The 56,718-nt window shown below is 68.0% G+C and carries 45 protein-coding genes and 1 CRISPR repeat array (1 of these 46 only partly in view); of the genes, 24 read left to right on the top strand and 21 right to left on the bottom strand.

The window, feature by feature from the left end; all coding sequences use genetic code 11:
* From ACK5F2_RS14820 to ACK5F2_RS14795, 6 genes are all read left to right on the top strand, one after another.
* Nucleotides 1-1,488: the 3' end of a YhdP family protein gene (locus ACK5F2_RS14820; RefSeq protein ID WP_409865916.1), read on the top strand. The gene continues 2,607 nt to the left of window position 1, outside the view; the window shows 1,488 of its 4,095 coding nt (coding positions 2,608-4,095); the start codon falls outside the window, past its left edge; its stop codon occupies nt 1,486-1,488.
* 37 nt (nt 1,489-1,525) lie between these two features.
* Nucleotides 1,526-2,329, top strand: a complete 804-nt coding sequence (locus ACK5F2_RS14815; RefSeq protein ID WP_409865914.1) for a carbon-nitrogen hydrolase family protein — start codon at nt 1,526-1,528, stop codon at nt 2,327-2,329.
* Nucleotides 2,326-2,877 (top strand): hypothetical protein, encoded by a 552-nt coding sequence (locus ACK5F2_RS14810; protein ID WP_409865912.1) that lies wholly within the window; start codon nt 2,326-2,328, stop codon nt 2,875-2,877. The genes ACK5F2_RS14815 and ACK5F2_RS14810 overlap by 4 nt, the downstream gene beginning before the upstream one ends.
* A gap of 102 nt (nt 2,878-2,979) precedes the next feature.
* Nucleotides 2,980-3,987, top strand: a complete 1,008-nt coding sequence (locus ACK5F2_RS14805; RefSeq protein WP_409865910.1) for a methionine ABC transporter ATP-binding protein — start codon at nt 2,980-2,982, stop codon at nt 3,985-3,987.
* Nucleotides 3,987-4,652, top strand: coding sequence for a methionine ABC transporter permease (locus ACK5F2_RS14800; protein ID WP_409865907.1), 666 nt, complete (start codon nt 3,987-3,989; stop codon nt 4,650-4,652). Before ACK5F2_RS14805 ends, ACK5F2_RS14800 begins: the two co-directional genes overlap by 1 nt.
* 33 nt (nt 4,653-4,685) lie before the next feature.
* Nucleotides 4,686-5,459: a MetQ/NlpA family ABC transporter substrate-binding protein gene (locus ACK5F2_RS14795; protein WP_409865906.1), complete on the top strand. Its 774-nt coding sequence runs from the start codon at nt 4,686-4,688 to the stop codon at nt 5,457-5,459.
* Here ACK5F2_RS14795 and ACK5F2_RS14790 read toward each other — a convergent pair.
* Nucleotides 5,416-6,603 carry a diguanylate cyclase domain-containing protein gene (locus tag ACK5F2_RS14790; RefSeq protein ID WP_409865902.1) on the bottom strand — a complete coding sequence of 396 codons (1,188 nt, stop codon included), beginning with the start codon at nt 6,601-6,603 and terminating at the stop codon, nt 5,416-5,418. The genes ACK5F2_RS14795 and ACK5F2_RS14790 overlap by 44 nt on opposite strands.
* A complete protein-coding gene (locus ACK5F2_RS14785) occupies nt 6,600-7,745 on the bottom strand; it encodes a diguanylate cyclase (RefSeq protein ID WP_409865900.1) in 1,146 nt (381 codons plus the stop codon). Before ACK5F2_RS14785 ends, ACK5F2_RS14790 begins: the two co-directional genes overlap by 4 nt.
* Nucleotides 7,746-7,985: 240 nt before the next feature.
* Between ACK5F2_RS14785 and ACK5F2_RS14780 the strand changes: the two genes are divergently transcribed.
* Nucleotides 7,986-9,236, top strand: a complete 1,251-nt coding sequence (locus tag ACK5F2_RS14780) for a nucleoside recognition domain-containing protein (protein WP_409865898.1) — start codon at nt 7,986-7,988, stop codon at nt 9,234-9,236.
* A 39-nt stretch (nt 9,237-9,275) separates the two neighbouring features.
* Here ACK5F2_RS14780 and ACK5F2_RS14775 read toward each other — a convergent pair whose 3' ends face one another.
* Nucleotides 9,276-11,258, bottom strand: coding sequence for a bifunctional metallophosphatase/5'-nucleotidase (locus ACK5F2_RS14775; protein WP_409865896.1), 1,983 nt, complete (start codon nt 11,256-11,258; stop codon nt 9,276-9,278).
* 232 nt (nt 11,259-11,490) lie between these two features.
* Nucleotides 11,491-12,180 carry a hypothetical protein gene (locus tag ACK5F2_RS14770; protein ID WP_409865894.1) on the bottom strand — a complete coding sequence of 230 codons (690 nt, stop codon included), beginning with the start codon at nt 12,178-12,180 and terminating at the stop codon, nt 11,491-11,493.
* A 50-nt stretch (nt 12,181-12,230) separates the two neighbouring features.
* Between ACK5F2_RS14770 and cutA the strand changes: the two genes are divergently transcribed.
* Nucleotides 12,231-12,620, top strand: a complete 390-nt coding sequence (gene cutA / locus ACK5F2_RS14765) for a divalent-cation tolerance protein CutA (protein ID WP_409865891.1) — start codon at nt 12,231-12,233, stop codon at nt 12,618-12,620.
* Here cutA and ACK5F2_RS14760 read toward each other — a convergent pair.
* The 4 genes from ACK5F2_RS14760 to cas9 form a co-directional block, all read right to left on the bottom strand.
* On the bottom strand, nt 12,605-13,129 hold the full coding sequence (locus ACK5F2_RS14760; protein ID WP_409865890.1) for a c-type cytochrome: 525 nt from the start codon (nt 13,127-13,129) through the stop codon (nt 12,605-12,607). The genes cutA and ACK5F2_RS14760 overlap by 16 nt on opposite strands.
* 78 nt (nt 13,130-13,207) lie before the next feature.
* A CRISPR array of direct repeats spans nt 13,208-13,640; the repeat unit is 37 nt; unit sequence GTTCCGGTCAGAGCGCATATCCCAGTGACCTAGACTG.
* 69 nt (nt 13,641-13,709) lie between these two features.
* Nucleotides 13,710-14,036 (bottom strand): CRISPR-associated endonuclease Cas2, encoded by a 327-nt coding sequence (cas2, locus tag ACK5F2_RS14755; RefSeq protein WP_409865888.1) that lies wholly within the window; start codon nt 14,034-14,036, stop codon nt 13,710-13,712.
* 34 nt (nt 14,037-14,070) lie between these two features.
* A complete protein-coding gene (gene cas1 / locus ACK5F2_RS14750; protein WP_409865886.1) occupies nt 14,071-15,000 on the bottom strand; it encodes a type II CRISPR-associated endonuclease Cas1 in 930 nt (309 codons plus the stop codon).
* A 5-nt stretch (nt 15,001-15,005) separates the two neighbouring features.
* Nucleotides 15,006-18,089, bottom strand: a complete 3,084-nt coding sequence (gene cas9, locus ACK5F2_RS14745; RefSeq protein ID WP_409865884.1) for a type II CRISPR RNA-guided endonuclease Cas9 — start codon at nt 18,087-18,089, stop codon at nt 15,006-15,008.
* Between the two features lie 357 nt (nt 18,090-18,446).
* On the opposite strand from cas9, the gene ACK5F2_RS14740 reads away from it, so the two are divergent.
* Both ACK5F2_RS14740 and ACK5F2_RS14735 read left to right on the top strand, forming a co-directional pair.
* The gene (locus ACK5F2_RS14740; RefSeq protein ID WP_409865881.1) at nt 18,447-21,398 is read left to right on the top strand and encodes a fibronectin type III domain-containing protein; all 2,952 of its coding nucleotides are present in this window, start codon (nt 18,447-18,449) and stop codon (nt 21,396-21,398) included.
* A 23-nt stretch (nt 21,399-21,421) separates the two neighbouring features.
* The gene (locus ACK5F2_RS14735) at nt 21,422-21,988 is read left to right on the top strand and encodes a PEP-CTERM sorting domain-containing protein (RefSeq protein WP_409865879.1); all 567 of its coding nucleotides are present in this window, start codon (nt 21,422-21,424) and stop codon (nt 21,986-21,988) included.
* Between the two features lie 56 nt (nt 21,989-22,044).
* Here the strand turns inward: ACK5F2_RS14735 and ACK5F2_RS14730 are convergent, their stop codons facing one another.
* The 3 genes from ACK5F2_RS14730 to ACK5F2_RS14720 all read right to left on the bottom strand — a co-directional run bounded on the left by ACK5F2_RS14730 (nt 22,045) and on the right by ACK5F2_RS14720 (nt 26,808).
* Nucleotides 22,045-23,280, bottom strand: coding sequence for an FAD-dependent monooxygenase (locus tag ACK5F2_RS14730; RefSeq protein ID WP_409865878.1), 1,236 nt, complete (start codon nt 23,278-23,280; stop codon nt 22,045-22,047).
* A gap of 132 nt (nt 23,281-23,412) precedes the next feature.
* Entirely contained in the window at nt 23,413-24,918 is a 1,506-nt protein-coding gene (locus tag ACK5F2_RS14725; protein ID WP_409865875.1) for a hypothetical protein, read from the bottom strand.
* A gap of 150 nt (nt 24,919-25,068) precedes the next feature.
* On the bottom strand, nt 25,069-26,808 hold the full coding sequence (locus ACK5F2_RS14720; protein ID WP_409865873.1) for an alkaline phosphatase D family protein: 1,740 nt from the start codon (nt 26,806-26,808) through the stop codon (nt 25,069-25,071).
* A 135-nt stretch (nt 26,809-26,943) separates the two neighbouring features.
* On the opposite strand from ACK5F2_RS14720, the gene ACK5F2_RS14715 reads away from it, so the two are divergent.
* Complete coding sequence (locus tag ACK5F2_RS14715; protein WP_409865871.1) at nt 26,944-27,927, top strand: potassium channel beta subunit family protein; 984 nt, start codon at nt 26,944-26,946, stop codon at nt 27,925-27,927.
* 58 nt (nt 27,928-27,985) lie between these two features.
* On the top strand, nt 27,986-31,129 hold the full coding sequence (locus ACK5F2_RS14710; protein WP_409865869.1) for a two-component regulator propeller domain-containing protein: 3,144 nt from the start codon (nt 27,986-27,988) through the stop codon (nt 31,127-31,129).
* Nucleotides 31,130-31,135: 6 nt separating this feature from the next.
* On the opposite strand, the gene murU is transcribed toward ACK5F2_RS14710, so the two are convergent.
* The 5 genes from murU to ACK5F2_RS14685 form a co-directional block, all read right to left on the bottom strand.
* Nucleotides 31,136-31,837 carry an N-acetylmuramate alpha-1-phosphate uridylyltransferase MurU gene (murU, locus tag ACK5F2_RS14705; protein WP_409865866.1) on the bottom strand — a complete coding sequence of 234 codons (702 nt, stop codon included), beginning with the start codon at nt 31,835-31,837 and terminating at the stop codon, nt 31,136-31,138.
* Between the two features lie 55 nt (nt 31,838-31,892).
* Nucleotides 31,893-34,010, bottom strand: a complete 2,118-nt coding sequence (locus ACK5F2_RS14700) for an ATP-binding protein (RefSeq protein ID WP_409865864.1) — start codon at nt 34,008-34,010, stop codon at nt 31,893-31,895.
* The gene (locus ACK5F2_RS14695) at nt 34,007-34,585 is read right to left on the bottom strand and encodes a response regulator (protein WP_409865861.1); all 579 of its coding nucleotides are present in this window, start codon (nt 34,583-34,585) and stop codon (nt 34,007-34,009) included. Before ACK5F2_RS14695 ends, ACK5F2_RS14700 begins: the two co-directional genes overlap by 4 nt.
* Before the next feature lie 39 nt (nt 34,586-34,624).
* The gene (locus ACK5F2_RS14690; protein ID WP_409865859.1) at nt 34,625-36,157 is read right to left on the bottom strand and encodes an HD domain-containing phosphohydrolase; all 1,533 of its coding nucleotides are present in this window, start codon (nt 36,155-36,157) and stop codon (nt 34,625-34,627) included.
* A 127-nt stretch (nt 36,158-36,284) separates the two neighbouring features.
* Nucleotides 36,285-36,857 carry a hemerythrin domain-containing protein gene (locus ACK5F2_RS14685; RefSeq protein ID WP_409865857.1) on the bottom strand — a complete coding sequence of 191 codons (573 nt, stop codon included), beginning with the start codon at nt 36,855-36,857 and terminating at the stop codon, nt 36,285-36,287.
* A gap of 130 nt (nt 36,858-36,987) precedes the next feature.
* Here ACK5F2_RS14685 and tkt point away from each other — a divergent pair, with 130 nt between their 5' ends.
* The 3 genes from tkt (at nt 36,988) to ACK5F2_RS14670 (ending at nt 41,996) form a co-directional block, all read left to right on the top strand.
* Nucleotides 36,988-39,030, top strand: coding sequence for a transketolase (gene tkt / locus ACK5F2_RS14680; RefSeq protein ID WP_409865854.1), 2,043 nt, complete (start codon nt 36,988-36,990; stop codon nt 39,028-39,030).
* Nucleotides 39,031-39,101: 71 nt separating this feature from the next.
* Nucleotides 39,102-40,100 (top strand): type I glyceraldehyde-3-phosphate dehydrogenase, encoded by a 999-nt coding sequence (gene gap / locus ACK5F2_RS14675; RefSeq protein WP_409865851.1) that lies wholly within the window; start codon nt 39,102-39,104, stop codon nt 40,098-40,100.
* Nucleotides 40,101-40,238: 138 nt separating this feature from the next.
* Entirely contained in the window at nt 40,239-41,996 is a 1,758-nt protein-coding gene (locus ACK5F2_RS14670) for a S8 family peptidase (protein WP_409865848.1), read from the top strand.
* A gap of 13 nt (nt 41,997-42,009) precedes the next feature.
* On the opposite strand, the gene ACK5F2_RS14665 is transcribed toward ACK5F2_RS14670, so the two are convergent.
* The 3 genes from ACK5F2_RS14665 to ACK5F2_RS14655 are packed head-to-tail and all read right to left on the bottom strand — an operon-like array spanning nt 42,010 to nt 44,074.
* Nucleotides 42,010-42,714: a hypothetical protein gene (locus ACK5F2_RS14665; protein ID WP_409865845.1), complete on the bottom strand. Its 705-nt coding sequence runs from the start codon at nt 42,712-42,714 to the stop codon at nt 42,010-42,012.
* Between the two features lie 4 nt (nt 42,715-42,718).
* On the bottom strand, nt 42,719-43,594 hold the full coding sequence (locus ACK5F2_RS14660; RefSeq protein WP_409865843.1) for a biotin--[acetyl-CoA-carboxylase] ligase: 876 nt from the start codon (nt 43,592-43,594) through the stop codon (nt 42,719-42,721).
* A gap of 6 nt (nt 43,595-43,600) precedes the next feature.
* Nucleotides 43,601-44,074 (bottom strand): SET domain-containing protein, encoded by a 474-nt coding sequence (locus ACK5F2_RS14655; protein WP_409865840.1) that lies wholly within the window; start codon nt 44,072-44,074, stop codon nt 43,601-43,603.
* A 121-nt stretch (nt 44,075-44,195) separates the two neighbouring features.
* Between ACK5F2_RS14655 and ACK5F2_RS14650 the strand changes: the two genes are divergently transcribed.
* From ACK5F2_RS14650 to ACK5F2_RS14610, 9 genes are all read left to right on the top strand, one after another.
* Entirely contained in the window at nt 44,196-46,826 is a 2,631-nt protein-coding gene (locus ACK5F2_RS14650) for a DNA topoisomerase III (RefSeq protein WP_409865838.1), read from the top strand.
* A gap of 77 nt (nt 46,827-46,903) precedes the next feature.
* Nucleotides 46,904-48,763: an ATP-binding protein gene (locus ACK5F2_RS14645; RefSeq protein ID WP_409865835.1), complete on the top strand. Its 1,860-nt coding sequence runs from the start codon at nt 46,904-46,906 to the stop codon at nt 48,761-48,763.
* A gap of 64 nt (nt 48,764-48,827) precedes the next feature.
* Nucleotides 48,828-49,808, top strand: a complete 981-nt coding sequence (locus tag ACK5F2_RS14640; RefSeq protein ID WP_409865833.1) for an AEC family transporter — start codon at nt 48,828-48,830, stop codon at nt 49,806-49,808.
* 13 nt (nt 49,809-49,821) lie between these two features.
* Nucleotides 49,822-50,919 (top strand): NAD(P)H-dependent flavin oxidoreductase, encoded by a 1,098-nt coding sequence (locus tag ACK5F2_RS14635; protein WP_409865830.1) that lies wholly within the window; start codon nt 49,822-49,824, stop codon nt 50,917-50,919.
* A 26-nt stretch (nt 50,920-50,945) separates the two neighbouring features.
* On the top strand, nt 50,946-52,232 hold the full coding sequence (locus ACK5F2_RS14630) for a glutamate-5-semialdehyde dehydrogenase (RefSeq protein ID WP_409865828.1): 1,287 nt from the start codon (nt 50,946-50,948) through the stop codon (nt 52,230-52,232).
* On the top strand, nt 52,229-52,954 hold the full coding sequence (gene queC, locus ACK5F2_RS14625; RefSeq protein ID WP_409865826.1) for a 7-cyano-7-deazaguanine synthase QueC: 726 nt from the start codon (nt 52,229-52,231) through the stop codon (nt 52,952-52,954). The genes ACK5F2_RS14630 and queC overlap by 4 nt, the downstream gene beginning before the upstream one ends.
* The gene (locus ACK5F2_RS14620; protein ID WP_409865823.1) at nt 52,951-53,502 is read left to right on the top strand and encodes a LemA family protein; all 552 of its coding nucleotides are present in this window, start codon (nt 52,951-52,953) and stop codon (nt 53,500-53,502) included. The genes queC and ACK5F2_RS14620 overlap by 4 nt, the downstream gene beginning before the upstream one ends.
* A 105-nt stretch (nt 53,503-53,607) precedes the next feature.
* Nucleotides 53,608-53,928 carry a c-type cytochrome gene (locus ACK5F2_RS14615; protein WP_409865821.1) on the top strand — a complete coding sequence of 107 codons (321 nt, stop codon included), beginning with the start codon at nt 53,608-53,610 and terminating at the stop codon, nt 53,926-53,928.
* Nucleotides 53,929-53,944: 16 nt separating this feature from the next.
* The gene (locus ACK5F2_RS14610; protein WP_409865819.1) at nt 53,945-55,228 is read left to right on the top strand and encodes an NAD(P)/FAD-dependent oxidoreductase; all 1,284 of its coding nucleotides are present in this window, start codon (nt 53,945-53,947) and stop codon (nt 55,226-55,228) included.
* Nucleotides 55,229-55,359: 131 nt separating this feature from the next.
* On the opposite strand, the gene ACK5F2_RS14605 is transcribed toward ACK5F2_RS14610, so the two are convergent.
* Entirely contained in the window at nt 55,360-55,782 is a 423-nt protein-coding gene (locus ACK5F2_RS14605; protein WP_409865816.1) for a BLUF domain-containing protein, read from the bottom strand.
* Nucleotides 55,783-55,825: 43 nt separating this feature from the next.
* A complete protein-coding gene (gene folE / locus ACK5F2_RS14600; RefSeq protein ID WP_409865814.1) occupies nt 55,826-56,560 on the bottom strand; it encodes a GTP cyclohydrolase I in 735 nt (244 codons plus the stop codon).
* Nucleotides 56,561-56,718: the final 158 nt, after the last annotated feature.

The raw sequence follows: 56,718 nt of genomic DNA, 5'->3' as shown, positions 1-56,718 counted from the left end.
AGCAGCCTGCAGGGCCTGGCCTCGGAGCTGCCCGCGCCCCTGGGCAAGACGGCCGAGTCCAGCCTGCCCCTGCGCTACCAGAACAGCCTGCTGCCTCAGGGGCGTGACGAGCTGAAGCTGGAGCTGGGCACGGCCTTCCAGGCCCTGTACCAGCGCGATCTGAGCGGGGCCAGCCCGCGCGTGCTGGCCGGGGCGCTGGCCCTGCAGGACCGGCTGCCGGCCCTGCCGGCCCAGGGCGTGGTGATGCAGGCCAGCCCGGCCCAGCTCGATCTGGATGCCTGGCAGCTCGTGGGGCAGCGCCTGCTGGGGGCGGGCAGCAGCGGGGCCGAGGCCCTGGAGGGCGGCTATGCGCCCAGCCAGATCGCGCTGCGGGCCCCGTCCCTGCGCGTGGCCGGCCGGCCTCTGAGCAAGGTGGTGGCGGGCATCAGCCGGGGCAGCGATCCCGGCATCTGGCGCGCCACCCTGGAAGCCGAGCAGCTGAGCGGCTATGTGGAGATGCGCCAGGCCCGCGGCAACCAGGCCCCGCGCATTCATGCGCGCCTGGCCCGCCTGTCCCTGCCCAAGAGCGAGGCCGAGGGCGTGAGCACCCTGCTCGAGCAGGGACCACCGGCGGCCAGCAGCCAGGCCCAGGTGCCGGCCCTGGACATCGTGGTGGAAGACTTCGAGCTGCGCGGCAAGCGCCTGGGCCGGCTGGAGGTGGAGGCGCAGGCCCAGGGGCCGCAGCGTGACTGGCGCCTGACCCGCCTGCAGCTGCGCCACCCCGATGCCGTGCTCAATGCCACGGGTCAATGGCTGCCCGAGCCGGGGCGCGGCCAGCGCCGCACCGTGCTGGACTGGAAGCTGGATGTGGCGGACGCGGGCAATCTGCTGGAGCGCCTGGGCCAGGGTCGCATCCTGCGTGGTGGCAAGGGCCAGGCCGCGGGCCAGCTCAGCTGGCAGGGATCGCCCCTGGCGCCGGACTATCCCAGCATGGCCGGCCAGCTCAATCTGGCCCTGGACGCCGGTCAGTTTCTGCAGGCCGAGCCGGGTGTGGGGCGGCTGCTGGGCATTCTGAGTCTGCAGTCCCTGCCGCGCCGCCTGGTGCTGGACTTCCGCGATGTGTTCAGCGAGGGCTTTGCCTTTGACGGTTTTGGCGGTGACATCAAGATTGCCCAGGGCGTGGCCAGCAGCCATAACCTGCGCATGAGCGGGGTGCAGGCCGTGGTGCTGATGGAGGGGCAGGCCGATCTGGCGCGCGAGACCCAGGACCTGCGGGTGCTGGTGGTGCCCGAGATCAATGCCGGCGGTGCGGCCCTGGCCTATGCCGCCATCAACCCCGCCGTGGGTCTGGGCACCTTTCTGGCCCAGCTGGTGCTGCGCAAGCCGATGATGGCGGCCAATACCCGCGAGTTCCGCGTCAGCGGCAGCTGGGACGACCCCAAGGTCGAGCGCGTGTCGCGCGCCAAGGCCGCGTCCGAATCTCCCGCCGCGGCCGCTTCCGCCCCCTAGCCATCCCCAAGCCCTTCCCTCAGCGAGGACCGTGCCCATGAAGCTTGCCGCGATCCAGATGGTGTCCAGCCCCGATGTGGCCCACAACCTGGCGCGGGCGCGCCACTGGCTGGAGCAGGCCGCCGCCCAGGGCGCGCAGCTGGCGGCCCTGCCGGAGTACTTCTGCCTGATGGGCCTGCGCGACGACGCCAAGCTGGCGATCGCCGAAGCCCTGGGCCAGGGCCCCATCCAGGAGATGCTCAGCACCGCCGCGCGCGAGCTGGGCCTGTGGATCATCGGCGGCACCCTGCCCCTGGCCACGCCCGACCCGGCCCGGGTGCGCAACAGCTGCCTGGTGTTTGCCCCGGATGGCAGCCGCGTGGCGCGCTACGACAAGCTGCACCTCTTCTGCTTTGACAACGGCCGCGAGCGCTATGACGAGGCCCGCGTGCTGGAGCCCGGCGAGGCCCCGGTGGTGGCCCAGGCCGCGGGCCTGCGCCTGGGGCTTTCGGTCTGCTACGACCTGCGATTCCCGGAGCTCTACCGCGCCATGGGCCAGGCCGCCCCCCTGGACCTGATCAGCGTGCCCGCCGCCTTTACCCACACCACGGGTCAGGCGCACTGGGAGCTGCTGCTGCGCGCACGTGCGGTCGAAAACATCGCCTATCTCATCGCACCGGCCCAGGGCGGGCTCCATGAAAATGGGCGCCGGACCTGGGGGCACAGCATGATCGTGGACCCCTGGGGCGAGGTGCTCGCCTGCCTGCCGGAGGGCGAGGGCCTGGCCATCGCCGAGCTGGACCTGGAGCGTCTGGCCCGGGTGCGCCAGCAGCTGCCGGCCCTGCAACACCGACGTCTATGAAGGTACAAGCATCCGTTCTGCCCTGGCTGGCATCCCTGGCGCTCTTGGGGGGCTGCGGCACGCCCAGCCAGTCGCTGCAGATGAGCGTGCCGGCGGGCACGGCCTTGCAGCTGCGCAGCTTCATGCCGGCAGCCCTGCGCGGCCAGGTGGCGCTGGAGGCGGTGGCGGGCGGTGCCGAGACCGGCCGCTTCTGGGGCTCCAAGGTCAGCAATCCGGCCCTGGGCCATGCCCTGGAGGACACGCTGCGTGCCGTGGGACTGTGGGCCGACAAGCCCGAGACCTCGCGCTACCAGCTCAAGGTTCAGCTGCTCAGCCTGGTGCAGCCCACGGTCTCGCTGGACACCACGGTGGGCGCCAATGTGCATTACAGCCTGGTGGAGCGGGCCAGCGGCGCCGTGCTCTACCAGCGCAGCGTGCGCGCCGCCTACAAGGCCGAATTCACCGAGGCCATGATCTCCCAGCCCGAGCGCATCAAGCGGGCCAATGAGGGCGCCATCCGCGCCACCCTGGAGATCATGCTGCGCGATCTGCCCGGCCTGACCCTGTAATTTGCTAATTACGAATCCGTTCTTCTGTTGATCTAGGGTTTTTACTAGCATTCGGGCCCTGTGTTCTTCGCAAGGCCCCGGTGTCCCGGGTTGGCAGTCCCGGTGATCTCTCTCGAACAAATCTACAAGTCCTATGCCCTGGGTGAGCGGCGCGTCACGGCGCTGCGCGGGGTTGATCTGCAGATCAACGCCGGCGAGGTCTTCGGCATCATCGGCGCCTCCGGCGCCGGCAAGAGCACCCTGCTGCGCCTGATCAATCTGCTGGAGCGGCCCGACAGCGGCCGCGTGCAGGTGGCCGGCGAGGATCTGCTGACCCTGGATGAGCCGGGCCTGCGTGCCGCGCGCCAGCGCATCGGCATGATCTTCCAGCACTTCAATCTGCTGAGTAGCAAGACCGTGGCCGAGAACGTGGCCTGGCCGCTGAAGATTGCCGGCCTGCTCTCGCCCGATCAGCGCGAGGCCCGCGTGGCCGCCCTGCTGCAGCGCGTGGGCCTGGCCGACCAGGCGCACAAGTACCCGGCCCAGCTCTCGGGCGGGCAGAAGCAGCGCGTGGGCATTGCCCGCGCCCTGGCCACCGAGCCGCGCGTGCTGCTCTGCGACGAGGCCACCAGCGCGCTGGACCCTGAGACCACCCGCTCCATCCTGGCCCTGCTGGCCGAGATCAACCGCGAGCTGGGCCTGACCATCGTGCTGATCACGCATGAGATGGAGGTCGTGCGCCGCGTCTGCGACCGCGTGGCCGTGCTGGATGGCGGCCTGATCGTGGAGCAGGGCCCGGTGGCCGAGGTCTTTCTGCACCCGCAGCACGCCACCACGCGGCGCTTTGTGCAGGAGGCCGAGCAGGTGGACGAGGGCCAGCTCAGCGATGACTACGCCCATGTGCCCGGCCGCATCCTGCAGCTCACCTTCCGCGGCGAGCGCACCTACGAGCCCCTGCTGGGCGAGGTGGCGCGGCGCTCGGGCCTGGACTTCGGCATCCTCTCGGGCCGCATCGACCGCATCAAGGACGAGCCCTATGGGCCGTTGGTGATCTCGGTGTCCGGCGGCAATCTGGAAGCCGCCACGGCCCTGCTGCAAGAGCGCGGCGTGCGCGTGGAGGTGCAACGCTGATGGACGCCCTGCTGAATGCCATCGACTGGGCCGAGATCGCCCTGGCTTCCTGGGACACCCTCTTGATGCTGGGCGGCTCCCTGCTCTTCACCGTGCTGCTGGGCCTGCCCCTGGGTGTGGCGCTGTTTCTGTTCGACCGCGGCCAGCTGCTGGCGGCGCCGCGCCTGTATGCGCTGCTGTCCCTGGTGGTGAACGTGCTGCGTTCCCTGCCCTTCGTGATCCTGCTGATCGTGCTGATCCCGTTCACCTTGCTTGTGGCGGGCACGTCCCTCGGCGTGGCGGGCGCCATTCCGCCCCTGGTGGTGGGGGCCACGCCCTTCTTCGCCCGCCTGGTGGAAGGCGCGCTGCGCGGCGTGGACCGCGGCATTGTCGAGGCGGGCCTGGCCATGGGGGCCAGCACGCGCCAGATCGTCTGGCAGGCCCTGCTGCCCGAGGCGCGGCCCGCGATTCTCTCGGCCGTCACCGTGACCGCCATCACCCTGGTGGGTTACACGGCCATGTCGGGCGTGATCGGCGGCGGCGGCCTGGGCGATCTGGCCATCCGCTTCGGCTATCAACGCTTCCAGACCGAGGTGATGGTGGTGACCGTGGCCCTGCTGCTGCTGCTGGTGCAGCTGCTGCAGATGCTGGGTGACTGGCTGGTGCGCCGCTACACCCGTCGTTGAATTTTTCCCGTAGTACCTAGAGGAGTCGTACCCATGAAGAAGATCGCAATCGCCCTGGCCGCCCTGGCCCTCAGCGGCCTGGCCGCCGCCCAGAAGCTCAGCGTGGCCGCCACGGCCGTGCCGCATGCCGAGATCCTGGAATTCGTGAAGCCGCAGCTGGCCAAGCAGGGCGTGGAGCTGGAGGTGAAGGTGTTCACCGACTACGTGCAGCCCAATGTGCAGGTGGCCGAGAAGCGCCTGGACGCCAACTTCTTCCAGCACAAGCCCTATCTGGAGCAGTTCAACAAGGGCAAGGGCGCGAGCCTAGTGGCCGTGACCGCCGTGCATGTGGAGCCCTTCGGCGCCTACTCCAGCAAGCACAAGGCGCTGAGCGAGCTGCCCAGCGGCGGCACCGTGGCCATCCCGAACGACCCCAGCAATGCCGGCCGCGCCCTGCTGCTGCTGGACCGCGCCGGGGTGATCAAGCTCAAGAGCACGGACAACATCCTGGCCACGCCGCGCGATATCGCCGAGAACCCCAAGAAGCTGAAGTTCCGCGAGATCGAGGCCGCCACCCTGCCGCGCATCCTGCCCCAGGTGGACCTGGCCCTGATCAACACCAACTACGCGCTGGAAGCCAAGCTCAACCCGGTGAAGAACGCCCTGGCCATCGAGGACGCCCGCTCGCCCTACGCCAACTGGCTGGTCGCCCGTCCCGACAACAAGGACAGCGAAGCCCTGAAGAAGCTGGCCGCCGCGCTCAACAGCGCCGAGGTCAAGAAGTTCATCGAGGGCAAGTACAGCGGCGCGGTGGTGCCGGCGTTCTGAGCACCCGGTCTCGACGCACCGACCCCGTCTGACCCCGACCTGCGTGTGCAGCGTTCAGCGCACCAGATCGCGGCCCAGGCGTTTGGCCTCGTAGAGCGCCGCATCGGCGCGGGCCAATACGGCGCTGCCGTCCGGGTCTGAGGGCTTCGGCGTGGCGCAGCCGGATGCGCTCAGCCACCAGGGCGGCACCGTGGATGTCCGTGTCGTGCAGCAAGAGGCAAAACTCCTCGCCGCCCAAGCGGCCGAATGCGTCGACCTCACGCAGCATCGGCCGGCATTGCTCCACCACGAAGCCGAGGGCGGCATCGCCGCTGGCGTGCCCCAGCCGGTCATTGAGTGCCTTGAAATGGTCCAGGTCCATCAGCACCAGGCTGTAGCGGACGCCGCGCCTGGACTGGGCATGCGCCAGGCGCAGCGCATCATCGAAAGCCCGACGGTTCAGCGTGCCGGTCAGAGGGTCCAGGCGGGTCAGTCGCTGCAGCGTCAGCACCAGCCGCAGAACCAGCAGGAAGGCCGCCTGGGTGTTGATCAGCAGCGCCATCAGAAAGCCCACCCACAGCCACAGCATATTGGCCTGGTCCTGACGCAGCAGGCTCAGCTGCTCGATGGGCAGCAGCAAGGCCGCCAGTGTGCGGCTGAGGAACATCAAGGCCAGCAGCACATAGGGCGAGACCAGCAGCCCGGAGAGCTGCCAGCTCAGCACGCGCCGCAGGCGCGGATAGGCAGCGATGACGATACCGGCGGTCATCGCCATCATGCCGCTGGTGCTTGCCGCCAGCCAGTATGTGCTGCTGGTGGGAATCAGCACCAGCATCAGCATGGTGAGCACCATCACGCACAAGGGTTTGCGCCAGGCAGCGGCCTCATTCGAGACCAGCGGCCCCGCCGCCCATAGCAGGCCGAAGCAGCTCAGCAGGAACAGCGAGGAGGTCTGGTAGGTCAGCACATTCGCCCAGCCCGGCTGGCCGCGCAGCACATACAGGCTCACGCCGATCAGTAGCAGCACATTGGCGGCCGCCATGGACCAGGCCGCGCCGGGCGCCATGCGCCGCGACTTGGCCAGCAGGCTCCAGGCCACGCTGGCGAACAGGCTCAAGCCGGCGATCAGCACCATCTGGGTCGGTGTGTGGCTGCCGATGTTCATGCCGGCTCCGTCAGCTCCGATCGGACGCAGTTGCGGCCAGCCTGCTTGGCCTGGTACAGCAGCCGGTCGGCCTGGCTGATCAGGGCCTGGCTGTCGCGGGCGTCGCCAGGGCCGGTGGCCGTCACGCCAAAGCTCGCGCTGATGGGCCAGTCCTGGTCTTTCCAGCGCAAGGGTCGCTCGACAAGCGCCTGGCGCAGGCGCTCCGCCAGCGCCACGGCTTCGGCCAGTCCGGTCTTGGGCAAGAGCAGGCCGAACTCTTCGCCGCCCAGCCGCACCACGGCATCACCGGCACGAAGCTGGCTGATCAACAGCGACGCAAGCTGCTGCAGAGCAGCATCACCGGCAGCATGGCCCAGCTGGTCGTTGATGCGCTTGAAATGGTCGATGTCCAGCGCGATCCAGGCGAAGCCTTCGCCACGGCGCCGGCGTGCCTGCATCTGACTGAGTTTGTCCTCCAGCGCGCGGCGGTTCAGTGCGCCGGTCAGCGCATCGTGCTGGCTCAGATGCAGGACGCGCAGCCACACACGGTGCACGGCCAGCATCATCAGGCTCAAGGTCAGCCACAGATGAACACCGGTCATCAGCAGGGCCAGCCAGGGTGAGTGCGCTTCGGTGGCCCAGGGCAGCGTGATGTCGGCCAGCAAGTCGGCGGCCAGCAGCAGCAGCGGCAGGGTCAGCGCCACGCGCACCCAGTCGGACAAGAGCTCGCTGGCGCTGGAGCGCCACAGCGCTGCGGCGGTGCCCATGCACACCAGCGCTGAAGCGGCGGCCAGGGTGGCGAGCGCCACGCGGGTGCCGCCGGCCGCCGCGAACAGCGCCAGCACCAGGCTGCAGGCCAGGCCGGCCCATAGGGCCGGCTTCGGCGGCGCCAGTTGGAGCAGCCGGGCCACCCCAAGCGCCATGGCCATCAGGCCGGCCAGATGCAGCACGCTGGGCGTCCACCGCGCCAGCTCGGCAGGCCAGGCCGTGCTGCAGCCCGGGCATTCCAGCGTCGGGATCATCAGCAGCTCGCCAATACACAGCCACAGGCTGGCGCGCGGTGCGATCCGGTAGAAGCTCCCCAGCAAGGCCCATACGATGGCCGCAAAGCCGTGCAGGACAGCGGTGCCTGTCCACAGGGTCAGCGGGTCGAGTTGGAGCATCTGAGTCGCTGCGCAATGGTCATGGGAGTGTGCCGCATATGCCCGGCTTCGTGGCGGCAAAGACGAGCTGCAGCCTGCTGCCCCTGCACAAGAGGCCTGTGACGGCCCGCGCCGCCACGGGCGTGGCATCACGCCCGGTTATGGCTGGTGCGCCAGCCGTGATGCCGGGCTAGGGGCGAGGCCCAGTTGGCGCGGCGTGAATGACCGGAATAATGGGCCCCCCGCAAAGAGTGTTGCCCCATGGTTCTCAACTACATCTGGATCGCCTTTTTCCTGATCGGCTTTGGCGTGGCCCTGGCGCGCCTGCTGCTGAACGGGGACATGGCCATCTTCACCCAGGTGCTCAGCGGCATCTTCGACACGGCCAAGACGGGCTTTGACATCTCGCTCGGTCTGGTGGGTGTGATGAGCCTGTGGCTGGGCATCATGAAGATCGGCGAGCACGCGGGCGTGATCCAGATCTTTGCGCGCCTGATGGCGCCCTTCTTTGCCAAGGTCTTTCCCGAGGTGCCCAAGGGTCACCCGGCCGGCGGCTCCATGGTGATGAACTTCAGCGCCAATATGCTGGGCCTGGACAATGCCGCCACGCCGCTGGGGCTCAAGGCCATGAAGGAGCTGCAGGAGCTCAACCCGCAGAAGGACACGGCCAGCAACGCCATGATCATGTTCCTGGTGCTGAACACCGCGGGCATCACCCTGATCCCCACCTCGGTGATCGCCATCCGCCAGGCCCTGGCGGTGGATCAGGGCCTGGTCGGCTTCAATGCGGCCGACATCTTCCTGCCCACCCTGATCGGCACCTTCATCTCCTTCATGGCGGGCCTGGTGGCGGTGGCGGTGTACCAGCGCATCAATCTCTTCAGCGCGCCGGTCGTGGCCTTCTTCGGCGGCTTCATCGCGCTGATGGCCGGCCTCTTCGGCTGGCTGCACCAGTACCCGCCCGAGGTGATGGCCAAGTACATCGGCCTGCTGGGCAGCCTGGTGATCCTGTCCATCATCGTGCTCTTCATCGCGGTGGGTGCCTGGCGCCGCATCAATGTGTACGAGAGCTTTGTCGAGGGCGCCAAGGAAGGCTTTGGCGTGGCCATCGGCATCATTCCCTATCTGGTGGCCATCCTGGTGGCGATCTCGGTGTTCCGCACCACGGGCTGCATGGACTATGTGGTGGGCGGCATCGCCTGGTGCGTGGCGGCGCTGGGCCTGCCCACCGACTTTGTGCCGGCCCTGCCGGTGGGCCTGATGAAGACGCTCTCGGGCAGCGGCGCGCGCGGCCTGATGGTGGATGTGATGAAGACCTATGGCGTGGACAGCTTCGAGGGCAAGCTGGCCGCCATCATCCAGGGCTCCACCGAGACCACCTTCTATGTGCTGGCGGTCTACTTCGGCAGCGTCAAGATCGCCAAGACCCGCTACGCCCTCACTTGTGGCCTGATCGCCGATGTGGTGGGCGTGGTCGGCGCGATCTGCGTGGGTTACTGGTTCTTCAAGTAAAGCGCGGGCTGCGGCGGCTGCCGCCGCAGCCCGCTCTCATCAGGCCGCTGCCGCAGCCGCTTGGTGGGCTGCGCGGCGACGGCGCTGCAGCCAGCCCAGCAAGCCCAGACCCAGGGCCATCATGCCGTAGGTGGCAGGCTCGGGGACTGGCGCCAGGGCCACATCCACCAGGCGGCCGGCGGCGTCCAAGGGGTTGGCCGTGCCATAGCGTTCCGCGGTGATCAGGCCTCCCAGGCCGCCCTGCTCGAGCGGGCTGCTGATGAAGCGTTCCAGCGCCTCCTGGTAGGTGATGGTGTCCACGGCGTTTTCGAACAAGACGCCCGCGGCGGCGAAGGGGTAGCCATCACCGCCAGCGGCCGTGAAGTCGATGGTGGAGAGCGAGAAGCGGCGCAGTCCGTTCACCACCACGCCGTTGTCGATCAGCACCGTGCCATCGTCCAGCGTCACCTTGAGCACCCGGCTGCCGGCGTTGCGCTGGGTGTCGTAGATCACTCGCAGGCCCGAAACCTGGGCAAAGCGGCCATTCACATCGCCTGCAGCCGAGGCCGTGGCGACCGAGTGCTCCAGGATCTGCTTGAGCTGGCCGGCGTCCACGCTGGGTGCCCGGCGGACCAGGTTGGTGAAGGGCAGCACATTGAAGGTGTCGCCCACAGTCACATCGCCGGCCGCGATACCGGCGCGTATGCCGCCGCCATTCTGGATGGCCACATCCGCCTTGCCCGCGAAGCGCATGGCATCCGCCACCAGATTGCCCAGATTGGTCTCGCTATTGCGCACGCCGGCCTCGAAGCTGCCCGGCACGCCCTTGCTGCCCCGCAGGCCGTTCAGGGCCACCTGGGAGCTGCCGATGCGGGTGGCATTGAGCACATCCACATAGCCCTTGACCGGATCGATCACGGACGTCTTGAGGAAGCTGTCGCCCTGCACCCGGTCGGCATCGGCGGCGTTGCCGCTCACGCGCAAGAGGCGCGAGCCCTCGATGGCGCGGATGGCACCCGTGCTGTCGTCCACCTCGATATTGAGTTCGCCCACATAGCGGTTGCCGAAAGAAGAAGTCACCACCGCCACATCACGGCCGGTGCGATCCTTGACCAGCTGGGGGTGGCCGGTGAGGGCGCGAGCGTCGCCCGGCAGCAGGCGGTCGTCGGCATCGGCCATCAACTCATGCCCGCCGCCGGATACCACCACATCCACGCCCTGCAGGCGCGGAATCACGATCTGGCGCTCGTTGTTCCAGTTCTGCAGATGGCTCATCAGCACCACCGTCTTGGCGCCAGCAGCGCGCGCGGCATCGACGTTCTGCTGCACCAGCTCGGTCATGCGGATCAGGTTCTGCTGTTCGCTCTGAAGCGGATCGTGGTTGAGCAGGGACACCGGGCCCGGCGAAGAGATGCGCGGCAGCAGGGGCGTGGTGGCGCCCACCAGCGCGATCTTGTGGCCTTGGCTGGTGCTGACCAGGGTGTAGGGCGCCACGCGCCCGGTGCTGGCCAGGCTGGCGAAGGCGGGCGTGGACTGGAAGTTCAGGTTGGACGACAGATAGGTCGTGCCCGAGACGGCGGCGAAGCGTGCGGCCGTGGCGGCGCCCTCGTCGAATTCATGGTTGCCGAACACCGCCGCATGGAAGCCGATGTGTCGCATGGCGATGGCATCGAAGAAGTCCTGGCCGCCATCAGCGTGGGCTGTGCCCAGCAGGGCCTTGCTGGCATTCCAGCGCGGGCCGGGCAGGAAGGCGTCACCGGCATTGAGCTTGAGCACGCTGCGCCCGGCTGCTTCGGCCTGTGCCTGGGCATTGGCCATCACCGAGGCCAGACGGTCCACGCCGCCGTAGAAGGAAATGGACTGGGAGGCGTTGTCGCGCAGATTGCCCTGGGCCGACAGCAGCCAGGACTCCTGGTCGCCGACATGCAGCAGGGTGAGCTTCTCGGCCTGCGCCGGCGCGAAGGCAATGAACAGCGCCAGGCTCAGGACACTCATGCCCAGGGGCCGGCGGGTGGCGAGGTTGGAGGTTTGCGTGGAGAACATGGTGCGAGAGCGCCTCGAGGAGAGAGTGGGGGAAGACCGGCCGCGCCATGCGCCAATACTTCCACCGCCTCCGCGCCCCGCGACCTGCCAGGGGCGAGGTGCCAGCAGTTCGCCGCGCCTTGCTCAGCCTTGAGCTTTCAGCTTAGGCAGCACCCGCAACCCCTGCGTGACAGGCTTGCTAGCCCATGCGGAGCAGTCCGGCCCATCCCAGCGCGAGGATTGAGCCCGTCACTCAGCCGCCCAGGCGGGCGCGGGCCAGTTCCAGGGGCCGGGTCTTGCCCGTAGCGTCCTGCAGGGCCTGGGCGGCCTGCAGGGCGGCTGCATGCAGGCTGGCCCGGTCGGCTGCGTCAGCCTCGCTGCCGAGCAGGGCGGCTGCCATGGCCTCGCCATAGCGCTGGGCCAGGATCTGCGCGGCCTCATCCAGCCCGGCCAGCATGGCGCCGGCTCGGGCGGCGGCCCCGCCCATGGGCAGGGCGCGGGCCGAAGCCTTGGCGTCGGCGCGGCCCATGTCCGCGCATTCCAGTTCGCAGCAATGGGTGATGGCATCGGCCACATGCTGCAGCACCGCCAGGTCATTGCAGTGCACCAGCAGCTTGAAGGCCCCGCTGGTCAGATAGTCGCCGGCCAGCACATTGCCCGCCGTGCCCAGCAGGGCGGCCGCGCCAGCGGTCTCGGGCGGGGCATCCACGCGCGCATGCAGGCGTTGCAAACCGATATGCACCAGGTCCAGGGCCGCGCCCACATGCAGGGTCGGGTCACCCTCATCAAGGCTGCAGGCGATCAGGGCGTGCACCGGCTCCTGCTGGGCCGAGAGCAGCGCTCCCAGGGCCAGTTGCACCGGCGCGGCCTGGCAGGGCAGGGAGGCCTGCACGGCGTGGCGCAGACGGTCTTGGATGGAGTCCTGGAACTGGGTCGTCATCATGGCCGCCCATTGTCCTTGATGCGGCACAGGCCGGCTCGCACAATGCGCACATGAGTGCCCCTATCCCGCCAGATGGTCCGCCAGATGGCTCGCCTGCACCGGCCCTGATCGCCGTTTTCACCACCCTGCCCGAGCGGGCCGCGGCCCAGGCCCTGGCGCGCCAGATGGTGGAGCGTGGGCTGGCGGCCTGCGCGCAAATCTCCGAGGTGGAGAGCTTCTACCGCTGGGACGGCCGTTTGCAGCAAGAGGGCGAATTCCGATTGCTGCTCAAGACCCGTGCCGAACTGTATGCAGCGCTGGAGCAGGCCCTGCGCGAGCTGCATCCCTACGAGCTGCCCGCCATCCATGCCCAGGCCCTGGGGCCGGTCTACGAGCCCTATGCCCGGTGGGTGGCGGCGCAAACCGCTCCAGCCGCTCCGGGCTTTCAGCGCGAGGGCTGACCCGGCCCCTGGGCGCCGCTGGAGCGCGCGCTGAGATAGGCGTAAAGGTCCGTGATGTGCGCCTGTACGCTGGGCTCGCCCTGCCAGGCCGGCATGCTCAGCGCGCCTTGCTGGCGCTGCATCACGCCCTCGATCTGCGCCTCGCTGCCGCGGACCTGGTCGGGCGGCAGGCCCCAGTCATAGCGGCTGAGCACCAGGCCCACAAAGCGGCGCTGGCCCATATCGCCCAGGCGCGGCAACAGATCGGGTGCCTGCGCGCTGCCGCGCGCGTCACTGCCATGGCAGCGCGCGCACTTGTCCTGAAACACCCGCCAGCCGCTGTACACCGAGGCCGAGGGCTGGGCCTCGCGCGTCTCGCGCGCCAACTGCTCGGCGGGCTTGCGGTTGGCCAGTTCCACCGCACCACTGCCGGCGCAGCCCGCCAGGCCCGTCAACAGGGCGGCGCCGCCGCCCAACAGGGCCAGGCCAGGAATCCGGGAACGCTTTCTGCCGATCGCGCGTGCATTCATCGCTGCCTCCTTGGGAGCCGGCCACCGCGAAGGCGCAGCGGCCTGAGTCGATTGTGCACCGGGGTCGGGTGTTGCACCGTTCCGGTCAGAGCGCATGTCCCAGTGACCTAGACTAGTCTTCTCAGTCTCTTGCGGGGCCGATTCGTTCCGGTCAGAGCGCATATCCCAGTGACCTAGACTGACAAGGTGAATGTGTGCCGAGTGATCCCGGTTCCGGTCAGAGCGCATATCCCAGTGACCTAGACTGCTGCATATAAAAAGGCAACGCAATTGCAGGTTCCGGTCAGAGCGCATATCCCAGTGACCTAGACTGCGTAGAGCTTTTGTGTCCAGCTCAATTGAGTTCCGGTCAGAGCGCATATCCCAGTGACCTAGACTGGCTGCGTACCGTGAGTTAACGGAACAACTGTTCCGGTCAGAGCGCATATCCCAGTGACCTAGACTAGGGCAATGGGCCTCAAGACTGGGCAGATAGTTCCGGTCAGAGCGCATATCCCAGTGACCTAGACTAGGTCGGCAGTAACCCCTTGATTCGTCAAGGGGTTTTTGCCTTCTGGGACTTTGAAAACTGCTTGCATGGCTAGAACAAGTCGAACTGGTCGGGCGTTTTTTTGGCTGGCTGTTTGGTCTGCCCCTGGAAGCTGACGATGCGCTCGTACTGCTTGTCGGTGAACTGCAGGATATTGACCTTGCCACCGCTGGGCAAGGCGCTTTCCACCCGTTTGCAGTAGGTCTCGATTTGCGTGTTGCTGGTGCACATGCGCATGTACACGCTGAACTGGCTCATCTCGAAACCCATGTCCAGCAGGGCCTTGCGAAAGTCTGTGGCCGCGCGCCGCTCGGCCTTCTCGACCACGGGCAGATCGAACATCACGACCATCCACATCAGCCGGTAGCCAGTGAGCATGTTGACGATCCCAAGTGGCGGCCCTCGCTTCTCATTACTCGTCTTGGAGTGCGGCGGCCAGCGCCAGCGGCAGGCCGGGCAGCGGCAGGTCCAACTTGTCGCGCTGACCGAGATAGACCTGGGCCAGTGACACGGCGAGCTTCTGCGCGCAGACCATGACCGGCGTCGCGCCTGCCGTGGTCTGCATATCGTCGTAAAGCGTGTGGACCAGGGCGCGCTTGGCTTCCGGCGTCACGAGTTCTTCGCCGTTGCGCTTGAGTTGCCAGACCTTGAGGTCGATCACGGGCCTGAAGGGCTCCATCAGATCGTCCACCAGGCGCATGGCGTTGTTGTCATTGCTGTGATGCAGCCCGATGCTGGGGTGCAGGCCAGCCGCAATGACGGCGCGTGCTGTCGCGGCGCGCAAGACGGTGTAGCCATAGTTCAGCAAGGCGTTGACGCCCCCGCCATCTTGATCGCGCCGGAAGCCGTTGCCGAACAGCAGGCTCCAGTAGCGCCTGGCGCCTTGGGCTTCCAGGTTGTCGGGGTCACCGCTGCGCACTTTGGTGGCGAGGGCCTGTAGCGGAGCGGGTGGCGTGCCCGCAGCCTCCAACGCGGCGGCCTGCTGCTCCAGCTTGGCGCGCACCACGGCGGCCCACATGCGCTTGTGTGTGGGCAGACTGGCGGCGATCTGTGCTTCGATGCGTTTGGACTGTTCGAAATTGCCCTCAATGGGCAGCAGCATGCCCACTGCATTGTGGTTGGCTGCGCACAGTACAAAGGGCGCGCCGCGTTCGGCCAGCGCGACCAGCAGGTTGTTGGTGTAGCTCAGGCCATGCGCATTGGCGATCACGGCGGCGATGTCGTCGAGCGGCACCTGGCCCAGTTCCTTACCCGGACCTTCGGTGTCCTTCACGACCATGAAGCCCCGGTTCATGGCCAAGTGGCGCCGGTCGTCGGCCACCTCGACGATGCGGCCGATCATGTGCGTTACCCTTTGTAGCCGGGGTCGCGAAGATCGCCGATGGGTGAGATGGTGATGCGACGGCCATCAGCCTTCTGCAACGAACCGGCAGTCTTGAAGACATATGCGAGTTCCTTGCTTCTAGTGCGCTTGTCGACGTTTGACTCGTGACACTCAATGAGTGCGAGAGTTCCTGCACTGTTGACGTACGAAAGCCGCATTGTCCGAAGTTGATCGTTGTGCACCAAGCGCAGCGAGTCGCCAATGGTCAGGCGCATGACCAGCGGCTTGCCGCTAACGCTTCGGTGACGGTTGTGCAACTGGGCGACGCCATGTGTCCTGACTACTTGGTAGGCGGCGTAGGTCGAGATTACCTCGCCCTGCCATCGACCACGCTCGTCAATCACTACCTCGATGCAGTAGTTGCTGTCTCCCTTGTAGCCTTTGTAGGGTCGTGGGCTGCCGTCTTCCGCGACGCCGTGCCTTTCTGCAGCCCGCCCATCGCATATAGCAATCACTTTAAGGGCCGATTCCTCCCTCGTGCGCCGGCCATCTATCCACTTGGTCACAGCTACACGGCCATCTCCGAGCAGTGCATATGCCGTGTCATTGTGCATGGCGCCTTCATGTCCATGATCCGGCTTGTGGCTCACCCAGATCGCATGCACCGCGCGACGCACATGCTCGCGGTAGCTGGGCCAGGGGTCGGGCATGGTCTCCACAAGCCTGTCCAAAGCCTTGCCGCGTGCGTCGGCGCTGGCTCGCGCAAAGCGCTGCAGCAGCCCCTGATCGGTGACCGCGATCACGCAAGCGTCTACCGCATGATGGCGGTGATCATTGCGGTTCTTCTCGCCGTCGAGGCCCAGGATGCCGTTGAGTCCGAACTTGGCGCGCAGCATGGCAGTCATCTGGCCAGGGATCACACGAGTACCACCAGGGCAGATCAGGCTCAGGTACTCGCGCGCCACGCGGCTAAGGTGGCGGGTGTCGTTGAGCGCGCGGGCCAGAAAGTCCTTGTCGTCCTTGAGCCACTTCTCGTAGCCGTCTTCAGCAAAGCGCTGGCGCTTGGCGCGCGGCATGCGCTCCGCGCGTTGCAGTATGGCTTCGTAGTCCCAGCCCTGGGCCGCAAAGTCATCGCGCGCCTGCCAGGGCGTGCGATTGCCCTTGACGCGATTGGCTTGGCGCATGGCCACGGTCTTGTTGTTCAGGCCGTCGTCCAGCGTCATCGAGAAGGGCAGGATGTGCTCGACCTCCACTTGTTCGCTCAAGACCATGGCGGCACTGATCTGCACGCCGCTGTAGGGGCAGCGCCGGTCGGCGGTATCAAAGCTCAGCTCTTCCCAGAGGATCAGTTTCTGGATATCGGCCTGGCGCACTCGCTCTTCGGCGATGCCCAGGATGGCGGCAGCATCCTTGCGCAGTCGGTCGTTGCGCTTCTGGTTCTTGGCCTGCTGCTCCTGGGCTTCGCGACGCTGTTCCTGGCTTTGCTTAAGTTCGCGTGCGACCTCGACCACGACCTCGCTGGGGTGGCCGTAGCGCTTGATCAGTGCATTCACGACCACGCGCACCTGGTTCAGCCCGATGTGCACCGTCGGGTTGGCGATGCGGCCGAAGCGCTTCTCAGGTGGATCTGCGGGCTCGCCGGTACCAAAGCCGACATGGCGCTGGAGGTACTCGCCGTAGTAGGGCAACTCCGGCAGGATCTCGCCCGTGCTCGCGGCGTGGCTGATGTGGCTGTGATGCTCGAAGCCGGCGGCCAGCACGGCCTTGTCGTAGGTGATGACCTCGGCCCGCAAGGCCGGCAGGATGCGGGCGAGTGCCTTGGCGCTCAGCGAGCCATAGCCGGGGACGAAATTGGCCTTCTCCGCAATGTGCTCTGCTCGAGCCTCGTCGACGCCACAGTACTTCTGCAGGCGTTTCACGAGCTTGCCCAGGGACTCTTGATTTATGAGTTGCCGGACGATGGCATCCTGCTGTCGCAGAGTCCAGCCATGCCATGCTGCGCCGAAGAACTGCTTTTTGCTTAGCTCCATGCTGGTGGCATTGCCCTTCAGCTCGATGCGCTTGGCGTCGGCCAGGTTGAAGTGCACCGCGCCCGATAAGCCCAGCAGCTTCGGAATTGCCGTCTTGAAAGACTTGGCGCCTGCCTCCAGCGCGGCGACCAGCTTGTCGCGCTGTTCCAGGCTCAGTGCCTCCTCCAGCAGCCGGCCGCCAAGCAGGCGCAGGTGATTGACCTCCTGCAGGATGCGAAAGCGTTGCTGGCTGGGCAGAGCCAATGGCGCCCGCGGCTCCTCCGGGATCAGGGTGCAACGCCCGGGCTTGACCGGGCGCAGCTGGCGCTGGTGCAGCAGGCAGTCCTTCAGGGCGAGGCGGGCGGCCTCGTGGAACTGGGCCGGATTGAGTTCGGCCTGTTTGGCCCACAGTGCATCGAACTCGGCCTCCACCATGGCGCGGTCTACGTAGAGGTCGTAGCTCTTCTCGATGCGATCCTTGCCGCCCTCCCTGGGAATGCGCAGCTCGCGGTAGCGTGCGCGCACCGTCCGCTGCTCGGGGGGCTTGCTCTGATCATTGAGCCGGCGCCACAGCAGCTCGCCCACGGTCCGCGCCTTGCCGTCCACGCCAGACGGGTCCAGCTGGGCGCGCAGCGTGCCAATGGCAGCCTTGAGCGCCCCGCTGTCGTTGTCCTTCTTGTCGGTCTTTCGATTGCTCTTGAAGCCGCGCCGCTGGTTGATATGGAACAGTGCGCGTGCGAATTCCTCGGGGCTGAGGGCCTGATCCAGGCCCTTGGCCCGCAGGGCATAAGGATTGAGCGTTTCCAGCGCCTTGCGCTTCTCCGGCTCAGCCGGGAAGAAGCCGTGCGTGACCAGGGTGCGCATCATGCGCGCCTTGCGCTTGAGCAGGCGGTCGCGGCGCCGCCGCATGGCGCGTGCTTCGCGCCGCGTCACTGCCAGCGAGGAACCGTCCTTGGGGTTGCGTCCGTCCGGGAAAATGCGCACACCGGCGCGGATCACGGCGCAGGGTTCGGCATGGTCTTTGCCCTTGAGCAGCACCATGGCCCAGCCCAAGGAAGTGGAGCCCAGGTCCAAGGCCAGGCGGTATCGAATCGTCATCTTGGCAAGCCCTCCCTGGAGCCAGCGATCTTGTTTTGTCAGCCGTGTTTTATAGCGACAAGACCTGGCACCGGGATTGAGGTTTGTACGAGGTCCGGGCGCATTGCGCGCCGGTTAAGATGACGACATCCGATCACTGGGATATGCGCTCTGGACGCTAACAAGCTGAAAGATGCACCAAATGGAAGGCCGCGAAGTCGCAAGACGCGCGGCCTTCGTCTTTTCCGAGGATGCTTGCCTGGGTTCGCAAGGCTTTGCATGAGTCCTTTCGGACCATCCCTCCCTCACGCCGTCGTCATACCCGGCTGCTGCAATGCGCGCCTGTTTTTGGCTGGCTGCGTTGAGCACTTCACCATCATGATTTCCACCTTCTTTGGCGCAGGGCGCTTGCTGCGCGCTCTGCTTGTCTTGCTGGGCAGCCTGCTGTGCGGGTCCGCGGCGCTTGCCGCCGAACTGCAGCCCTATCTGCAGACCCCCACGGCCAACTCGATCTGGGTGACTTGGAAGACTGAGGAGGGCAGCGAGTCGGTGGTGGAGTTCGGCCCGGATGGCGGGCCGCTGCTGCGCCGTGCCACCGGCGCGCCCCAGGTGCTGGCGGCCAATTACCGCTTGCATGGCGTGCAGCTGACGGGCCTGCAGCCCGAGACGATTTACAGCTATCGCGTGCGCACCGGCAGCCAGGTGTCGCCGGTGTATCGCTTCCGCACCCAGCCCACGGCGGCGCGCAAGAGCGGCCACTTCCGCATCCTGGTGACCGGCGACCATCAGCTGCGCAATGATGACCGCCACACGCCGCTGCTCAAGGCGGCCAAGGCCAAGATCGAGTCGATGACCGGCCTGCCGCTGGAGGAGTCGGTGCAGCTGATGCTGAACAACGGCGATCAGGTCGATGTGGGCACGCTGGACCACTACGAGTTCGTGCACATGAAGCCCTCGTCGGTGGTGTCGGGCAATCTGGCCATCATGATGGCGCTGGGCAATCACGAGACCTATTACGACCCGGGCCTGGTCAACTGGCGTGCGCACACCGAGTACGACAAGATCAGCTACCAGGGCATTCCGGCCGCGGCCGATGAGAGCTACTACGCGCACCAGGTCGGCCGCGTGCTGCTGGTCTACACCAACTCCGAACACAGCTTTGCGGCCCAGACCGAGTGGCTGCGCAAGGTGGTGGCGGCTGCCAATGCCGACCCCGATGTGGACTGGGTGATCAGCGTGGTGCACCGGCCCTACCAGGCCGAGCAGTATGTGGGCGACATCTCCAGCTGGTTCCGCGACACGGCCATGCCCATCCTGGCCGGCACGCGCAAGCATGTGCTGAACATCGGCGCACACCACCATCTCTATGCCCGCGGCCAGACGCGCGATTGGCCCGTCTATCACCTCATCAGCGGCGGCACGGCCTGGGACCAGTTCTGGGGCCAGTCGACCGAGCGCGATATGGATGATGTGCAGAAGACCATCGCCAACTGGACCTGGCAGCTGATCGACTTCGATCTGGGTGCGCGCACCATGAAGGTCTCGTCCTATGCCGTGGGCCACCCCAAGCTGGGCTTCGCCTATGACAACCGTCTGGTGGACGAGTTCGAGCGTCATCTGGACGCCGCGCCGCCGCTGCAGCCGGTGCTGGACGGTGTGAGCGATGGCGCCACGCTGAGCCTGCCCCACGCCTTCAAGCTGGGGGGCTACCAGTCGCCCTCGGGCATGGCTCTCAACAGCACGCAGTTCCAGATCGCGCGCGATGCCGCCTTCTCCAGCAAGGTGGTGGACCTGATCCGCGATGTGGAGAACCTCTATGGCGATAGCGGCGCGCCGCACTACGAGCCGGTGGACATCCATGCCGGCCTGGACATCGAGCGCTATGCCGTCGGCCCCAACGGCCTGAACAACGGCCGCTACTACATCCGTGCCCGCCACCGCGACGCAAATGCCGAGTGGTCGCCCTGGACGCCGACCTACAGCTTCACCGTGCAAGGCAGCTCGGACGGCGACCCGGCCCTGCGCCTGGCCAAGAAGGTTTGGCCGGCCGCTGAGCCCGTGGTGATCGAGCACCTGAACGGACGCGGCAAGCCCAAGGACTGGGTGGGCATCTACCGCAAGAGCCAGAAGCCCGGCGCGGGCTCGCCCGCGGTGAAGTGGGCCTATGTGTCGGGCGCCAATGGTCGGCTGAGCTTCAGCGGCCTGGCCGCCGGGGTGGAGTACTACGCCGCCTTCTTCACCGACGACAGCTTTACCGAGATCGCGCCGCGTGCCGCCTTCTATGTGGGCAGCCCCGCCACGCTGAGCATCAACAAGACCCAGTTCAATGTGGGCGAGCGCCCCAGCATCGGCTGGAGCGGCGCGCCCGGCGGCGCCAAGGACTGGATTGGCATCTACCGCGTCGGCCAGGAGCCCGGCGCCGTGGGCTCCACCAGCTGGGCCTATGCGCCCAGCGCCGCGGGCAATGTGAGCCTGGGCGCCCTGGACAAGGGCTACTACTACGCGTCCTTCATGATCAATGACGCCTACTTCGAGATCTCGGAGCGCCTGCCCTTTGCCGTGGGCAGCGAGATCGCGAGTGTCAGCCTGGTCAAGACCGCCCTGGCCAGCGGTGAGCGCCTGGAGATCCGCTTTGCCGATGGTCCGGCCACGGCCAAGGACTATATCGGTGTGTTCCGCAAGGGCGCCAAGCCCGGCATCGACCTGCTGGTGAGCTATTCCTACGTGGATGGCCGCGCCAGCGGCAGCCTCTCGCCCACCGAGGCCCTGCCGGACGGCGAGTACTTCCTGGCGCTCTACATCAACGACTCCTACACCGAGGTGTCCAACCGCGTGGCCTTTACCGTGGGCGCCGGCAGCGAGCCTCCGCCCCCGCCGCGCGTGCTGGGCGTGGCGCGCAACCTGATCCGCACCGGCGAGACGCTGAACGTCAGCTGGTCCGGCATGCCGGGCGGGGCCAAGGACTGGGTGGGCGTCTACCGCGCCACTCAGACCCCGGGCAGCGGCAGCCCGGCCCTGCAGTGGCGCTATGCCGCAGGTGCTGCCGGCAGCACCGCCTTCAGCGGCCTGGGCGCTGGCGAGTACTACATCGCCTTCCTGCTCAATGATGGCTATCAGGAGGCCGCTCCGCGTGTGCCTTTCGCGGTGCGCAAGCTGGGCGATATCAACGGCGACGGCCTCATCAACGCGAGCGACCGCGATCTGCAGCGCGCTGCCCTGGGCAGCTGCGAGGGCGATACCCGCTACCAGCCGCTGGCCAATTTCGATGGCGACAAGTGCATCACCCAGGCCGATTACAAGCTCTGGTATGCCTTGTTCACGCGCCAGTGAGGCATTGAATCAAGGAGTTCCACATGAAGAAGATCAACAAGTTCCTGCTGGCCGCATCGCTCGCGGTGCTGGGCCTGTCGTCGGCCCAGGCCGCCAGCCTTTCGATCTCTGGCACCACGGCGGCCACGGTCGGTCAGAGCTTCACCCTGGATGTGGCGCTGTTGCAGCCTTTTGACGGCGAGCGCGCGGGTGATGAGCTGCTGGCCTTTGGCCTGGGTCTGAGCTTTGACAGCAGCCTGCTGGCCCTGAGCGGCGTGAGCCTAGCCACGGCTTGGTCGGACGACTCGGCCCTGACGGGCGTCCCGATCTCGGGCTCGGCCTTTCCGGGTGTGGCCGATGCCGGCCAGGCCTCGCTGCAGCTGGCCACCCTGTCCTTCAAGGTGCTGGGTGCGGGCCAAGCCCAGGTCAGCCTGCTCAGCCAGTACGGCGCGGGCAATCTGAACCACGGCCTTGTCTATCTGACGGCGCCCACCCTGGATGTGCAGACCGGGCACAGCATTGCGCTGGCCGTGCCCGAGCCGGCCAGCCTGGCCCTGATGCTGGCCGGTCTGGCCGGTGTTGGCCTGATGGCGCGGCGCCGGCAGGGCTGAACCTGGTTCCTGGCTCAGTCTTGCAGACCGCGCTTGTCGCGCGAGACGCGCCCGGCTCAGCGCCGCCCGAACATCATCTGCCGGGCCAGGGCGTTTTTCAGCGGGGGCAGGGCTTGCAGGGCCGCGAGGCCCAGGCCGCGGGCGATGGGCAGGCCGGGCCAGCGCCAGGCAAAGCTGCGGGCCAGGAAGTCGGTGGTGGCGATCATGCTCCAGCGGTCGGGCGCACGCTGCCATGCCACGCTGTTCAGGGCGCGGTCCAGATCGGCCTGGTCGCGCAGGGCCTGGACCAGGGCATAGGCATCGCGCAGGCCCAGGTTCAGACCCTGGCCGGCCACCGGGTGCAGGGTCTGGGCGGCGTTGCCAATGCGCACGGTGCGGCCCGCCACCAGGCTGCGCTCGGCGTTCAGGCCGAGGGGGAAGCACTTGAGCGGCGAGATGCCTTGCAGGCGCCCCACGCGCTCGGGCAGCAGGCTCTGGATCACGGTCAGGCGCTGCGCGTCGCTGAGTGAGCCAATCTCGTCCTCGGCCTGTGGCATGCACCAGACCAGGGCCGCGCGGCGCTGGCCCTCGCGGGGCCTCAGGGGCAGCAGGGCCAGGGGTCCGTTGCGGGTGAAGCGCTCATAGGCCAGGCCGGGCGGGCTGTCGGGTGCCAGGGTGAGGGTGCCCACCCAGGCGTTCTGGTGGTAGTCATGGCTCAGGCTCTTGCGCGACTGCTCGGCAAACACGCCGCCCTCGGCCACCACGGCCAGGTCATAGGCCTCGACGATGCCGGCATCGATCTCAACGCCACGCTCCATGGGCTTGATGGCGGCCACCGGCTGGCCGAAGCGGCTGAGCAGGCGCTGCGGCTCGCGGGCCGTGGCGGCCTGCCAGGCGGCTTGCAAGGGGGCGACCAACTGGCCGTAGCTGAGCACGGCGCCCAGCTGGGGCTGGCCCAGCTCGCGGGCACTCAGGCGCACCACGGGCTCGCCCTCGGCGCCGAAGAGCGGGTGCCGCAGCGTGGGCGCGGCCTGGCTCACATGCACCTCGTGAATGGCTTGGGCGACGTCGCTCGGCCAGGCCTCCAGGCGCTGCAGCAGCTGCACGCTGCCCAGGGCCAGGGCCAGGGTGCGCGGATCGCCGCTGATATCGCGTTCCAGCGGGCGGGCATCGAAGAGCGTGATCTGGGCCTGGGGCAGGCTGCGCGCGGCCAGCAGGGCCAGGGTCAGGCCGGCCGGTCCGGCACCGACCACGGCCAGGCGCAGCGGGGCGCGGCTGGCAAGAGGGGCGGCGGGATCGGAGGCGGTAGGCATGGATTCTGGGCGTGTTGCGGGGCGAGATGACGGGACTATAGCCAGCCCGTGCGGGACGAAAAAAAGCCCCGCGGGCGGCGGGGCTCCTTCAGGGTTTGTTGAAGGCTTGTCGTGTGCCCTCTACCAGCGGGCTCAGCTGGCGCAGGCGCCCCAGGTCTTGCCCTGGTCCGCGCTGCAGTCCTTGCGGCTGGTGCCGTCGGCCTGGACGCTGCTGCGGGTCCAGGGGCCGGTATTGCTCTTCTCGATGGTGATGCGCAGCTGGCTGTCGTCGGTCGAGCGCTTGAGCCAGCTGAACACGGGGAGCTTGACCTCGTCCTCGAAGCGGTAGCCGCTGGCGGCCATGCGTTGGATCACGCTGTTGAAATCCAGCTGGGCGCTCTTGCCCTGCAGCTTCTCCCAGTCCTTGAGCAAGGCGTGTTCGGGCTGCTCGGCGTAGAAGCGCAGATTGCTCAGATAGGACACGCGGCCCACCCGGTAGTCGGTGTAGTACTCGCGCAGGCCCACGGGGCCGGGGCTGGCCGTATGGGCCGCGTTGAAGCAGGCTTGCGGGTCGGCCTCGCGCTTGGGGTCCTCGTAGTGCACCACCAGCTCGTAGCGCACGCCGTCCTTGCTTTGCTCTACGGCCTCGTTGAGCTTGCAGAGGTAGTCGCTGCCGTCGTTCTGGAAGTTGTGGGCGGTGCGGGTGGTCTTGAGCGTGGCGGCACCCCAGGGCTGGTTGTCCTGGCGGCGCAGATTGAGCACGCGCTGGATCTTGCTCAGGCTTTCGTCCAGCACCACCCATTCATTGAGGTAGCCGCTGGGGAGCCAGACCGAGGCGTTGCGATACCAGACGCCGGCCTGGTCGTCGAACTGGCGCGTGCCGCGGCCGCGGTAGACCTCGGCGCGGATGAAGGTGGCCTCGGGGTACTGGGCGTGCAGCTTCTGCTTGTGGGCATAGCCGGCCTTCAGACCCTTGACGATGTCCTGGGCCAGCTTGTAGCTCTGCTCGTCCTTGGACTTGATGAAGTCGTCATGGATGCGCGCCTCCGACAGATTGTGGCGGCTCACCAGCTCGCCCATCACGGTGCGGATTTCGTTGATCAGCTGTTCGCGCAGCTGCTGGTTCGCGCGCAGCTGTTCGCAGCTGCTGAGATTGGGCGTGCTGGCGCTGAGGCGGGTGCGCACCTGGTCCCAGATGGCCGAGGTCAGCGGCGAGATGTGCAGCACCTGGTCCACGCTGATGGGCTGCAGGCGTGGTGCGATGGCCATCTGATAGGCCTCCTTCACCGGGCCGCTGTCCTCGTCGGTGGCGCCCACGGGCACGTCGACGTAGAGCGTGGCGTAGGGCAGGCAGGCGCGCTGGGCCTCGCTCAGCTCCAGCTGGTAGGCGCCGGCGGCCTTGGAGACGGTGGAGGGTTCGTCGGCGTCCTTCACGTGGTTGCCGTTGACGTCCAGCCAAACGGTGGCGCCGCTGACATAGCCATCGATCACCTTGCCGCCCACCACGGCCATGGGGGCGGGCTTGCCGGGTGCCGGCGTGGCGGGCGTGCTGCTGGCGCCCTCGCTGCCGCCACCGCCCCCACCGCCGCAGCCCGTGCCCATCAGGGCGATCAGACCTGCGGCGCCCAGCGCGCTCCAGCGCTGGCTGTACCGGCTCATGACCATGCCTTCCTCACTTCACTTTTGATGAAAGTGCGGGAGTCTAGGTAGGCGAGGCTGCCCCCCTCACAGGGTAGACCCTCGGCCACCCTTGGGGGGGAGGGGCGCGCGCGCCGCGCCCCGCCGCGCGGCGGGACGCTTCACGCGCGCTCAGGCCGCGACCAGCTTGCGCTGACCGGCGCCCGGCAGCACCTTGAGGCTCTTGCCCAGGCTGGCGCTGAAGTCGCGGCTGGTGACGGTGTTGACGAAGATCCAGTCGCTGCGGCACTCGGCGGGCGTGGCCGTCACGACCATATAGCCGCGGCGTGAGGTGTCGCAATACTCCAGCGGACCGATCAGCTGGGTGAGCGCGGCGGCCAGGGTCTGGGGGTTCTCCTTGGGAAGATAGACCTCGAAGCCCGGCGAGCTGACCGAGGAGGTGGCGAACTCCACGCCGATCTGCTTGCCCGTGCGGTCCTTGAGATCGCTGGCCCAGGCGTTGTGCGTGTCGCCGGCCAGCACCACCAGGTTCTTGTCCAGCTGGCTGGCGGTGGCCAGCAGGGTTTCACGGGCCACGGCATAGCCGTCCCAGGCATCGAGGTTGTAGGGAATGCTGGGCTGGGCCAGGATGGCGCGCTCCTGGGCCGTGAGGCTGGCCGGATTGCTCTGGGCCTTGGCCGCGATGGCGGCGTACACACCCACCGAGACGCCCGTGCCGGGATTGTTGGCCTCGAAGAGGATGGGGGCCGGGATGTCCATGCGGCCCATCAGCACCTGCTGGCCCAGCACCTGCCAGGTGGCGCGCGAGCCGGCCAGCTGCTGCTGCAGCCACTGGCTCTGGGCGGCACCCAGCAGCTGGCGGTCGGCGCGCGCCATATCCGTCTGGAAGGCCGTGGCATTGAAGCTGCCCTTGGCGTCGATATAGCTGGCGTAGTCCAGCTGCTGGTCGCGGGCAATCACGCGGGTGTCCAGCATGTGCAGGGCCAGCAGATCGCCGAAGGCGAAGCTGCGGTAGATCTGCTCGCGGTTGCTGGCGCTGCGGATGGGCAGCCACTCGTGGAAGGCCTGGATGGCGGCGGCCTTGCGGGCGGCGAAGTCGCCCTCGGTGGCGGCCTGGTGGTTCTCGGCGCCGTTCTTCCAGGTGTCGTTGGTGATCTCGTGGTCGTCCCAGACGGCGATCATGGGCAGGGCGGCGTGCAGGGCCTGCAGATCGGCATCGCTGCGGTACTGGGCGTAGCGGCGGCGGTAGTCCTCCAGGCTGGTGATCTCCTTGGCCGGTTCCACCTCGCGGCCCATGGCCTTGGCCTTGTCGCTGGCATAGCCGTCGCGGCCGTATTCATAGATGTAGTCGCCCAGATGCAGGGCCACATCCACGGCCTCGGCCTCGGCGCGGCGGGCCAGATCGGCATAGACATTGAAGTAGCCGGCCGGGTAGTTGGAGCAGGAGAACACGGCCAGCTTGACCTGGTTCACCGCGCCCTGGGGCAGGGTGCGGGTGCGGCCCACGGGCGAGGTCTGGCCATAGGCGGCAAAGCGGTACCAGTAGCGCTGGCCGGCTTTCAGGCCGGTGGCGTCCACCTTGACGCAGAAGTCGCTGGCGGCCGTGGCCAGGCTGTCGCCGCTGGCCACCAGGCTGGCGAAGTTGGCGTCGCTGGCCACTTCCCAGCGCAAGGGGATGTCGCGCAGATCGGCGCTGTCCTGGGCGCGCACGCGGGTCCAGAGGATCACGCGGTCGGCCAGGGGGTCGCCGCTGGCCACGCCATGGGCGAAGCTCACCGCGATATCGCTGTCGCCGCCACCGCAGCCGGGCAGGCCGACCAGGGCGCCGGCGGCCAGGGCCAGACCGCCACGCACAAAGTCGCGGCGGCGGGGTTCTTGGGCTTGAAGAAGATTGTGCAAGGGCTTGCTCATGGCGGGGCTTGTGGAGTGGACTGCAAAGGCGCGGATTCTTCGTGCGGCCCGTGACAGATGCGCGACAAGTCCGAGACCGTGCCGCCGCTGTTGCGCTACCCTCACGCCCATCGTCTTTGGAGTAGGTTCCCTAGCATGCAATACCGTCGTCTGGGCCGCAGCGGCCTGCAGGTATCCGAGCTCTCCCTGGGCTCCTGGGTCACGTATCACAAGCAGGTGGATACCGCCGCCGCGGTGGAGATGCTGGCGGCCGCCTTCGACGCCGGGGTCAACTTCTTCGACAACGCCGAGGTCTATGCCCTGGGCAAGAGCGAGGAGATCATGGGCGCGGCCTTCAAGCGCCTGGGCTGGGGGCGGCACCGCTATGTGGTGTCCACCAAGTTCTTCTGGGGCCTGGACCGCGAGGCCGAGCCCAGCGTGAACTTCCGTGACACGCTCAACCGCAAATACCTGATGCAGGCCATGGACGCTTCGCTCAAGCGCCTGCAGCTGGACTTCGTGGACCTGATCTACTGCCACCGGCCCGACCCCCACACCCCCATCGAGGAAACCGTGTGGGCCATGAGCGACCTGATCCGCCAGGGCAAGGCGCTCTACTGGGGCACCAGCGAGTGGAGCGCGGCCGATATCCGCGCCGCCTGGGAGATTGCCGAGCGCCACCATCTGCACAAGCCGGTGATGGAGCAGCCGCAGTACAACCTCTTCCACCGCAAGCGGGTGGAGCAGGAGTACGCCCGGCTGTACGAGGACCTGGGCCTGGGCCTGACCACCTGGAGTCCGCTGGCCTCGGGTCTGCTCACCGGCAAGTACCGCAGCGGCATTCCCGAGGGCACACGCGGCGCCATGGAAAACATGGCCTGGCTGCGCGAGCAGCTGCAGGACCCCGCCAAGAACGCCGCCGTGGCGCAGCTGGAGTCCCTGGCCGCCGAGCTGGGCGGCCATGTGTCCCAGCTGGCCATTGCCTGGGTGAACCGCAACCCGCGCGTCTCCACCGTCATCCTGGGTGCCAGCAAGCTGACCCAGCTTCAGGACAATCTGGGCGCCCTGGCGCTCACGCCCAAGCTCACCCCCGAGGTCCTGGCCCGCATGGACGAGATCTGCCTGCCCCTGGCGCAGTGAGGCGCCGCGGGCACTCGGTCTTCGCGGGCAGCACCTCGGGCAGAGGCTAGGATGGGCCATGTCTTTGCTCATTAGCGCGCGCCGGCGCCTCGTCTTGCTGGGCGTTTGCGGGCTGCTTCTGGCCAGCGGCCTGCTGCCGAGCGCGGGGCTGGCGCAGGCGGAGCTGGCCGCGCCGCGCTTCGACACCGTGGGCGACGCGAGCACGGTGCCGCAAAGCGTGGTCTCGGCCCTGGCCGAGGACCAGCAGGGCCTGTTGTGGATCGGCACGGGCGCGGGCCTGGTGCGCTACGACGGTCATGGCTTCAGGCAGCTGCGGATCAAGAGCCAGCTGCAAAAGACCGGCGCCCTGGGATTTGTCCGGGTGCTGCACCTGGCGCGCGACGGTCGGCTCTGGGTGGGCACCGAGTCGAACGGCCTGGTGGTCGTGGAGCCGCGCAGCGAGAACCTGCAGGTCTATCGTCATGACCCGGCCCTGCCCGAGGGCATGCCCGCGGGCACGGTGCGCAGCCTGGCGGAGGATGCCCAGGGCGGCATCTGGATCGGCACCATAGGCCATGGCCTGGCCCGCCTGGACCCGGCCAGCGGCCGCTTCAGCCACATCCATCGCGCACAGGCCGCCTCGGGGCTCAAGGACCATCGCATACCGGCCCTGCTGATCGACAAGGCGGGCGCACTCTGGGTGGGCACCTGGTCGGGGCTGAAGCGGCGCGGGGTGGGCGCCGATCGCTTCGAGCTCATGGCGCCCGAGCTGGAGGGGCAGATGGTTGCCGCACTGTTCCAGACCGTGGAGGGCCGCATCTGGGCGGGTACACAGCAGGGCGGACTGCTGCTGCTCGACGCCCTGGGCCGCAGCCTGCGGCTGCTCTCGCGCCCCGAGGATGGGAGCGGCCCGGTGCATGGCGTGGTGGAGCTGGAGGACGGCCGGGTCTGGGTGGCGCGAGGCAGCGGCATCGAGCTGCGTGATCGCGACGGGGCGCTGCTGCGCCGTATCGTCCATGCCCGCCTCGATCCACTGGGCCTGGGCAGCAATGAGGTGCGCGCCCTGCTGCGCGACCGGGCCGGTTGGCTCTGGGTGGGCAGCTATGGCGGCGGCCTGCAGCGGCACAACCCGCTGGACACCGGCATCTGGGTGCGCGGCCCCGAGAGCCGGCCGGGCAGCGTGTTCGAAGATGTCAATGCGCGCAGCCTGCTGCAGCTGGACACGGGGCAGATCTGGGTGGGCACGGGCGAACGGGGCCTGGCCGTGCTGGACGAGCGCCTGCGCCTGATCGGCGAGCTGCAGCCGGGACAGGGTGGTTTTGGGGGGCGCCGCATTGGCGGCATGGCCCAGACCCGCGATGGCCGCATCTGGCTGGGTGCCGACGCCGATCTGTACGAGCTGGACCGCCAGCGCCGCGTGCTGCAGCGCCAGAGCCTGGGTTCGGGGCGGGTGCGGCGCATGCTGGCCGGCGCGCAAGGCGAGCTCTGGGTGGCGACCCAGGATGGCTTGCTGCGTCTGCAGCAAGGACAGTTGCGGCGCCTGGAGCTGGAGGGGGAGCAGCGCCTGAGCGGCGACGTCAATGCCCTGGTCCAGGACGCCGAGGGCGGTCTCTGGGTGGGCACCGAGCAGGGCTTGCTGCGGCTGCCGCCCGGCGGCTCCGCGCTGCAGCGCGTGCCGACCCGCTCGGGCGCGGCTCTGGCACCCGGTGCGGTGCTGGGCCTGCTATTGGATCGCAGCGGCCGACTCTGGGTGGACACGGCCGAGGGCCTGCACCGCATGCGCAGCTGGGACGGGCGCGAGGCCAGCTTTGAGGCCGTGGGGACGGGCTTTGTCGGGCGATCCTTCGGGGCCAATCTGCTGGAGGATGGCCAGGGCCGCATCTGGTCCCAGCAGTTCGTGCACGACCCGGCCTCCGGCAGCACGCATGAACTGACCCCCGCCGACGGCGCCGACATTGGCACCGGCTGGTTCCGCGCCTATGTGCAGCTGCGGGATGGGCGCATGCTCTTTGGAGGTAGCAAGGGGCTGTTGGTGGTGGAGCCCCAGCGCTATGCGCCCTGGAGCTATGAGCCGCCGCTGGTGGTGTCCGAGCTGCTGGTGGATGGGCAGCCCCGCGGCCTGGGTGAGCTGAGCCAGGGCCTGGTGCTGCGCCCAGGTGAGCGGCGCTTTGCCATCGAGTTCGCGGCCCTGGATTACAGCGCGCCGCAGCGCAGCAGCTACGCCTACCGCTTGCAGGGCTACGAGAACGACTGGATCAGCAGCCAGGCCAATGTGCGCGTGGCGGCCTACGGCAATCTGCCGCCAGGGCAGTACACCCTGCAGGTGCGCGCCACCAACCGCAGCGGTCTATGGAGCCGGCATGAGCTGGCCATTCCGGTGCGGGTGGAGCCCGCCTGGTGGCAGCAGTGGTGGCTGCGCGCCCTGGGCCTGCTGGCGAGCTTGGCGGCCATGGTGGGTGTGGTGCAGCTGCGTACCCTGGTGCTGCGCCGCCGCCAGGCCCAGCTGGAGGCGCGGGTGCGCGAGCGTACGGCGGAGCTGGAGGCCGCCACGCGGGCGCTGCAGGAGGCCAGCCTCACCGATCCGCTCACCGGCCTGCGCAACCGCCGCTTTCTGGATCGGCATATCGAGCAGGACATCGCCCTGGTCCTGCGCCGGCATGAAACCGCGCGCCGCCAGGGTGGAGCCCCGGTCGAGGAGGGTGATCTGCTCTTCTTCCTGGTCGATCTGGATCGCTTCAAGGACTTGAACGACAGCCGCGGCCATGCCGCGGGGGATGCGGTGCTGCAGCAGATGCGCGGCCGGCTCAGCCCGGTGTTTCGCGACAGTGACTACCTGCTGCGCTGGGGCGGGGAGGAGTTCCTCATCGTGGCGCGCGAGACCTCGCGCCGGCATGCGGCCGAGCTGGCCGAGCGTGCCCGTGCCGCCGTGGCGGATCAGCCCTTTGACCTGGGCGGCGGGGCCTGTGTGTCCATGAGCTGCTCCATTGGCTTTGTGGCCTTTCCCTTGCTGTCCGAGCTGCCGCGCGCCCTGGACTGGTCGCTGACCCTGGGCCTGGCGGATGCGGCGCTTTATCGCGCCAAGAAGGACGGGCGCAATACCTGGGTGGGGCTGACCGAGCTGCCCTGGCGCGATGAGTACAGCCTGCGCCCCTGGTTGCGACGTGCGCCCAGCGAATGGCTGGAGAGCGGGGAGCTGAGCCTGCTCAGGCCGGCTCAGCCCTGAGCCCGCTCAGGGTCTGGTGCCGGCGTTGAGCGCGGCCAGGCGCTGCGCTGTGCCCACATCGGTCCAAGGCCCGCGGTAGTGCCGCGCGCCCAGGCGGCCCTGGGCAATGGCGGCCTCCAGATAGGGGCGCAGCCGCGCTGCCTGCCCGGGCGGCACGGCGGCAAAGAACTCGCGCCGGTACAGGCCCACGCAGGACCAGGTGTAGCGCTGCGGCGCGTCCAGCAGGGCCAGGCCCTCGGGGCTGATGCCAAAGTCGCCCCCCGGGTGGTGTTCGGGGTTGTCCACCATCCAGAGCTCGGCCAGGCGCGGGCCCTGCACGAATTGCCGGGCGGCCTCGGTGTCGAATTCAAAACCGGGCAGAAAGACATCGCCCGAGACCACCCAGAAGCTCTCGTCGCCATCGGCCGTGAGCTGGGGCAGGGCGCGGGCGATGCCGCCGGCCGTTTCCAGTGCGCCGCCGCAGTCGCGGCCCTCAAAGCTGTAATGCAGGCGCAGGCCCCAGCGGCTGCCATCGCCCAGGGCGGCGGGGAACTGCTCCTCCAGCCAGGCGCAGTTGATGACGATGTCGCGCACGCCGGCGCGGGCCAGGGCCTCGAGATGCCAGACGATGAGCGGCTTGCCCCGCACCGAGATCAGGGGCTTGGGGCAGTGGTCGGTCAGCGGCCGCAGGCGCTCCCCGCGCCCGGCCGCGAGGATGATGGCTCGCATGGGCGGCGAGTGTAGCGAGGCCGGCGCGGCGACCAGGTCGGGCGGCTTACTGGCTCTAGGGCCCGGCCACCGGGACCCAAACCTTGAAGCAGGTGCCCTGGCCCGGTGTTGAAACGACCTCGATCACCCCGCTGTGCTTCTGCACGATGGAGAAGGCCAGGGACAGACCCAGCCCGGTGCCCTGACCGACGGGCTTGGTCGTGAAGAAGGGTTCGAAGATGCGCCGCTGCACCTCGGGGGGCATGCCCTTGCCGTTGTCGGCCACCTCGATCCACACGCCCTGTCGCCCATCGCGAGCCTCGCAGCCGCTGCGCAGCGTGATGAGGCCGCGCTTGCCTTCCATGGCATGTGCCGCATTGACGATCAGGTTCATGAACACCTGGTTGAGCTGGCCCGCCAGACAGCGCACCGGAGGCAGCTGACCGTAGTGCCGTTCCACATCGGCGCGGTACTTGACCTCGTTCATCACCACATTCAGCGTGGACTCGATGCCGGCGTTGATGTCCGCGTCTTGCCAGTCCGCCGAATCCACCCGCGAGAAGTCCTTCAGGTCCTGCACGATCTTCTTGACCCGGCTCAGGCCATCCTCGCTCTCGCGCAGCAGCTCCGGCAGGTCTTCGGCGATGTAGTCAAGATCGGCGGCCTGTTCGAGCGCGCCGATCTCGGGGTCCGCCGACAGCTCGTCGCGATGGCGCCCGTATACCGACACCAGCTTGAGCAAGGCTTCGACGTAGCGCCGCAGCGATCCCAGGTTGGAGCTGACAAAGCCGATCGGATTGTTGATCTCGTGCGCCACGCCCGCGGCCAGCTGACCGATGGAGGCCATCTTCTCGGACTGGAGCAGCTGGTTCTGGGCCTCTTCCAGGCGGCGGTTGGTTTCCTTGATGTTGCGGTAATTGAGCACCAGCTGCTCTTGGGCGCGCATGACCTCGGTGCGGTCCTGCAGCAGCCACCAGACCGAGGCCTGGGGGTCTTCCGCATTGGTGGTGTAGGCAATCATCTGCACCCAGATGGGCGTGCCGTGCTCGGTCTTGAGCCGCATCTCGTGGCTGAGTGAGCGGCCTTGAGCCAGGGTGTCCCGCATCAGCCGGCTGAGCTCCTTGAAGCCGTCCTCGTCAAGGAAGAAGCGCTTGGCATCCAGCTCTCCGCTGACAGAGTCTTCCAGCTCAAAGATCTCGACAAACTTGCGGTTGCAGCGCGTGATGTGGGTGCCGCGGGTGGCGATGATGCCCACGGACGCGTTTTCCAGGAAGGCATCGAGCTCGTGATTGCTCAGCAGCAGCTCGGCGGTGCGCTGGGCCACCATGGATTCCAGCTCGGCCTGGTGCCGGCGCAGCTGCTCCTCGGCCGTGCGCCGTGCCGTCACATCCAGCAGCGTTTCAATGGCGCCTACCACCCGGCCCTCGATGTCTCGCAGTGGCGTGGCCGTGAACGAGACCCAGCGGTCCTTGCCCCCCAGGTTCTCGAAAAAGCCCTCGCATTCCCAGGTGTCGGGCAGGGTGGCATGGGCGTGCAGCTGGGGCCCGTACTGGGCGGGGCCATCGCGCTCCACGGTGCCGTCCACCACCATATCGGCCAGCACCGGCCTCTGGGTCGTGGAGAAGGCGCGCCAGGCCTCTTTGCGTCCGATGAGCTCGTGAGCCGCCACACCCGCCAGTCGTGCTGCGGCCGCATTCCAATGCGTGACGCGATGGTTGGCATCGATCACGAAGGTGGGGACCGGATCATTTTCAATGATCTGCTGCATGGCGCGCCCCATTTCCAGCAGGCTGTTCTGCACATGGCGAATGTCGCTGAGGTCCTGGCAGGTCAGTACGACCAAGCCCGGACCGTTCGCGCTGCTGCTCAGGTATTGGGCCGTGACCTCGAGATAGCGTCGCGTCCCGCCCGCGCTCAGGGCCTCGATTTCCAAGGCGGGCATGGCCTCGGCACTGGCCAGGCAGCGCAGCCCGTAGTCGCGCAGCATGGCTTGCTGCTGCGGTTCCGCCCAGTGTTCCGGGGTGAGCAGTTCAAGCTCCGCGCTGCTGCGACCGATCAGTCGCTGCATCGCGCTGTTGGCAAGGCAGATGCGCTGTCCGTCATGGACCAGTACGGGTGCCGCCACGGCCTCCAGGGCGGCCGCCAGTCCGACCGGAACCGGGCCACCCCTGGGAAGCTCGTGACTCGCATTCATGGCCACACGCTGTCCTGCCCCATGGGGTCGAGGACATAAGCACCGTCGTCGCTCCACCGGACCTTGGTGATGCCTGGCTCCAGGCGCTCCAGCCGGCGCCGTTCCGCCTCCTGGGGACTGATTTCTCGCCGTGCCAAGCGCTGCTGCTCGGCCAGGATCTCGGTCTCGCGCGCCGACTTTTGCTCCTGGAGCAGGGCGCGAACCCCGTACAGCAGCTCGCGCTCGTTCCAGGGCTTGGTGAAGAAGCGCGTGATCTGAGCTTCGTTGATGGCGGCCAGCAGGCCCTCGCTGTCGGTGTAGCCAGACAGAATGACGCGGCGGCAGTGGGGCTGCAGTTCACGCAGCTGGGCCAGCAGGCTGGCACCGTTCATGCCGGGCATGCGGTAGTCGCTGATGACCAGGTCAAAGTGCTGCTCGCAGCTGCGTGCCAGCGCGGCTTGGGGATCGGTGAAGGTCTCGACTTGCAATGCCGGCCATAGACCTTCTGCTGTGCCTTGTCGCAATGAGCGGGACAAGGCCTTGACGATGCTGGGCTCATCATCGACAAGCAAGATTCGGTGTGGCACCTGACTCATGACGGCTTACCTCCTGGGGCTGGGGTTCTACAGCGGATCTCAGGCGTGCTGTGGCCGCGGTGCACGCCCATCGACGGCCGGCGCGCCGCCGGGCTTCTTGGCGGGTTTGTCCATCTTGACGAAGTAGCGCAGCGCAACCTGGTCCCGGGCTTCGAGCTTTTGCACCTGGGCCAGCAGCTGGGCGGTGAACCTGAACCCCACCGGCAGCAAGGTGCTGCCCTGCGGACTGAGCAGCGCACGCGCCAGAACCATGCCCGGCTTCAGGCTCTGGCTGTCCAGTTCGACCACGGCATCGCTCTCCGCGATCAGCTCGGGCAGGATGGCATTGAAAGCCTCGGTGAGTTCGGGGGCGTAGTGCTGATCGGCGGTCTCGGCAATCAGGGTGCCGGCCTCCTGCACCGAGTACTCCTTTTCGGCCAGCCGTCCGGCAATCAGCGACTCAAAGGTGCTGGCCAGATTGATGATCTGCGACCCGAGCGGCACCTCATAGCCCGAGAGTCCATCGGGGAAGCCGTGTCCGTCCACGCGCTCGTGCTGTGACCGGATGATCAGGGCCGTCTGGTGCAAGCGGCCCAGCGGCATCAAGGCGGCCTGGGCTTGCAGTGGGTGGCGCTTGTAGCGCTCGAACTCGGCGCCCGTCATCAGCGAGACCGTCTTGTTCATCAGGCCGTCGGGCAGGCCGATCTTGCCGATCTCGTGCAGCAAGCCGGCGTTGTAGATGTCGACCTTTTCGATGGCCCCGAGCTTCAACTGTTCGGCCAGGCGCTGCGCCAGCGCGGCGACCTTGTGACCATGCCCGGAAACGCTGCCGTCGCGCAGCTCCAGCAGGGCAGAGAACACGCTGATCGACATGGCGAAGTTCTCTTCAAGCAGTGCGTTTGCGTGCTGCAGCTTCTCGTTCGTCTGTTCCATCTGCAGGTTCGCCGCAGCCAGGCTGGCATTGCTCTGTTCCAGCTCGGCGGTGCGTTCCTTGACGCGGCGCTCCAGCTCCAGATTGCTGTTGGAGAGCTGGTGATTGCTGGCTTCAAGCTGCTCGTTGAGGTCTTCCAGCAGCGTGTTGGCCGCCTGCAACTGCTCGTTCTGGTCCTGGGTCAGGGCCAGCAGGCGCTGGTTCTCCTGGCGCAGCCGGCGGCGCTCCAGGCCTTCTCGCACGGCCAGCAGCAGCTCCTGATCGTCCCAGGGCTTGGCGATATAGCGCTGGATCTCGCCCTGGTTGATGGCGGCGATGGTGGAGCCGATGTCTGCGTAGCCGGTGAGCAGCAGCCTGGCGACCTCGGGCCAGCGCTCGCGCACGGCTTGCAGCAGCTGGGCACCGTCCATGCCTGGCATGCGCATGTCCGACAGCACCAGGTCCACCGGTTCCTGCTCCAGGATCTGCAAGGCGGCCGCACCGCTCTCGGCCAAGATGATCTTGTGGCCCAGGGGGCGGAACAGGCGGCGCAGGGCGCTGAGGATGGAGGGCTCGTCGTCAACGAAGAGGAGCACGGCTTGCGGCGCCGTCTGCGCGGCAAGGCCCTCAACGGCCGTCGGTCCGTTGCTGCCGGGATTGCTGTGAGCAAGGGGCGCTTCCATGATGGACTCCTGTCGGCCCGAACGCTGCCTGCAGGGGCTGGCATTTCAGGCTTGTCCCGATTTTGCGCCCAAGTGATAAAAATGCTAGCTCTATCTCCTCAATCTCTGCCGCACCGCGCGAATTAGTTCACACGCGCACCGGCCCCAGCCCCAGGGGCGGCGGCACCAAGCTCAGGATGCGCTGGAACAGGCCCTCGTAGGCGGCATCCGGCACGCCGCCCGTCAGCGGGTCGCGCTGGCTGGTGAAGGCCGCGTCAAGCTCGGCCCAGTCCGGTGCTTTCAGCACGCGATGGGCCAGGGGCAGGATCTCGCGCTCCTCCAGGGCCATATGCTGCAGATAGCCGTCCACATAGCGTTGCACCGCGCGCTCGAAGCCCGGCCGTCGCGTCTCGCCCAGCAGCTCATAGGCCAGCAGCTCGTGCTGCAGGGCGCGCACGGCGCGCTCACCCCGGGCGTGATCGGCGTCCAGCTTGTCCAGCAGCTCCCGGGATTGCGGGGCCAGGGCGCGCAGCCTGGGGAAGAGCAGCTCGCTCTCATGCGGGTGGTGGCGCCGCTCGGGGAACTCGTCCACATAGAACAGCATGGCGCGCAGGGCGTCGAAGTCCGGCCGTGGCTGCCGGGCCAGCAGCCGCACGGTTTGCAGCACGGCGCTCAGAGCGTCGTGCTCGGCTCGGATGATGTGCAGGGTTTCCGCTTCCATGAGGGCCTCCGGAGTGCAGACCTCACGATGGCAGGGCGCTCGCCGGGCGACCTTGCCCCAGGTCAATCCGGAACCAGGTCGGCGGCCAAGTAAAATTCTGGGTTTACCCCTAACTCCTGCCTTCCACACCATGGCCAATCTCGCCGCCGCACCCAATACATCCCAGATGGCCAACGCGATCCGAGCGCTGGCCATGGACGCCGTGCAGGCGGCCAACTCCGGCCATCCGGGCGCGCCCATGGGCATGGCCGAGATCGCCGTGGCCCTGTGGAAGCGCCATCTGCGCCACAACCCCGGCAACCCGCTGTGGGCCGACCGTGATCGCTTCGTGCTGTCCAACGGCCATGGCTCCATGCTGATCTACGCCCTGCTGCATCTGAGCGGCTACGCGCTGAGCATCGAGGACCTGAAGGCCTTCCGCCAGATGCACAGCAAGACCCCGGGCCACCCCGAGGTGGGCATCACCCCCGGCGTCGAAACGACCACCGGCCCCCTGGGTCAGGGCATCACCAACGGCGTGGGCCTGGCTCTGGCCGAGAAGCTGCTGGCCAAGGAGTTCAACCGCGACGGCCATGCCATCGTGGACCACCACACCTATGTCTTCCTGGGCGATGGCTGCCTGATGGAAGGCATCAGCCACGAGGCCTGCTCGCTGGCCGGCGCCTGGAAGCTGAACAAGCTGATCGCCATCTACGACGACAACGGCATCTCCATCGACGGCCAGGTCGCGCCTTGGTTCGTGGACAACACCGCCCAGCGTTTCGAGGCCTATGGCTGGAACGTGATCGGCCCGGTGGACGGCCATGATGTGGACGCCGTGGACGCCGCCATTGCCGCCGCCAAGAAGAGTAGCGACAAGCCCAGCCTGATCATCGCCAAGACCACCATCGGCAAGGGCAGCCCCAACCGCGCCGGCACCGCCAAGGCCCACGGCGAGGCCCTGGGTGGCGAGGAGATCAAGCTGACCCGCGAGGCCATCGGCTGGGCCCACGAGCCCTTCGTCGTGCCCGCCGAGGTCTATGCCGATTGGGACGCCAAGACCAGCGGTGCCGCGGCCGAGCAGGCCTGGGACGAGCGCTTCGACGCCTATGCCGCCGCCCACCCCGAGCTGGCCGCCGAGTTCCAGCGCCGCATGGCCGGCGTGCTGCCCGAGAACTTTGCCCAGACCGCCGTGGACGCCGTGCTGGCCGCGCATGAGAAGGCCGAGACCGTGGCCAGCCGCAAGGCCAGCCAGCTGGCCCTGGAGCACTTCACCGCGGCCCTGCCCGAGCTGCTGGGCGGCTCGGCCGACCTGACCGGCTCCAACCTGACCAATACCAAGAGCACGCCTGCCCTGCGCTTTGACGGCGGCGAGTCCAACGGTGGCCGCCACATCAACTACGGCGTGCGCGAGTTCGGCATGGCCGCCATCATGAACGGCGTGGCCCTGCATGGCGGATACATCCCCTACGGTGGCACCTTCCTGACCTTCAGCGACTACAGCCGCAACGCCATCCGCATGGCCGCGCTGATGAAGCAGCGCGTGATCCATGTCTTCACCCACGACTCCATCGGTCTGGGCGAGGACGGCCCCACCCACCAGTCCATCGAGCATGTCTCCAGCCTGCGCCTGATCCCGGGCCTGGATGTCTGGCGCCCGGCCGACACCACCGAGACCGTGGTGGCCTGGACCATGGCCCTGGCCAATGCCCAGCGTCCCAGCGTGCTGGCCCTGAGCCGCCAGAACCTGGCCTACGCGCCCAAGACCGCGGTGGACGATATCGCCAAGGGCGGCTATGTGCTGGCCGAGCCCAAGAAGGGCAAGGCCCGCGCCGTCATCATGGCCACCGGATCCGAGGTGCAGCTGGCCCTGGCCGCGCAAGCCCAGCTGGCCGAGGCCGGCATCCCGGTGCGCGTGGTCTCCATGCCCAGCACCAATGTCTTTGACCGCCAGGACGCCAAGTACAAGTCCAGCGTGCTGCCCGAGAAGCTGCCGCGCATCGCGGTGGAAGCCGGCGTCAGCGACTTCTGGTGGAAGTACCGCTGCGCCGCCGTGGTGGGCATCGACAGCTACGGCGAGTCGGCCCCGGCCCCGGTGCTGTTCAAGCACTTCGGCTTCACGGCCGAGAATGTGGCCGACACGGTCAAGGTCGCCGTCGGCGCGGCCCGGCTGAAGGCCCCCAAGAAGAAGTGATGCGAGAGGGGTGCGTGAGCGCCCCTTTTCTTTTTTGATTTCGGCTTTGTTTTTATCTTTAGGAGACTGACGTGACGATCAAGATCGGTATCAACGGCTTCGGCCGCATCGGCCGCATGGTGTTCCGCGCTGCCATCGCCAACTTCAAGGACATCGAGGTGGTGGGCATCAACGACCTGTTGGAGCCCGACTACCTGGCCTATATGCTGAAGTACGACAGCGTGCATGGCCGCTTCAAGGGCGATGTGGCCGTGGACGGCAACACCCTGATCGTCAACGGCAAGAAGATCCGCCTGACCGCCGTCAAGAACCCGGCCGAGCTGAAGTGGGATGAAGTCGGTGCCGACATCGTGGTCGAGTCCACCGGCCTGTTCCTGACCAAGGAAACCGCCGAGGCCCACCTGAAGGCCGGCGCCAAGAAGGTCATCATGTCGGCCCCGTCCAAGGACGACACCCCGATGTTCGTCTACGGCGTGAACGACAAGAGCTACGCCGGCGAGGCCATCATCTCCAACGCCAGCTGCACCACCAACTGCCTGGCCCCCGTGGCCAAGGTGCTGAACGACAAGTGGGGCATCAAGCGCGGCCTGATGACCACCGTGCACGCTGCCACCGCCACCCAGAAGACCGTGGACGGCCCCTCCAACAAGGACTGGCGCGGTGGCCGCGGCATCCTGGAGAACATCATCCCCAGCAGCACCGGCGCCGCCAAGGCCGTGGGCGTGGTGATCCCCGAGCTGAACAAGAAGCTGACCGGCATGTCCTTCCGCGTGCCGACCTCGGATGTGTCCGTGGTCGACCTGACCGTGGAGCTGAACAACGCCGCCAGCTACGCCGAGATCTGCGCCGAGATGAAGGCCCAGGCCGCGGGCGCCCTGCAAGGCGTGCTGGGCTATACCGAGGACAAGGTGGTGGCCACCGACTTCCGCGGTGAGAGCTGCACCTCGGTGTTCGACGCCGAGGCCGGCATTGCCCTGGACGGCACCTTCGTCAAGGTCGTGGCCTGGTACGACAACGAGTGGGGCTACTCCATCCAGGTGCTGGAGATGGCCCGCGTGGTGGCCAAGTAAGGCCTACGCTGCATCCGCACTCAAAGGCCCCGCAAGGGGCCTTTTTTCATGGAGATACGGCGCCTCAGCAAACCTTTTTCACACTGGGGCTTGGGATGCCCGGCCTACACTGGGGCGCTGTTTCGCAGGAGTCTTCTCATGATCCGCCCGCCCAGCCTCAGCCGTCTGGCTCTGTCCCTGTGCCTGCTCTATGGTGCCGCAGCCCAGGCCCAGCCCCTGGCCAGCGGCGAGGAGGCGCGCGTGATCGTGCGCTTCAAGCCCCTGGCGCAGAGCGTCAATGCCAAGCCCATGAGCGCCCGGACCCGGCCGCATGAGGCCCGCGAGATCGCCCAGCAACGCGCCTATGCCCTGGGCCTGCGCACCGGGCGCGAGCTGCGCGCGCGGCTGAGCCTCGATGAGCGCACCCATGTGTTCACCGCTGGCGGCCTGAGCTCCGAGGCCCTGGTGCGCCAGCTGGCACGCGATGGCGAGGTGGAGCTGGCCGTGGTGGACCAGCGCCGCCGCATCATGGCCGTGCCCAACGATCCCTTCTATGCCGTAGGCCCCAGCAACAACCCGGCCGTGGGCCAGTGGTATCTGAAGCCGCCTACGGCCGAGGCGGTGTCCAGCATCAATGCCACCGCGGCCTGGGACCGCCAGACCGGCAGCGCCGCTATCGTGGTGGCCGTGCTGGACACGGGCATCCGCTCCGACCACCCCGATCTGGCGGGCCAGGTCCTGCCCGGCTATGACCTGGTGGGCTATTCCAGCAACAGCGCCCTGGCCCTGGCCATAGGCAATGACGGGGACCGCGCCGATGCCGATGCTTCCGACCCTGGCGACTGGGTGACCCTGAGCGAGGCCAATGCCGGCACCCTGGGCAGCACCTGCGACAGCAGCGATGTGCGCAACAGCAGCTGGCATGGCACCCGTGTGGCCGGCCTGATCGCCGCGGCCAGCAACAACGGCCAGGGCATGGCCGGGGTGGCCTGGGGCAGCAAGATCCTGCCGGTGCGGGTGCTGGGCAAATGCGGCGGTTTCGACTCCGACATCATTGCCGGCATGCGCTGGGCGGGTGGGCTGACGGTGCAGGGTCTGCCCAGCAATCCGAATCCGGCCCGTGTGCTCAATCTCAGCCTGGGTGGCACGGGGGACTGCAGCACCGGCAGCGGTGCCTTCTATCGCGACGCGGTCACGGCCCTGGCGGCCCGCAATGTGGTGGTGGTGGCCGCGGCCGGCAATAGCGTGGGCCAGGCCGTGAGCGTGCCGGGCAGCTGCCCCGGCGTGGTCACGGTGGCCGGCCTGCGGCATCTGGGCTCCAAGGTGGGTTTCTCCAGCCTGGGTCCCGAGGTCACGCTGGCGGCGCCGGGCGGCAATTGCGTCAACGTCGACGCCAATGGCAACGCCACCGGCCCCTGCCTCTATCCCATTCTGAGCACCAGCAACAGCGGCACGCGGGGGCCGGTGCCCAACGAGGCCCATTACGCCTCCAGCTTCGGCACCAGCTTTGCCACGCCCCTGGTCAGCGGCACCGTGGCCCTGATGCTGGCCCAGCAGCCCGGCCTGACGCCCAGCCAGGTGAGCAGCCTGCTGCGCAGCAGCGCCCGGCCCTTTGTGAGCAGCGGTGCCACGGCCGGCATTCCCCAGTGCCAGGCCCCCGGCCCCGCCACCCAGGACGAGTGCTACTGCACCAGCAGCACCTGCGGCGCGGGCATGCTGGACGCGGCGGCGGCGGTGGGGGCGGCAACGCCTGCCCCCGCTCCCGCTCCCGCGCCCGCGCCCGCGCCGGCAGCAGCGCCAGCCGCGGAGACGGGTGGTGGCGGTGGGGGCGGCGGTGCCAGCAGCCTGGCCTGGTTGTTTGCCCTGCTGGCCGCGGGAGCGGCCCTGGGACGCCGCCGCGAGCACGGCGCCGCCTGAGCGCCGCGGCCTGTCAGCGCGAGGCGGCCGAGGCCGGCGCGCTGGCTGCCGCCTCGGGCGCGCAGGGCTTGAGCGCGGCGCCCGCCAGCGCGGGTTCGCGGCCGGCGGCCAGCAGGGCCTGAAGCTGGGCTTGCAGGGCCGCATCGGCCTTGGGCAGGCTCAGCTGATGGCGCGTCTGGCCGGGGCGCAGCTGCAACACCCGCAGGCCCTTGAGGGCGCGCTGTTCCAGGGCCGCCAGCGCTGCCTGGGCGGCCTTCTCGCTGGCATGCTGGCTCAGCACCAGGCTGGGCTGCTCCTCGGGCAGGCCCTGCAGGGGCTCGTAGGCCAGCTTCATGCGCTTGTAGGTTTCTTCCTTGCGGGCACGAAAATCGGCCGAGCCCAGCTTGATGGTGGCCACGGCCCAGAGTCCGGGCTGTGCGCTGCTTTGCAGCCGCCAGTCGGCCTCAGACACGCCCAGCTGTGCCAGGGTGGTCTGGACAGCGCGCAAGGCCTCGTCACCGTTCAGGGGCCCCAGCTCCAGGCAGGCCCGGGTCTGCAGGGCCGTGACCGCCTGCGGGCTGAGCAGGCGCAGGCGCTCGGGATGACTTTCGAGCTGCAGTCGCTCGGGTTCGCGATCGGGGTGCTGGCGGGCCAGCAGGCCGTCCAGCCAGCCCTGGGACCAGCCATAGAAGAGGGCATTGGCCAGCAGCAGAATCAGGAAGAAGGCGCGCAGCAGCATGGGTTCAGCGACCCCCTGCGGCCGGGCCGCTGTCGCCAGCCAGGCGCACGCTGACCTCGCCGCTGCTCACCGGCAGCGGACCGTCGGCGGTCTGCAGCAGCAACTCGCCCTGGGCGTTCACGCCGCGGGCTTCGCCGCCGTGCGTGCCGGCCGTGACGGCGCGCCCCATCAGGCAGTCGCGCCTTGCATAACGCGCCTGCCAGGCCGCAAAGCCCTGCTGCGGGAAGGCCAGCAAAGCCTCGATCAGGGGGCGGGCGATGCGCGCCAGGGCCAGCGGGGCGGTCCAGGCTGCATCCAGCTCGCTGAGGCTGGCAAAGCCCGTGCTGTAGCTGGGGAGTTCACCGTCTCGATCTTCGGCGGCGAGGATGTTCAGGCCCACGCCCACCACGGCCACGCGCTGACCGCCGGCCTGCACGGTCTCGATCAGCACGCCGCCGAGCTTGCGGCCATCCAGCCACAGATCATTGGGCCACTTCAGCTGCAGCCGCGGCGCCTGCCCCGCTTGCAGCGGCTCCAGGGCCTCGGCCACGGCACAGCCCACGACCAGGGACAGGCCCGACCAGTCGCTGGGGGCCAGGGGCAGGGACAGGGAGAAGGTCAGCGAGGCGCCGGGCGTGGCATGCCAGCTGCGCCCCATGCGGCCGCGGCCATGGGTCTGGTGTTCGGCCACCAGCAGGCAGGGCTGCAGATCATGGGCGCGCCGCCCATACGGACTGCGCTCCAGGCTGCCGCGCTGGTGCTGCTCGCTGCGCACCCGCTCCAGCAGGGTGGTGTTGGTGGATTCGGTGCGGGCCAGCACCTCGATGCTCAGACCCGGCAGCAGGGGTTCCAGGTCTTGCCAGAGGGCTTCGGCGCCCCATTGCTGATGATGTTCCGCCATGTCTTCCTATCGCTTGGGCGCCAGCATGGTGCCACGGCAGTTGTCGCTGCCGCAATAACAGGCGAACTGCTTCTTGAGCTTGGGTGTGTAGCGCTCGTCGATGACCAGCCCGTAGTCGTAGAACAGCTCCTCGCCCGGCAGCAGGTCTCGCAGGGCCTTGATGAAGACCCGACCCGCGGGGGTTTCCTCGGCCTCGCAGTTGGGATCGCAGCTGTGGTTGATCCAGCGCGAGCTGTTGCCGCCGTAGAGCGCGTCGATCACCTCGCCCCCTTCGATGTGGAAGTAGAAGGTGTGGTGGGGCTGCTTGGGGTCGTGCGGATGGCGGCGCAGGGCTTCGTCCCAGCTGATGCGCTCGCCCGTGTACTCGATCAGGACTTCGCCGGCCTCGATGTGGCGGGCGGCGTAGACGCCGCGGCCGTGGACGCCGGAGCGCTTGACCTGGAGGCGTCTGGAGGGCGTCTTGGCGGCGGCTTGCGTCATCGTCCGAGTTCGGTACATTGAAATCATGGGTGCGCGCGTACGTGTGTGCGTACGGGCGCGCGAGGCCGGATTGTAGGCAGGTCGCGTCGCCATGCTGGCGCACCTGATAGAAATAGAGACCATGAGCAAGTCCCTGATCATTGCCGAGAAGCCATCCGTGGCGCAGGACATCGTGCGCGCACTCACCCCGCAGTCGGGCAAGTTCGAGAAGCACGACGAGTATTTCGAGAACGACGAGTACGTGGTCTCGTCGGCCGTGGGCCATCTGGTGGAGATCAAGGCCCCGGAGGAGTTCGACGTCAAGCGCGGCAAGTGGAGCTTCGCCCACCTGCCGGTGATCCCGCCGCACTTCGATCTCAACCCCATCGACAAGAGCAAGGGCCGGCTCAATGCCCTGGTCAAGCTGATCAAGCGCAAGGACGTCACGTCCCTGATCAATGCCTGTGACGCGGGCCGCGAGGGTGAGCTGATCTTTCGCCTGATCGTGCAGTACGCCGGCACGGCCAAGACGCCCGTCAACAAGCCGGTCAGCCGGCTGTGGCTGCAGAGCATGACGCCGCAAGCCATCCGCGAGGGCTTCGAGAAGCTGCGCAGCGACCAGCAGATGCTGCCCCTGGCCGACGCCGCGCGCTGCCGCTCCGAGGCCGACTGGCTGGTGGGCATCAACGGCACCCGCGCCATGACGGCCTTCAATTCCCGCGACGGCGGCTTCTTCCTGACCACCGTGGGCCGGGTGCAGACGCCCACGCTCTCCATCGTGGTGGAGCGCGAGGAGAAGATCCGCAAGCATGTCTACCGCGACTACTGGGAGGTGCGCGGCAGCTTCGACGCCGTGGCCGGTCAGTACGAGGGCAAGTGGTTCGACCCGAAGTGGAAGAAGGACGAGCAGGATGCCGAGAAGCGGGCCGACCGCCTCTGGACCCTGGCCGAGGCCCAGGCGATAGCCGAGGCCGTCAAGGGCCAGCCCGCCACGGTCACCGAGGAGAGCAAGCCCAGCACCCAGGCCAGCCCCGGCCTCTACGATCTGACCACCCTGCAGCGCGAGGCCAACTCGCGCTTCGGCTTCTCGGCCAAGACCACGCTCTCCCTGGCCCAGGCCCTGTACGAGAAGCACAAGGTGCTGACCTACCCGCGTACCGACTCGCGCTACCTGCCCGAGGACTATCTGGGCGTGGCCAAGCAGACCGCCGAGGTGCTGGCCAGCGAGGAGCTGCCCATCGCCCTGATGCCCCTGGCCACGCATGCGGCCACGGCGCTGAAGAACGGCTATATCAAGCCCACCAAGAAGGTCTTCGACAACAGCAAGGTCTCGGACCACTTCGCCATCATCCCCACGCTGCAGACGCCCAAGAGCCTGACCGAGGCCGAGGCCAAGCTCTACGACATGGTGGTCAAGCGCTTCCTGGCGGTGTTCTTCCCGCCGGCCGAGTTCCAGGTCACCACCCGCATCTCCACGGTCAAGGCCGCGGGCAAGGAATACGCCTTCCAGACCAATGGCAAGGTGCTGGTCAAGCCGGGTTGGCAGGCCGTTTACGGCAAGGAAGCCGCCGACGAGAACGCCGAGCCCGGCACCAGCGGCGCCATGCTGGTGCCGGGGGCGCCCGGCGAGGTGGTGCGCACCGAGAGCAGCGATCTCAAGGCCCTGCAGACCAAGCCGCCGGCCCGCTACACCGAAGCCACCCTGCTCTCCGCCATGGAAGGTGCGGGCAAGCTGGTGGAGGACGACGAGCTGCGCGAGGCCATGGCCGAGAAGGGCCTGGGCACGCCGGCCACGCGCGCGGCCATCATCGAAGGCCTGCTGGCCGAGAAGTACATGCTGCGCGAGGGTCGCGAGCTCATCCCCACGGCCAAGGCCTTCCAGCTGATGACCCTGCTGCGCGGCCTGGGCGTGGACGAGCTGACCAAGCCCGAGCTCACCGGCAACTGGGAACACCAGCTCTCCGAGATGGAGAAGGGTCGCCTCAAGCGCGAGGCCTTCATGGCCGAGATCGCCGCCATGACCGAGAAGGTGGTCAAGAAGGCCAAGGAGTACGACCGCGACACCATCCCCGGCGACTACGCCACCCTGAAGGCGCCGTGCCCCAAGTGCGGCGGCGTGGTCAAGGAAAACTACCGCCGCTTCACCTGCACCGGCAAGGATGGGGCCTCCGAGGGCTGCGGCTTCTCCATCGGCAAGATTCCGGGCGGCCGCAGCTTTGAGCTGCACGAGGTGGAACAGTTCCTGGCCGACAAGAAGATCGGCCCGCTGGAAGGCTTCCGCTCCAAGGCCGGCTGGCCCTTCACGGCCGAGCTGGCCCTGGTCTTTGACGCCGAGATCGACAACTGGAAGCTGGAGTTCGACTTCGGCGAGGACGCCAAGAAGGCCGAGGAAAGTGGCGAGCCCGTGGACTTCGGCGGCCAGTCCTCGCTGGGCGCCTGCCCCAAGTGCCAGGGCCGAGTCTTCGAGCACGGCAGCAACTATGTCTGCGAGCACGCGGTCGGCGCCAACGTCACTTGCGACTTCAAGAGCGGCAAGATCATCCTGCAGCAGCCCATCGAGGCGGCCCAGGTCGAGAAGCTGCTGACCCTGGGCAAGACCGATCTGCTGGACGGCTTCGTCTCCAACAAGACCCGCCGCAAGTTCAAGGCCTTCCTGTCCTATGACAAGAAGGAAGGCAAGGTGATCTTCGAGTTCGAGCCGCGTGCCGGCGGGCGACCTGCGGCCAAGGCCCCGGCCAAGAAGGCGGCCGCGCGCAAGACGGCCAAGTCCTGAAACCGCGGTCAGGAGGGGCAGATCTTGCGCGACACTCCCCACGCAGCCCGTCCCCCGGACGGGCTCTGAGGGAGACCATGGCCTTGCTGCCCCGCACACTGAGCATACAGACGCGCCTGATCGCTGGCATGGCCCTGGCCGCCTCGGCCCTGGTGGTGCTGGTGGGCTGGTTCTGGATGGCGCGGGAGGCGCGCGGCCTGGAGTCGGCCTTGCAGGCCCGGGCCGAGCGCAGCGCCCAGATGGTGGCGCGCAGCGTGGCCGGCCCGCTCTGGAATCTGGACTACGCCACCCTGGGTCATCTGCTGGATGCGGCCATGGCCGAGCCGGAGCTGCATACCCTTGAAATCAGCGTGCGGGGCGTGGCCGGTGAACCCGTACGGCGGCAGCGCGAGAGTGTTCTGCAGCCGTATCAGAGCCTGGAGTTGCTGGTCGACATACCGCATCAGAGCCCGCCCATGATGCGGGCCGAGTCCCTCGGCCAGGCGCGCCTGCTGTTCAGTCGAGAGCCGCTGCACAAGGCCTTGGCTCAGACCCGGCTGATGGTGGTGAGCCTGTTGGCGGCCATGCTGGCGGCCGTCATCATCAGCAGCTACTGGCTGGTATCTCGCCTGGTGGCCCGGCCCGTCGCGGCCTTGGGCGGTCTTGCCCAGCGCGTGGCCGATGGCGAGCTGGGCGCCACCCTGCCCGTGGCGCGGGAGGACGAGGTGGGGCAGTTGACCCGCCGCCTCAATGCCATGAGTCTGCAGCTGCTGAGCTCGGCCGAGGGCTTGCGGCTCTCGGAAGCGCGCTACCGTGGCCTGTTCGAGAACGCGACGGAGGGCATTTTTCAGGCCGATGCGCGTGGCCGTTTGCTGGACCTCAACCGCGCCCTGGCCCAGATGCTGGGCTATCCCCAGCCCCAGCAGGCCCTGCAGGGGCGACCCAGCCTGAGCCGCCTGGTGCGCGTGGAGGCGGCCGAGTACCGCCGCATTGCCCGGGCGCTGCTGCGTCACCGTGTGCTGCAGCAGCTGCCCTTGCTGGTGGGCACGCATGACGGACGCGAGCTCTGGCTGGAGCTGAGCGTGCATGTGGTGGCCGCCACCGAGGGCGGGCCGCGCATCGAGGGCATGGTCAGCGACATCACGCAGCGCCGCCTGGCCGAGCAGGAGCTGACCCGCCACCGCGATCATCTGGAGGAGTTGGTGGCCGAGCGCACCGCCGAGCTGAATCTGGCGCGCCTGCGAGCGGAGAGCGCCAGCCAGAGCAAGAGCCGCTTTCTGGCCACCATGAGCCATGAATTCCGTACGCCCCTGAACGCCATCCTGGGCTTCTCCCAGCTGCTGCAGATGGACGCCAGCCTGAGCCCGGCCCAGCAGGCCAAGATCAAGCTGATGCGCGAGTCCGGCGAGCATTTGCTGAGCCTGGTGACCGATCTGCTGGACATGGCCAGCATCGAGGCCGGCAAGCTCAGGCTCATGCCGGCCGTGGTGGACCTGCGCGCCCTGCTGGAGGTGGTGGGCGACTCCATGCGCCTGCGCGCCGAGCAAAAGGGGCTGCTCTTCAAGCAGGAACTGGACTCTGCGCTGCCCCTGCGCGCCCGGGTGGACGGTCAGCGCCTGCGCCAGGTGCTGCTGAACCTGCTGTCCAATGCCATCAAATTCACCGACAGCGGCTGGGTCTCACTGGAGGCACGCGTGATCCAGCGGGGCCCGGTCAGCGTGCGTCTGCGGGTGGAAGTGGCCGATAGCGGCATCGGCATTGCGCCCGACCAGCTGGAGCGGCTGTTCCAGCCCTTCGAGCAGGTGTCGGATCTGAGTCGGCGCGATGGTGGCACGGGCCTGGGCCTGTCCATCAGCCAGCAGCTGATGCAGCTGATGGACAGTCGCATCCAGGTCAGCAGCACGCCCGGTCAGGGCAGCGTGTTCGGCTTCGAGCTGGAGCTGCCCCTGTCGGCCTGAGGCGGCGTGCGCATACCGAGCCGGCCGTGCTCCGCGGGCCGGGAGGCGGCGGGATACTCCGGCCATGACCTGGGTGGTGTTCTACAAGCTGCTGGCCATCTTCATCACGGTGGCCATAGGCTGGTTCGTCGGCCATATGCGCTGGCTGGGCGGGCGCGATGCGGGCGGGCAGGGCGGTGACCCGGCGCGCGTGCTCTCGGCCGCGGCCTTCTACATCTTTGTGCCGGCCCTGCTGTTCCGCACCACGGCGCGGGTGGACTTTGCCAGCCTGCCCTGGCTGATGCTGGGGGCCTTCTTCCTGCCCCTGGCCCTGCTCTTGCTGCTGGTCTATGGCGTGCCGCGTCGCCGCGGCGCCGGCCGTGTGGCGCCAGCCCTGCCCAGCGTGCAGGCCATCACCGTGTGTTTCGGCAATACCTTGCAGGTGGGCGTGCCCTTGGCGGCCGGCGTGTTTGGCGAGGCGGGCCTGGCCCTGCACATCACCGTGGTCAGCCTGCATGCCCTGGTGATCCTGAGCCTGCTGACCGTGCTGGTGGAGCATGATCTGGCCCGCGCCCAGCCGGGGCAGAGTCTGGCCGAGACGCTCAAGGCCACGGTGCGCAACACCGTGATCCATCCGGTGGTGCTGCCCGTGGTGGCCGGCTTGGCGTTCAACGGTCTGGGCCTGACCCTGCCGGCGGTGCTGGACGAGGTGCTGCAGCTGCTGGGCACGGCCGTGGTGCCGCTGTGCCTGACCCTGATCGGTATGTCCCTGGCCTATTACGGCTGGCCGCGCCAATGGCGCGGGGCCCTGGGCCTGGCCCTGCTCAAGCTCTTTGCCCTGCCGGCCCTGGTGCTGCTGGTGGCGCATTGGGTGTTTGGCCTGAGCGGCTTGCCCCTGTCGGTGATCGTGATGATTGCGGCTCTGCCCGTGGGCTCGAATGCGCTGATCTTCGCGCAGCGCTATCGTTGCCACGAGACCGAGGTGACGGCCGCCACCGTGATCTCCACCCTGGCCTTTGTGCTCAGTGCACCGCTGTGGCTGAGTCTGCTGACCCGGTTTTCCTGAAAGCCCGACCGCCATGAGCAAGACCTGGCCCGACACCCGCCTGCTGGAACTCTTGGGCATCGAGTTGCCCATCGTGCAGGCGCCCATGGCGGGGCCTACGCTGCACGAGATGGTGATCGCGGTCAGCGAGGCCGGTGGCCTGGGCTCCCTGCCTTGCGCCCTGCTCTCGCCCGAGGCCCCGCGCCGCGAGCTGGATCTGATACGCGCCGCCACCGCCCGGCCCATCAATCTGAACTTCTTCTGCCACCAGAACCCCGCGCCCGATGCGGCGCGCGAGGCCGCCTGGCGCGAGCGCCTGCGCCCCTACTACCTGGAGCTGGGTCTGGACCCGGCCGTGCCCCTGCCCGCCACGGGCCGCAATCCATTTGACGCTGCGGCTTGCGAGCTGGTGGAGGCCTACCGGCCCGCGGTCGTGAGCTTCCACTTCGGCCTGCCTGAGCCCGAGCTGCTGGCGCGGGTGCGGGCCAGCGGGGCGCGTGGGAGGGCCAGTGCCCCCACGGGGGCCGAGGCGCGCTGGCTGCGCGAGCGTGGCGTGGACGCCATCATTGCCCAGGGCGCGGAGGCGGGCGGCCACCGTGGCGTCTTCCTGCACGATGAGGTCTACAGCCAGCCGGGGCTGTTTGCCCTGCTGCCCCAGGTGGTGGATGCGGCGGGGGACGTCCCCGTGATCGCCAGCGGTGGCATTGCCGATGCGCGCGGCATCGCGGCCGCCTTCGCACTGGGTGCGGCCGGGGTGCAGATCGGCAGCGCCTATCTCTACACGCCCCAGGCCCACCTGCCCGCGCCGCATCGCGCGGCCCTGCAGAGCGAGGCGGCCGAGACCACGGCCCTGACCAATCTCTTCACCGGCCGCCCGGCGCGCGGCATCGTCAACCGCCTGATGCGCGAAGTGGGGCCGCTGTCCGAGCTGGCGCCGGCCTTTCCGACCGCCGGCGGGGCGCTGGCACCGCTGCGTGCGGCCAGCGAGGCCCAAGGGGGCGTTGCGGCGGGGGACTTCATGCCTCTGTGGGCCGGTCAGGCGGCACCGCTTTCGCCGCGCGGCCTGGGTGCGGGCGAGCTGACCCGGCAGCTGGCGGCCCAGGCCTTGCAGCGCCTGCAGACCCTGGCTTGACGGCGCTCGGCGACAATCTCCCCACCATGAGCGAGCACAGCAAAGAACTCACCGCCTATATGCAGACCCTGGGCCGGCAGGCCCGGTTGGCCGCCACGGCCATGGCGGCCGCGCCCACCCTGGCCAAGAACCAGGCCTTGCTGGCCCTGGCGCGTCGCCTGCGCGATGCGGGGCCTGAGCTGCAGGACGCCAACCAGCGGGATCTGCAGGCCGGGCGTGCCGCCGGCCTGGACGCGCCCATGCTGGACCGCCTGAGCCTCAGCGACAAGGTGCTGGCCACGGTGGCCGAGGGCTGCGAGCAGCTGGCGGCCATGCCCGATCCCATCGGTGAGATCACGGGCGTGAAGCGCCGGCCCACCGGTATCAGCGTGGGGCAGATGCGCGTGCCCCTGGGCGTGTTCGGCATGATTTATGAGAGCCGGCCCAATGTGACCATCGAAGCCGCCTCCCTGGCCATCAAGAGCGGCAATGCCTGCATCCTGCGTGGCGGCTCGGAAGCCATCCACTCCAATCTGGCCCTGGCCGGTTTGGTGGGTGATGCGCTGGAAGAGGCCGGCCTGCCCCGGGCGGCGGTGCAGCTCGTCAACACCACGGACCGTGCCGCGGTGGGGCAGCTGATCGCCATGCCGGAATTCGTGGACGTGATCATTCCGCGCGGCGGCAAGGGTCTGATCGAGCGCATCAGCCGCGAGGCACGCGTGCCGGTGATCAAGCATCTGGACGGCAACTGCCACAGCTATGTGGACGCCGAGGTGGATCTGGCCCTGGCGCTCAAGGTGGTGGACAACGCCAAGACCCAGAAGTACAGCCCCTGCAATGCCACCGAGTCCCTGCTGGTGCATGCAGCGAGGGCGGCGGACTTCCTGCCCGAGATCGGCGCGCTCTTCGCGCTCAAGGGCGTGGAGATGCGCGCCTGCCCGCGCGCCCTGGCCCTGCTGGGTCCTCTGCCGGGCGCCAAGCTGGCGGCGGCCACCGAAGAAGACTGGTCCACCGAGTACCTGGCCCCCATCATCAGCATCAAGGTGGTGGACAGCCTGGATGAGGCCATTGCCCATATCAACCGCTACGGCTCGCACCACACCGATGCGATCCTGACGACGAATCATCCCAACGCCATGCGCTTTCTGCGCGAGGTGGACTCGGCCAGCGTGATGGTCAATGCCAGCACCCGCTTTGCCGACGGCTTCGAGTACGGCCTGGGCGCGGAGATCGGCATCAGCACCGACAAGTTCCACGCCCGCGGCCCCGTGGGCCTGGAGGGTCTCACCTCGATGAAGTGGGTGGTGCTGGGCCAGGGGGAGATTCGCCAATGAGCACGACGCTGCCGCCGCAGGCCAACCGCCAGCGCAAGGCCCTGGTGCTCTTCTCGGGCGGCCAGGACTCCACCGCCTGCCTGGCCTGGGCCCTGGACCGCTATGCCGCGGTCGAGACCCTGGGCTTCGACTACGGCCAGCGCCACCGCATCGAACTGGACTGCCGCCAGACCGTGCGCCGCGAGATGGCCGCGCAGTTCCCGGCCTGGGGTGCCAAGCTGGGCGAGGACCATGTGCTGGACCTGAGCCTGCTGGGCCAGATCTCGGACACGGCGCTCACCAGCGAGCGCGCCATCGAGCTGCAGGCCAATGGCCTGCCCAACACCTTTGTGCCCGGTCGCAATCTGCTCTTCCTGACTTTTGCCGCCACCCTGGCCTACCGCCGCGGCGCCTCGGTGCTGGTGGGCGGCATGTGCGAGACCGATTTCTCCGGCTACCCCGATTGCCGCGACAACACGCTCAAGGCCTTGCAAGTGGCCCTGAGCCTGGGCCTGGACACGCCCATGACGCTGGAGACCCCGCTGATGTTCATCACCAAGGCCGAGACCTGGGCGCTGACGCAGCGCCTGGGCGGCCCGGCGCTGAACGCCCTGATCGCCGAGCACACCCACACCTGCTATCTGGGCGAGCGCGGCCAGCGCCACGACTGGGGCTATGGCTGCGGCCACTGCCCGGCCTGCGAGCTGCGGGCGCGCGGCTACCAGGAATTCGTCGCAGCATGAGCGGCGGCGGCTGGAGCTGGCTGGGCTGGGCACTGGCGGCCATCCTGTTCTTCTGGGGCATAGGGGCCTACAACCGCCTGATGCGCCTGCGCAATGCGATCGGCGAGGCTTTCAGGCAGCTGGACCAAGCCCTGACGGCCCGGGCCGAGGCCTGCAGCAAGCTGCTGACCCTGCTGCGCCCTCTGCTGGCCAATGAGCAGGCCACCTTCGAGGCGCTGGAGACGGCCCAGCTCGAGGCTTCAAGTGCGGCCCAGGCCGCACGCGCCAAGCCCTACGCGGGCGATCCCCTGGCCGCGCTGGCTGTGGCCACGGCGGTTCACGGTGCGGCGCTGACGCGGCTGAACTCCCTGGTCGAGCACCATGGCGAGCTCAGTGGCATGTCGGAGCTCCATGCCCTGCTGGATGAGCTCAAGCTGATCGAGCGCCAGCGGGCCTTTGCACGCCAGGTCTTCAATCAGGCAGTCTCGCAGTACAACGAGGCGCTGCAGCAGTTCCCCACGCGCATCCTCGCCGGACTCTACGGCTTTGCCGAGGCGCGCTCGCTCTGAGGCGGCCCATCCCGTGGCGCGGGAATATGCTTATCGGGATTGGTTCTTGGAAATTCCCCGGGCCTGTGCCTAAACTGGCGCTCCCCCCTGCGAGGAGACTCCATCATGACGCTGCGAGCACTGTTTTGCGCCGCGCTGCTGGCCCTGGGTGCTGGCACCGTCCAGGCCCAGGAAGCCGGCAAGATCCTGCATCTCAAGGCCCTGGCCGCCACCTGCGCCAACTGCCACGGTACCGGCGGCCGCGCCATTGAGGGCTCGGCCGTGCCAGGTCTTGCTGGCATGCCCGCCACCTACTTCACCGAGCAGATGAAGGCTTTCAAGAGCGGTGCCCGCCAGGCCACCGTGATGCACCAGCTGGCCAAGGGCTATAGCGATGCCCAGATCGCACAGATGGCCGCGTACTTCGCTGCCCTGCCGCGCCACTGACCCCGGGGAGATCGATATGAGCAAGCTGCAACGACGCAACCTCCTGCAGGGCGCCGCCGCCCTGGCCGCCCTGGGTCTGGTGGGCTGCGCCAGCACCTCGGTGCCGTCCAAGGCCCGCGTGCTGGTGGTGGGTGGGGGCTATGGTGGCGCCACGGCCGCCAAGTACATCCGTCTGTTCTCGGACTACAAGATCGAGGTGGTCCTGGTCGAGCCGAATGAGGCTTTTGTGTCCTGTCCCATCTCCAACCTGGTGGTGGGCGGCGCGCGCCAGATCCAGGAGCTGACCGTGCCCTACACCGCGCTGCGCGCCAAGCATGGCGTGACCGTGGTGCGTGACTATGTGGCCGGCATTGATGCCGCCAAGCGCGTGGCCACCCTGGCCTCGGGCGCGAGCATCGCCTACGACAAGCTGGTGCTCAGCCCCGGCATCGACCTGATGTGGGATTCGGTGGCCGGACTCAAGGAAGCCCAGGCCGCCGGCCAGATCCTGCAGGCCTGGAAGGCCGGCCCCGAGACCGTGGCTCTGCGCCGCCAGCTGGAGGCCATGCCCGATGGTGGCGTCTATGCCATCACCATTCCCGAGGCGCCCTATCGTTGCCCGCCGGGGCCCTATGAGCGCGCCAGCGTGATCGCCAGCTATTTCAAGCAGGCCAAGCCGCGCTCCAAGGTCCTGATCCTGGATGCCAACCAGGACGTCATCTCCAAGGGGCCGCTGTTTAAGAAGATCTGGGCCGAGCAGTACAAGGGCATCATCGAGTACCGTCCGCAGCACAAGGCGGTGGCGGTGGACGCCAAGGCCAGCACCGTCAAGTTCGAGGTGCAGGACGATGTGAAGGCCGATGTGCTGAACGTGCTGCCCAGCATGCGGGCCGGTGCCATTGCGGTGCAGACCGGCCTGGCCAACAGCAATGGTCGCTGGGTGGGGGTGAACTACCTGAACTTCGAGTCCACCGCGGCCAAGGACATCCATGTGCTGGGCGACGCCATCCAGATCGCCCCCCTGATGCCCAAGAGCGGCCATATGGCCAACAGCCATGCCAAGGTGGCCGCGGCCGCCATCGTGGCCGAGCTCAATGGCTGGGAGATCAACCCCGCGCCCATGCTCACCAACACCTGCTACAGCTATGTGGACACGGGCAAGAACGTGATCCACGTGGCCAGCGTGCATGAGTACGTGGCGGCGGAGAAGACCTTCAAGACCGTGGCCGGCTCGGGCGGCGTGTCCGCCGCGCCCAATGAGCTTGAGGCTACCTACGCCTGGAACTGGGCCCGCACCATTTGGTCCGACGCCCTGGCCTGATAGGCTCCCCCCTACGCGCTGCGCGCGCCCCCTCAAGGGGGCGAGCCCGTAGGACCGGCAAAGCCGGATCCTCGGGCTCCTGCTCGGTCAGTCGGGCTGGCGCCTCGGTCGTGCCGCCTGGGCGTGGCTGATCAAGAGCAGACGATGGCGCCGGTGCTGACCAGTTCCTGGAACAGGGCCATCAGGGCGCGGCCGGACATGGCGTAGGGGTCCAGCTTGGTCGTGGCCGAGTACTTGAGCACCAGGGCCGGGTTGAGGCGGTGCAGATTCACCTGGCCCATGCTCCAGCCGGCGAAGTGGCGCTCGCCGATCTCCTCGTAGGACAGGATGATCACGTCGCGATGGCGGGCATCGTCCACGATGGCCTTGTAGCGCGCGTTCACCGCGTCGCGGCCGCCTTCCAGCACCTGGATGAAGATGCCGTCGCTGTAGCAGAGCAGGCCGGTCAGGCCCGTGGCGGGGTTGTGATCCCGGGAGGACTTCAGGATGGCTTGCAGCTCCGCCTCGGTCATGGCGTGAGTGGCGCGGCTGGCATAGAGCAGGCGGACGAGCATGGGGCGGTGACCTCTCGTGGTGGTGGTCTGAAGAGCGCGGGGCTCAGTTTTTCCTGGACAGCAGGGAGAGGAACTCGCGGCGCAGATTGGCGTCCTTCAGGAAGGCGCCACGCATCACGCTGTTGGTCATCTTGGAGTCCATGTCCTTCACGCCGCGCCAGTGCATGCAGAAGTGATCGGCCTCCATCACGATGGCCAGGCCGTCCGGCTGCACACGCTCCTGCAGCTCATTGGCCAGCATGGTCACGGCCTCTTCCTGGATCTGGGGCCGGTTCATGATCCACTCGGTCAGCCGTGCGTACTTGGACAGCCCGATCAGATTGGAATGCTCGTTGGGCAGCAGACCCACCCAGACCTTGCCCATGATGGGGCACAGATGGTGGGAGCAGGCGCTGCGCACCGTGATCGGGCCCACGATCATCAGCTCGTTCAGGCGCTCGGCATTGGGGAACTCGGTCACCGCCGGGGCCTCGCTGTAGCGGCCCTTGAATATCTCGCGCAGATACATCTTGGCCACGCGCTTGGCGGTTTCCTGGGTGTTGTGATCGCTGTCGGTGTCGATCACCAGGGCGCGCAGCACCTCCTGCATCTTGGCGGCGACTTCGTTCTGCAACTGCTCCAACTCACCGTCCTGGATGAAGGCGGCGATATTGTCATTGGCGTGATGGCGACAGCCGGCACTGATCAGGCGATACCGGATGCGCTCGGACACCGGTGCGTCTTCGGCGGGTGGTGTCACTGGGGGGGGCGTGCTGCCCAAGCGAGGTTTGGATGCCATGGGGGCATTGTGTCTGCTTTGCCAATCCCTGGCGAGACGCAGGCTTGCTCGGGGCGCAGCGCCTACACGGGCGCCGTGTCTTGTTCCCCCCCCCCCCCTGCAGCCCCGCCCTTGAGCCGCCTGCTGCTGCAGCTGGCGGCTCAAGGGCGGGGATGAAG

Source organism: Roseateles sp., from assembly GCF_046300915.1.
Taxonomy (GTDB): domain Bacteria; phylum Pseudomonadota; class Gammaproteobacteria; order Burkholderiales; family Burkholderiaceae_C; genus Kinneretia.
Note: the sequence above shows the minus strand (reverse complement) of the source record. Positions and strands in the feature narration are given on the sequence as shown.

Excerpts from the sequence above, each read along its gene's own strand:
- ACK5F2_RS14665 (WP_409865845.1), bottom strand. The coding sequence starts at position 42,714 with ATGCTGCTGCGCGCCTTCTTCCTGATTCTGCTGCTGGCCAATGCCCTC.
- folE (WP_409865814.1), bottom strand. The coding sequence starts at position 56,560 with ATGGCATCCAAACCTCGCTTGGGCAGCACGCCCCCCCCAGTGACACCA.
- ACK5F2_RS14710 (WP_409865869.1), top strand. The coding sequence starts at position 27,986 with ATGTCTTTGCTCATTAGCGCGCGCCGGCGCCTCGTCTTGCTGGGCGTT.
- tkt (WP_409865854.1), top strand. The coding sequence starts at position 36,988 with ATGGCCAATCTCGCCGCCGCACCCAATACATCCCAGATGGCCAACGCG.
- ACK5F2_RS14645 (WP_409865835.1), top strand. The coding sequence starts at position 46,904 with ATGGCCTTGCTGCCCCGCACACTGAGCATACAGACGCGCCTGATCGCT.
- queC (WP_409865826.1), top strand. The coding sequence starts at position 52,229 with ATGAGCACGACGCTGCCGCCGCAGGCCAACCGCCAGCGCAAGGCCCTG.
- ACK5F2_RS14650 (WP_409865838.1), top strand. The coding sequence starts at position 44,196 with ATGAGCAAGTCCCTGATCATTGCCGAGAAGCCATCCGTGGCGCAGGAC.
- murU (WP_409865866.1), bottom strand. The coding sequence starts at position 31,837 with ATGCGAGCCATCATCCTCGCGGCCGGGCGCGGGGAGCGCCTGCGGCCG.
- ACK5F2_RS14740 (WP_409865881.1), top strand. The coding sequence starts at position 18,447 with ATGATTTCCACCTTCTTTGGCGCAGGGCGCTTGCTGCGCGCTCTGCTT.
- ACK5F2_RS14730 (WP_409865878.1), bottom strand. The coding sequence starts at position 23,280 with ATGCCTACCGCCTCCGATCCCGCCGCCCCTCTTGCCAGCCGCGCCCCG.
- ACK5F2_RS14795 (WP_409865906.1), top strand. The coding sequence starts at position 4,686 with ATGAAGAAGATCGCAATCGCCCTGGCCGCCCTGGCCCTCAGCGGCCTG.
- ACK5F2_RS14640 (WP_409865833.1), top strand. The coding sequence starts at position 48,828 with ATGACCTGGGTGGTGTTCTACAAGCTGCTGGCCATCTTCATCACGGTG.
- ACK5F2_RS14800 (WP_409865907.1), top strand. The coding sequence starts at position 3,987 with ATGGACGCCCTGCTGAATGCCATCGACTGGGCCGAGATCGCCCTGGCT.
- ACK5F2_RS14700 (WP_409865864.1), bottom strand. The coding sequence starts at position 34,010 with ATGAATGCGAGTCACGAGCTTCCCAGGGGTGGCCCGGTTCCGGTCGGA.
- cutA (WP_409865891.1), top strand. The coding sequence starts at position 12,231 with ATGAGTGCCCCTATCCCGCCAGATGGTCCGCCAGATGGCTCGCCTGCA.
- ACK5F2_RS14695 (WP_409865861.1), bottom strand. The coding sequence starts at position 34,585 with ATGAGTCAGGTGCCACACCGAATCTTGCTTGTCGATGATGAGCCCAGC.
- ACK5F2_RS14770 (WP_409865894.1), bottom strand. The coding sequence starts at position 12,180 with ATGATGACGACCCAGTTCCAGGACTCCATCCAAGACCGTCTGCGCCAC.
- ACK5F2_RS14775 (WP_409865896.1), bottom strand. The coding sequence starts at position 11,258 with ATGTTCTCCACGCAAACCTCCAACCTCGCCACCCGCCGGCCCCTGGGC.
- ACK5F2_RS14690 (WP_409865859.1), bottom strand. The coding sequence starts at position 36,157 with ATGGAAGCGCCCCTTGCTCACAGCAATCCCGGCAGCAACGGACCGACG.
- ACK5F2_RS14780 (WP_409865898.1), top strand. The coding sequence starts at position 7,986 with ATGGTTCTCAACTACATCTGGATCGCCTTTTTCCTGATCGGCTTTGGC.
- cas2 (WP_409865888.1), bottom strand. The coding sequence starts at position 14,036 with ATGCTCACTGGCTACCGGCTGATGTGGATGGTCGTGATGTTCGATCTG.
- ACK5F2_RS14790 (WP_409865902.1), bottom strand. The coding sequence starts at position 6,603 with ATGAACATCGGCAGCCACACACCGACCCAGATGGTGCTGATCGCCGGC.
- ACK5F2_RS14605 (WP_409865816.1), bottom strand. The coding sequence starts at position 55,782 with ATGCTCGTCCGCCTGCTCTATGCCAGCCGCGCCACTCACGCCATGACC.
- ACK5F2_RS14715 (WP_409865871.1), top strand. The coding sequence starts at position 26,944 with ATGCAATACCGTCGTCTGGGCCGCAGCGGCCTGCAGGTATCCGAGCTC.
- ACK5F2_RS14655 (WP_409865840.1), bottom strand. The coding sequence starts at position 44,074 with ATGACGCAAGCCGCCGCCAAGACGCCCTCCAGACGCCTCCAGGTCAAG.
- ACK5F2_RS14760 (WP_409865890.1), bottom strand. The coding sequence starts at position 13,129 with ATGAATGCACGCGCGATCGGCAGAAAGCGTTCCCGGATTCCTGGCCTG.
- ACK5F2_RS14725 (WP_409865875.1), bottom strand. The coding sequence starts at position 24,918 with ATGAGCCGGTACAGCCAGCGCTGGAGCGCGCTGGGCGCCGCAGGTCTG.
- ACK5F2_RS14785 (WP_409865900.1), bottom strand. The coding sequence starts at position 7,745 with ATGCTCCAACTCGACCCGCTGACCCTGTGGACAGGCACCGCTGTCCTG.
- ACK5F2_RS14810 (WP_409865912.1), top strand. The coding sequence starts at position 2,326 with ATGAAGGTACAAGCATCCGTTCTGCCCTGGCTGGCATCCCTGGCGCTC.
- ACK5F2_RS14635 (WP_409865830.1), top strand. The coding sequence starts at position 49,822 with ATGAGCAAGACCTGGCCCGACACCCGCCTGCTGGAACTCTTGGGCATC.
- cas1 (WP_409865886.1), bottom strand. The coding sequence starts at position 15,000 with ATGATCGGCCGCATCGTCGAGGTGGCCGACGACCGGCGCCACTTGGCC.
- ACK5F2_RS14735 (WP_409865879.1), top strand. The coding sequence starts at position 21,422 with ATGAAGAAGATCAACAAGTTCCTGCTGGCCGCATCGCTCGCGGTGCTG.
- ACK5F2_RS14720 (WP_409865873.1), bottom strand. The coding sequence starts at position 26,808 with ATGAGCAAGCCCTTGCACAATCTTCTTCAAGCCCAAGAACCCCGCCGC.
- ACK5F2_RS14610 (WP_409865819.1), top strand. The coding sequence starts at position 53,945 with ATGAGCAAGCTGCAACGACGCAACCTCCTGCAGGGCGCCGCCGCCCTG.
- ACK5F2_RS14615 (WP_409865821.1), top strand. The coding sequence starts at position 53,608 with ATGACGCTGCGAGCACTGTTTTGCGCCGCGCTGCTGGCCCTGGGTGCT.
- ACK5F2_RS14685 (WP_409865857.1), bottom strand. The coding sequence starts at position 36,857 with ATGGAAGCGGAAACCCTGCACATCATCCGAGCCGAGCACGACGCTCTG.
- ACK5F2_RS14670 (WP_409865848.1), top strand. The coding sequence starts at position 40,239 with ATGATCCGCCCGCCCAGCCTCAGCCGTCTGGCTCTGTCCCTGTGCCTG.
- ACK5F2_RS14630 (WP_409865828.1), top strand. The coding sequence starts at position 50,946 with ATGAGCGAGCACAGCAAAGAACTCACCGCCTATATGCAGACCCTGGGC.
- cas9 (WP_409865884.1), bottom strand. The coding sequence starts at position 18,089 with ATGACGATTCGATACCGCCTGGCCTTGGACCTGGGCTCCACTTCCTTG.
- ACK5F2_RS14815 (WP_409865914.1), top strand. The coding sequence starts at position 1,526 with ATGAAGCTTGCCGCGATCCAGATGGTGTCCAGCCCCGATGTGGCCCAC.
- ACK5F2_RS14620 (WP_409865823.1), top strand. The coding sequence starts at position 52,951 with ATGAGCGGCGGCGGCTGGAGCTGGCTGGGCTGGGCACTGGCGGCCATC.
- ACK5F2_RS14660 (WP_409865843.1), bottom strand. The coding sequence starts at position 43,594 with ATGGCGGAACATCATCAGCAATGGGGCGCCGAAGCCCTCTGGCAAGAC.